The sequence below is a fragment of the Castellaniella sp. genome (genome assembly GCF_049651205.1).
GTDB lineage: Bacteria > Pseudomonadota > Gammaproteobacteria > Burkholderiales > Burkholderiaceae_B > Castellaniella.
On the sequence record NZ_JBASBR010000019.1, the window covers coordinates 1 to 57,080 of the forward strand.

Consider the following 57,080-nt stretch of genomic DNA (forward strand, 5'->3'; position numbering starts at 1 on the left):
GGCCCACACCCGGCCCGAGCCCGCCAAACCCGCAGCCTCCGGCAACCGGCCGGCACTGCGCGCCCCCGGGCGCCCGGCCCCCAGCACCACCGATACCGAAGATTGGACAGAGTTTTAAACAGACTCATGCTTCCCAAGCCAAAAGGCCGGGCATCACTCCTGGCCTTTTGGCTTTGCCTACGCAGGTCTTTCCAATAAAATCATCCTCACAATGTGCATCGCCTGTCTTGGCGAGCCACTTAATTTCTAGGAGACAACTCGTGCGTACTGGTTTCATGGCGGCCGCACTGGCCACTGCATTACTCACCGTGCCTTTGGCCAGTTTTGCGCAAATCAAGATAGGCGTTGTCACCTCTGCCACGGGGCCCACTGCGCTGGTGGGGATCCCGCAAAAAAACACGGTCCCCCTATTGCCCACCAAGGCGGGTGATCTCACCGTCGAATACATCAGCCTTGATGATGCCAGCGACCCCACCCAAACCGTCACCGCCTTCAAGAAACTGATCTCCGAAGACCACGTCGACGCCATCATCGGGCCCACCGGCTCTCCCAACGCCATGAGCGTGCTGCAGTTTGCGGCAGAATCTGGCACACCCATGCTGGCGCCTGTCGGAGCGGCGTCAATTGTTTTGCCCATGACAGCGCAAAAGAAATGGGCCTTTAAAACCACACAAAACACAGACATCATCGCCCAGGCACTGGTGCGTGACATGGTCAAACGCAAAATCAAAACGGTGGGCTTTATTGGCTTTGCCGACGCGTACGGCGACGACTGGCACCAGGTGTTCAGCAAACTGGCTGCAGAAAACGGCCTGGATCTTATCGTCTCCGAGCGTTACCAACGCACGGACAGCTCTGTCACGGGCCAGGCGCTGAAACTGCTGGCAGCCAAGCCCGATGCCATCCTGGTGGCCGGCACTGGTGGGGCCGCTGCCCTGCCGCAAACCACGCTGGCACAACAAGGCTACAAAGGGCAGTTTTACCAAACCCACGGGGCTGCCTTGCCTGCATTTTTAAAATTGGGCGGCAAGGCCACCGAAGGCACCATCCTGGCAGCCGGCCTGATGCTGGTGCTACCAGAGATTCCGGACAGCAACCCCTCAAAGCCCATCGTACAAGACTATATCCAGCGCTACGAGGCTCGCTATGGCGAGCGCCCAGCAACATTTGGAGCCAATGTGTACGATGCGGGTCTGCTGTTGCAGCATGCCATCCCGATTGCAGCCAAAACAGCCAAACCCGGCACGCCCGAGTTTCGCAAAGCGTTACGCGACGCCCTGGAGCAAACCCACGAGCTCGTGGCCACCCAAGGGGTATACAACATGAGCCCCGAAGATCACAGCGGATTTGACCAGCGTGGCCGCGAACTGATCACCGTAAAAAACGGCCACTGGGTACTGCTGCACTAAGCAGGCAGGCTTGGCAAGCGTAGAGGCAGCCCCCGCTTGCCGGCACACAGGCCCGGACGACACACGTTGCGCACCATCGGCGCCTTTGATCAGATCAGCTTTTGCCTTGGGCATCCAGGCGTTGTTTAAGCGCCTCTAGTGGCAGGGCACCATTGACGCGGCCACCATCTGCAAAAAACAGTGCCGGAGTGCCTTGCACCTTCAGTTTGCGCCCCAACGCCAGATTGTCCTGGATGGGGGTGTCGCATTCGGCGGTTGGCGGCAACTGACCATCCACCATCCAGGCCTTCCAGGCCTTGGCCGGATCTGCCGAGCACCAGATATCACGCGCTTTCGTGCTGGAGTCTGGTGCGAGAATCGGAAACAGAAAGGTGTACACCGTAACGTTATCCACGTCTTGAAGAGTATGGTGCAGCTGTTTGCAATACCCGCAATTGGGATCTTCAAACACAGCCACCTTACGGGCCCCCGTGCCTTTTACCTGGCGGATAGCATGATCCAGTGGCAGGCTGTCAAACGCCACCTGCTGCAGGACTTCCAGCCGCTCGGCGGTAAGGTCGCGGCGGGCCTTGGCGTCGATCAAAGACCCTTGCAACACGTAATTTACCTGTGCATCGGTATATAAAAGATCCAGTCCGACCTGCACCTCGAAAAGACCGGGCATCGGCGTCAGGCGCACACCATCCACGTGGATCCCTGGAAACCGTGTCTCAAAGGCCTTGGTGATGGTTTGTGTCTGTTGTGCAGTGGGCGCTGCCTGGGTGGACAGCACCTGCGCACCACCGGATGCGGCGCCGGGCACAGGCGACGCATTTGGCGTAGACATTGCCGGCTTCGACGTGCTTAATACCTGCGCATCTGGCTGAGCCATTACAGGCAGGCTGCTGACACACAAGGCAAGGCCTGCCATTATCAAGGGGAATTTCATATGAACCTCGGATGTCACTCGCCGGCCGCTGCTTGAATCAGCCGGCGTTTAATAAACGGAATTTGATCAGCCATTTGCATGCCCTGATTGCGTACCCAGGCCAATGGCGCCCAGCCACTGCCAAACAGACGGTGCAAGCCATGCGTGGCCAGGCTCATGGCCAGAACCGGCTCGGCACGTCGGCGACGATAGCATGCCAGAACCTGTACATCTCCGGGCAGACGATGTGGCCCACGCGCCAGCAATACTTGCACCAGCGTACGGACATCTCCCAGCCCCAAATTAAGACCTTGCCCGGCCAGCGGATGGACGCGGTGCGCCGCATCGCCCACCAATGCCACACCGGGGGCCACCATCGCGGTGCGCTCGAAGGTAAGGGGAAAACCTTGAGGGCGCGAGCGCAGGGCCAGTTTCCCCAGACGTCCGCCGGTAATGGCCTGGGCATGTGTGGCTAAAAAGGCCTGTTGGGCAGGTTCATCCTGGGCCATCCAGGCCTGCGCCTGGCCCTGCGGCATCGACCACACCAGCGATGCCTGGGGCCCCTTTGCCGTATCCGGCAAAGGCAGCAATGCAAATACGCTGTCGCCTGTAAACCACTGGCAGGCCCGCTGTTGATGTGGGTATTGGAGATCGAGGTGCGCCACCACACCCATATCGCCATACGGGGTGTAATCATGGTGGATGCCGGCAGCCTGACGCACAGGCGAGCGCGCACCATCGGCCCCCACCAGCAATTGCGCCTGAATCGTGCCCGTTTGGCGAGTATGCACCTGCACACCTGCCGCATTGGTATCCAGACCTACAAAATGGTCTTCGCGCCAGGGGATGCCTAGTACCTGCACCGCCTGCTGCAGGGCGCGCTCGAGCTCACTGGACTCGACAATCCAGGCCAGCGCCTCCCGGACATCTTGCCAGGCAGACAAATTGATATGCCCCTGTGCATCACCATAGATTTCCATGGATTCGACCGGGCTGACGCGGTTGAAATCCATCAGACGCCATGCACCCAAAGAATCGAGAAGATCCCGGCTAGCCTGCGAAATGGCGTATACGCGCGGGTGATAGTCATCGGAGGGGCGGGCCGCAGGCACTTGCCTTGGCCCCAGCAAAGTGGCCGAAAACCCGGCACGCGCCAGCCCCAGGGCACAAGCCAAACCTGCAATACCTGTGCCACAGACCACAATCGAAGAGTTGCTCATGAGGTGTCCTTTAGCGGGCGGCAGGCGCCCCGGCGCGAACCGGCCACAAAAGCCACATTTGCCCGGCCTGCTTCATCCGCCCAGCCTGGGCGCCGGCCTCGTCGCCAGTGCCCCAATAAAAATCAGCCCGCGCGGCACCCTTGATGGCCGCGCCGGTATCTTGCGCAAACACCAGCCGCTGCAAAGGCCCGGCGCCACCCGGTTGCTTGGTAGCCAGCCATAAGGGAGTGCCGAGTGGAACATAATTGGTGTCCACCGCGACGGCCCGCTGTGCCATTAAGGGTACTCCATAGGCGCCGCTAGGGCCTAGTTCTGGATCCGGGATGGCCTCTGCACGGAAAAACACCATGGCAGGGTTGACGTTGAGCATCTGTTGCACTCGATCGGGGTGATCGCGTGCCCACTGCTTGATGTTTTGCATGGATGTCTTGGCCAGGGGCATTTCTCCCTGGCGGGCCAGCCACTGTCCGATGGAAACATACGGACGGCCATTGTGATCGTCATATGCCAGACGAATGGTGGTGCCATCGGGCAACACCGCGCGCCCCGAACCCTGAATCTGCAGAAAGAAGGCCTCGACCGGATCGTTGGCCCAGACAATGACTGGTGGCTGACGTGCCGGATTGGCAGCAATCTCGGCCCGTGTGTCGTAGGGCACCACCCGCCGGCCCTCTAGTTTGCCACGCACCCGCTTGCCGGCAAGCTCGGGATACACCGCTCCCAGATCGATGGTGAGGAGATCCGGCGGGGTGGCGTATAACGGCCATTGATATTCGCCGGTTTGCTGTTTGGATGCGCGGATGAGGGGTTCGTAGTAGCCGGTCACTGTGCCACTGGCCGCCCGTCCGGCGGATTGATCAAGTTGCCAGGGCCGCAGTTGCTGTTGCAGAAAATCACGCACGGGTGCGCCTGTCGAACGTGCATCCAGCCCCGACCGGACGGCCGCCTGGCACACCGGCTGCCAGACCCGTGGTGCCGCCCGGGCCGGTACAGCCAAAGACCCTGACACTGGCCGCATCAGGCCCTTGCAATTATTGAGGAAAGCTTTCCAGACATGCGCAAGGTTGTCGTTGTCCCAGCCCGGCAACTGCTGCCAGGAAACCGCCACATAATGCCCTTGCAAACGGCGCGCAGGGGTTTCGGGTAGCGACGCCAGCGGCGGCACCACCAGAGGCCGTGACACCGCAGAGGGTTCGGGGCCTTGTCCCGGCGTCCCGGGTTCTTCGAGGGGAACCGAAGAACAGGCGCCAAGCAACAATGCAGCGGCAAGCCAAAGAAGCTTTTTCATACGAGGACCAGGTGCTCTAAAATGGAGATGGCTGTCAAACCAATATCATGACATATCCACTATATGGTTTGGCCCCAGCCTGTATCCAAATCTGGACACCCCTTACACAATTGCCTGCCCCATGACGCCCCTGCCCCCCGCCCGCATCGCCCCCAGTCTGCTGTCCGCGGATTTCGCCCGCCTCGGAGAAGAAACCACTGCCGTGATTGCCGCCGGCGCCGACTGGATTCATTTTGATGTCATGGACAACCATTTTGTCCCCAACCTCACCATCGGCCCCATGGTGTGCGCGGCCCTGCGGCCCCATACCCAGGCCCCCATCGACGTCCATCTGATGGTCGAGCCCGTTGATGCCTTGATCCCCGCCTTTGCCAAGGCAGGCGCCAATATCATCAGCTTTCACCCCGAAGCATCCCGGCACGTCGACCGCACGCTGTCCCTGATCCGCGACCATGGCTGCCAGGCGGGGCTGGTATTCAACCCTGCCACACCATTGCAGTGGATGGATCATGTGATGGAGCGCCTGGATCTCGTCCTGCTGATGTCGGTCAACCCGGGTTTCGGAGGGCAATCGTTTATTCCTCATACACTGCAAAAACTACGAGAAGCACGCCAGCGCATCGAGCACTGGCAGGCAAACGGTGGCCAGGCTATCGCTCTCGAGGTAGACGGCGGCGTCAAAACCGACAACATCACTGACATCCGGGCCGCCGGCGCAGATGCCTTTGTGGCGGGGTCAGCCATCTTTGGGCAAGCCGACTACGCCCAAGTCATTCAGACCATGCGCCAGGGCATCGCACAGGCAGACGCTCTGCGTCAGGCACAAGCCGCCGGCTGAAACAATTGTTTCTGCACGCCCGCTAAGCGGCACAATTCCGACATGGGGTGCTACCATTAGGCCCCATGGGGATGTGTCTCCACATCGCATCCAGCCACTCATCCAGCGGCCCGGCCACACCATTGTCAGGCCGCACCAGCAACGCAAACTCATGCATTTCTCCGGAATTCTGTTCGATCTGGACGGCACTTTAGTGCACACAATCCCCGACCTCGCCGACGCCACCAACGCGATGCGTCAGGATATGGGCCTCCCCTTCTTGCCCGAAGGCCTGATTGCAAGCTTTGTGGGCAAAGGCATCGAGCAGCTCGTCATCCGCGCGATCAGCCACAACGGCCCAGCCGCCAGTGTCGAACAAGTGATGCGCGGGCTGGCGCGATTCAAAGACCACTATCGGGCCATCAGTGGCCGGCGCAGCACGGTCTTCCCCGGTGTCATCGCTGGCCTGGAGGCGTTTCGCAACCAAGGCTGCCGGATGGCTGTTGTAACCAACAAGGGTACCGAGTTCACCCCGCCTCTTTTGCAGCAGATGGGCTTGACTGACTACTTTGACGCGATCGTGTGTGGTGACACCTGCGAACGCAAAAAACCTGATCCCCTGCCCCTGTTTCATGCCTGCGATCTGCTGGGTGTGACACCCTCACAAACCCTGTTCATCGGCGACTCCATCAACGATGCACTGGCGGCCAAAGCAGCCGGCATGCGTGCACTGGCCCTGCCCTACGGCTACAACGAAGGCCAGCCTGTGCAGACCCTGCCCGTCGATGCTATAGTGAGTTCGCTAATCGAAGCGGCCCAGTGGGCTGCCAATCCAGAACAGGCCGCAAGCCAAGATCCACAATACGCATGAACAGCTTTCGCTATTACCCGATCACCATTGGCGCCACCTGGCGCTGGTGGCGCCTGCGCTCCGGGTAATGGCAATTTGGCTGGCACTACTGTTTGGCGCCGCCCTTCCTTCAAAGCCCGGATCATCCAATGGCCGGGCTTTTCTGTCTCGGCCCAACCACACTCCAGACCATCATGACAGAAATCGAATTCAACGCACTGGCTGCACAAGGCTATAACCGTATCCCCCTGATCGCGGAAACCTACGCCGATCTGGATACCCCCCTAGCCATCTACCTGAAGTTGGCGCATGCCGGCCCCGAAGCCGGCCGCAACAGCTGCCTGATGGAATCTGTGGTGGGCGGCGAGCGCTTCGGCCGCTACTCGTTTATTGGCCTGCCCGCCAAAACCCTGATCCGTGCCACCGGAACCACCACCGAAGTCGTGCACCAGGGCCAGGTCATCGAGACGCACGAGGGCGATCCCCTTGCCTTCATCGAAGACTACCAAACGCGATTTAAAGTCGCACTGCGCCCCGGCATGCCCCGCTTTGCCGGGGGCCTGGCTGGTTATTTTGGCTATGACACCGTACGCCACATCGAGCCCCGTTTGGGTCCTTGCGTCAAGCCACGCCCCGCCGGCCAGCAGCCCGGCACCCCGGACATCATGCTCATGCAAGTCGATGAACTCGTCATCGTCGACAACTTGGCCGGGCGCACCTACCTCATCGTCTACGCCGACCCCGCTCAGCCAGAAGCCTACGCCCTGGCCCGTCGGCGTCTTAAAGCCCTGCGCGAAAAACTGCGCACCCCGGTGGTCATCCCTTACGCATACGCCAGCATGCAAACCCCCACCGAACGCGATTTCAAAAAAGAGGATTACATCCAGGCTGTACTGAAAGCCAAAGAGTACATTGCCGCCGGCGACCTCATGCAGGTACAAGTGGGCCAGGTCATCGCCAAGCCATTTCGCGACTCACCGCTCTCGCTGTACCGCGCCCTGCGTTCGCTCAATCCCTCGCCGTACATGTACTACTGGAACTTCGACACTTTCCATGTGGTTGGCGCCTCTCCAGAAATCCTTGTCAGACAGGACCGCGAAGGCCAGGGCGACGCCACCCGCGAAATGGTCACCATTCGCCCTCTTGCCGGCACCCGCAAACGCGGCACCACCCAAGAACAAGACCAGCAACTCGAGCAAGAACTCCTGGCCGATCCCAAAGAGCGCGCTGAACATGTCATGCTGATCGATCTCGCCCGCAACGACATCGGCCGCGTGGCCAAAACCGGTACCGTCGAGGTCACCGACACCATGACCATCGAGCGCTACTCGCACGTCATGCACCTGGTCTCCAACGTCTGCGGCGAGCTTAACGACAACATGAGCAACATGGACGTCCTGCGCGCCACTTTCCCCGCGGGCACACTTACCGGCGCCCCGAAAGTGCGTGCGATGGAAATCATCGATGAACTCGAACCAGTCCGCCGTGGTATCTACGGTGGCGCAGCCGGCTACCTGAGCTACGGCGGTGAAATGGATCTGGCCATCGCCATCCGCACAGGGATCATCCGCGACGGCATGCTTTACGTCCAGGCTGCCGCCGGCATCGTTGCCGACTCCGACCCCGAGAAAGAATGGCAGGAAACCGAGGCCAAGGCCCGTGCGCTTTTACGCGCCGCCGAGCAAGTACAGTTTGGCCTGGACGAGCCTATTTAAGGCTTTAGCTGTTATTGACAAGCCTCACGCAACGTCCCCGCCAGATTATTTTTTACAGCGCATACAAGGCAACTGCACAACTGCATTAATGTAACCTTTATCGCTAGGCGATCATTCACGGGGAGTTCCAGGACAGGAGCTGCGCAACAGTCCTGGAACTCCCCGTGAACGATCGCCAAAATAGATCTGTGTCACACCAAGAACACAACCGCTCAGCATTACGCAAGAATATAGCCCGCTCAAAATCGTCAGGACGACGTTGATGGGGGTTTCAGGACTGTTGCGCAGCTCCTGTCCTGAAACCCCCATCAACGTTGGCCGAGCTCTAACAAAAAAGCACCTAAAACCCCACCCGCACCTCTTCACTCACGCACCAACAGCTCCCGCGTGATATCCCCAATTGTCCGCGCCCCCGTCAGCGTCATCGCCACCCGCATCTCCTTCTCGATCAACGACAGCAACTGCGAAACACCTGCACGCCCCCCCACCGACAAAGCGTACAACCACGCACGCCCCAGCAGCACGGTATCCGCCCCCAAGGCCAGCATCCGCACCACATCCAGCCCCGTCCGGACCCCGGAATCGGCCAGCAGCGTGATCTCACCTTTGACCGCATCGGCAATTGCCGGCAATGCCCGCGCCGTAGATAACACCCCATCCAGCTGACGTCCGCCGTGATTGGACACAATGATCCCGTCGGCACCAAACCGTACTGCGTCACGTGCATCCTCGGGGTCGAGAATCCCCTTGATCACCATCGGGCCTTCCCAGAAATCACGAATCCACTGCAGATCTTTCCAGGAAATAGAGGGATCAAAATTGGCGCCCAGCCAGCCGATGTAGTCTTCGAGACCCGTCGGGGTACCAAGATACCTGGATACATTGCCTAGGTCATGCGGACGCCCCCACAGGCCAACATCCCACGACCAGCGCGGATGGCACACCGCCTGGAGATAACGCCGCCAGTTGGCATACGGCCCGCTCATCCCCGAATGGGCGTCGCGATAGCGCGCGCCCGGCACCGGCATATCCACGGTAAACACCAAGGTTGAGACCCCCGCATCCCGGGCACGCTGCAGCACGCTTTTCATGAAGCCACGGTCTTTGAGTACATAAAGCTGAAACCACATCGGCCGATTGATGGCCGGCGCCACTTCTTCAATAGGGCAAACAGACACCGTCGACATCGTGAACGGAATGCCGTGCTGTTCGGCTGCCTGGGCGGCCTGAACCTCACCACGCCGGGCAAACATGCCTGTCAGACCCACAGGCCCCAGGGCGACAGGCATGGAGAGTGTCTCGTTAAACAGGCGGGTAGTGAGATCCAGCTGCGACATATCGTTAAGCACTCGCTGGCGCAGCGCCACAGACGACAGATCACTGACGTTGTGCTGCAAGGTGTATTCGGCATAAGCGCCGCCGTCGGCATAATGAAACAAGAACGGCGGCAAACGCCGCTTGGCGGCTGCACGATAATCAGTGGAAGCAGAAATAATCATGAAGACAGTGTCCGGGGTTAAGGAAAATGAATCAGACGCGAAGACCTTGCCTGGCGAGCCTCGTCTTCGTCCAGTTGCCGCATCGCGGCATGTATGAACTGCAGATGCTGCCAAATTGCTGCACGGGCACCACTGGCGTCGCCCTGCGAGATGGCGTCCTTTATTGCACGATGCTGCCGCAGCAATTGCCCTTGCGTATCCGGCATGGTGTACATCCGCTGCCGGCTCTCGGTTACCGTAGAGCGCAGGAGATCAAACAAGCCACGCATCATCTGGATCAGCACCGCATTGTGGGAAGCCTCGGCGATGGCCAGATGAAACCGTGCATCGGCTTCGGCCGATAAATTGGCGTCGGCCTCGTCCTGGAAACGTTGCAGGTCATCAAAGCAGGTTTGAATCCGCACAATATCATCCGGCGTTGCACGCAAGGCTGCATGCCATGCCGTGCCGCCCTCAAGCGCATGGCGTGCTTCAAGCACGTCGTAACGGTAATCGGGATCAGACACCAATAGATCTCGCAGCCCGCCAATCTGGCGACGTGGCCAGGTGCTGGCAAGATCGGCAGGCGCCTGCAAAAAGGTGCCACCACCCTGCCGGCTATACAACACCCCCTGGCTAGCCAACTGATGGATGGCTTCGCGGATTGATGAGCGAGAGGCGGCCAAATCCTGCGCCAACTGGCGCTCGGAGGGCAAGCGATCACCGGGTTTCAGCCCGCGATCACGCACCAGACCCAGGAGCGCTTCAGCAAGACGGTCGGATAATCGCATGGGAACAAACCAAGAAACAGGACATGACAGGCCGCAAATAAACCATCTGCCAGGCAAATCGCCGGATGGTTAGCCACACAAATGGCCAGACCACTTGGCAATCATCTATTTACCCAATGATTATAGAAACCTATGAATTCAATGGTCAATCATTTATTTAGACTCTTTATAATTGGTAAGACCATTTTATTTTTTGCTGGCACTCGACAGCAACCCGCCCACACAGTAGAATCGATGCATGATTTTTCACGCGACCACACACTCATCAAGCTGGTGGCGCCTCTCATAGAGGCGGCATCCTCATGCGTGTTTATCGCACTTTGCCGCCGTTCTGGCCGGCAAAGATTGTTCCCCCCCTCTGTCCCCAGCACGGCGGTTTCTGACCAAGGAAATGCTTGATCATGAAGCTATTGATGCTCGACAACTACGATTCCTTTACCTACAACCTGGTTCAATACTTTGGCGAGCTTGGCGTGGACGTCGAGGTGGCCCGCAACGACCATATCGATCTCGACACCATCGAACGCATGAACCCAGACCGCATCTGCGTGTCTCCAGGGCCCTGCACACCCGCCGAAGCCGGCATCTCCATTGACCTGATCCGCCACTTTGCGGGACGCAAGCCCATCCTGGGTGTTTGTCTGGGCCATCAGGCCATTGGCGCAGCCTACGGCGGGCACATCGTGCGTGCCCAAACCCTGATGCACGGCAAGGTCTCGTCCATCACGCATACCGGCACAGATGTGTTCTCGGGTCTGCCCTCTCCCTTTGAAGTAACGCGCTATCACTCGCTGGCCATCGAAAAAGCCAGCCTGCCAGATTGCCTGACCATCACCGCAGAAACCGCCGATGGCGAGATTATGGGTGTGGCTCACAAGACGCTTCCCGTCTATGGGGTGCAGTTTCACCCCGAGTCCATCCTCAGCGAACATGGCCACGACCTGCTGCGCAACTTCCTGAATCTCTGAATATCTCTTCCAAGGACACTCTCATGCCATTGATCACACCCAATGAAGCACTGGTACGTTGCATCGAACACCGTGAAATCTTTCACGATGAAATGCTGGAACTCATGCGCATGCTGATGCGCGGTGAAGTCTCACCGCAACTGTCGGCCGCCTTGCTGATGGGCCTACGTGTCAAGAAAGAAACGGTGGGCGAGATTACCGCAGCGGCACAGGTGATGAGAGAGTTTGCCCTCGGTGTCACCACCCCGTACCCGCAAGACCTGCTGGATATGTGCGGCACCGGCGGCGACGGATCAAAGACATTCAATATCTCTACGGCGGCCATGTTTGTGGCAGCCGCGGGCGGCGTCAAAATCGCCAAACACGGCAATCGCAGTGCTTCCTCGTCGTCGGGCAGCGCCGACGTGCTGGAAGCCCTGGGCGTATGCATCGCGGCCAAGCCTGAACAAGTGGCAGAGTCTATCGAAGCCACCGGCATTGGCTTTATGTTTGCTCCGGCACATCACGGTGCCATGAAAAACGTTGCCGCCGTGCGCCGTGAGCTTGGCGTGCGCACAATTTTCAATATCCTCGGACCGCTTACCAATCCGGCCGGTGCCCTCAACCAGCTGATGGGCGTGTTTCACCCCGACCTCGTCGGGATCCAGGTGCGCGTGCTGCAACGGCTGGGTAGCCGCCACGTGTTGATTGTGCATGGCAAAGACGGCATGGACGAAGCCTCGCTGGGCGCTTCCACACTGATCGGTGAACTCAAGGATGGCGAAGTGCGCGAGTACGAGATCCACCCAGAAGACTTCGGCATGGCTATGGTATCGAACCGCAGTATCAAGGTAGCCAACCGTGACGAATCCGCACAACTGGTGCAGGCCGCCCTGAACAACACCGCCGGCACTGCGCGTGACATTGTCATCCTAAATGCAGGGCTGGCACTGTATGCTGGCAATCAGGCCACTTCGATCCAGCACGGCATCCAGCGCGCAGCCGAGCTCATCGCATCTGGCGCTGCCCGCGACAAACTTGAACAATTCCGGCAGTACACCCAAAGGTTTGCATGATGAGCAATATTCTCAAGGAAATTCTGGACGCCAAACGCATCGAGGTAGCCACTGCACGCCAAATGCGCAGTGAAGCCGAGCTTCTGCGCGAGGCACGCAGCCGCAACGATATCCGTGGGTTTGCCCGAGCCATCGAAGACAAAATCGCACAAGGCAAACCGGCGGTTATCGCAGAAATCAAAAAGGCTTCCCCTTCCAAAGGCGTCATCCGGCCCGATTTTCACCCTAGTGAGATTGCCACCAGCTACGCCTGCCACGGGGCGGCCTGCCTGTCGGTACTTACCGACGTGCAATTTTTTCAAGGGGGTTACGACCACCTGCGCCAGGCACGGGCAGCCTGCAGCCTGCCGGTGCTGCGCAAAGACTTCCTGATTGATCCTTATCAGGTAATCCACGCCCGCGCCCTGGGGGCAGATTGCGTGTTGCTGATTGCCGCCGCGCTAAGCCCCAGCCAGCTGCTCGAGCTTGAAGCAGTGGCCACCGAACTGGGTATGGATGTTTTGGTGGAAATCCACGACGCCAACGAACTGGATGCCGCACTGGCCCTGCAGACATCTTTGCTCGGAATCAACAACCGCAATCTGCGCACCTTCGACACCCGCCTGGAAACCACGCTGGACATGCTCAAGACGTTACCGGAAGGCAAGCGGGTGATCACCGAAAGCGGCATTTTGCAGACGACTGATGTCGACCGCATGCGCGCACACGGCGTACAGGCATTTCTGGTGGGTGAGGCCTTTATGCGTGAGCCCGATCCCGGCGTGGCCCTGCAAGCCCTGTTTTTTGACCGCGACCAGGGCGGCCGGAACGCCACATGACAACAGCCAGCAGCCGCCCCACGACGGCCGGCCAACCCGATTGCCCTTTATGTGACAAGCAACTGGAGAACACGCTGTGGGAATCCCCACAGTTGCGTATCATCCATGTGCCTGACACCCCCTTTATAGGCTATGTACGGCTGGTCTGGCGTGCGCACGTAGCCGAGATGAGCGATCTATCGGCGCCCGAACAGCAAACCCTGATGCACCTGGTGTTTCAGGTAGAAGCCCTGCAAAGGCAGCTGCTGCACCCGGACAAAATCAATGTGGCCAGCCTGGGCAATCAGGTGGCCCATGTGCACTGGCATGTGATTCCGCGTTGGCGCACAGATCCGTGCTTTCCAGACGCCATCTGGGCACCCTCCAAGCAAACACCCGAGCACCAGGCAGCGTGGCAATCGCACACAGATGCCCTGCAGCCCCGGGTACACGCCCTTCATGAGGCCATCCGCCAGATTCCACACTAACCCCGGCACGGCCACCCGCGCCGGATCAATGACTCAATCATTTTGTACCCAAGACCATGACAAGCAGCACACGGGCTTCAGACGGTGGCATCCCCGTGCCGCAACCCAGCGCAGACCCTTCAAATTCTCTGGCCCGGACACTCAAGAACCGGCACATCCAGATGATTGCCCTGGGTGGCGCCATCGGCACCGGCCTGTTTTATGGCTCTGCGGCGTCCATCCAGCTGGTGGGTCCCGGCATCATTCTGTCTTACCTCATTGGCGGCAGCATCATCTATCTGGTCATGCGCATGCTCGGAGAGATGTCTACCCAAGAGCCGGTATCAGGCGCCTTCAGCTATTTCGCCTATCGCTACTGGGGTGGCTTCGCCGGATTCTTATCAGGCTGGAACTACTGGCTGCTTTATATCCTGGTCAGCATGGCCGAGCTGTCCGTGGCCGGCATCTACGTCAATTACTGGTTGCCCGGGTTTCCGCCCTGGGCAACAGCACTTGTGGTGCTGGTGGCCATCACGGGCCTTAATCTGCTTAACGTCCGCCTGTACGGCGAAAGCGAATTCTGGCTGGCCTTCATCAAGGTGGCTGCCATCATTGGCATGATAGTGCTGGGGCTGCTGCTGATTGTTTTGGGCACCGACCAAAAAGCCGATGGCCTCAGCAATCTGTGGGCGCACGGAGGCTTTTTGCCGCACGGGTTTCACGGCCTGCTGCTATCCCTGGTGGTGGTGATGTTTTCGTTTGGCGGTACCGAGCTGATCGGCATTACAGCCGGCGAAGCCGATAACCCCCGGCAAAGCATCCCCAAGGCCATCAACCAGGTCCTTTGGCGGATCTTGCTGTTTTACGTTGGCGCACTGACAGTCCTGGTGATCTTGTATCCCTGGAACCAGATCGGGCTGCAAGGCAGCCCGTTTGTGATGATCTTCTCGCACCTGGGCATCCCCGCCGCCCCAGACATCCTTAACCTGGTGGTACTTACAGCGGCCATTTCTGTTTACAACAGCGGCATCTATAGCAATGGCCGCATGCTGTACAGCCTGGCCCAGCAGGGCAACGCCCCAAAAGCGTTCCTGACACTCAGTGCCCGCCAGGTGCCGTGGGTGGGGATCCTGTTCTCTTCAGCCTGCACGCTGGTTATTGTTGTTGTCAATTTTTTAGTGCCCGAAGGCGCCTTCATGCGCATCATGGCGGTGGCCACGGCTGCAGCAGCCACCACCTGGATGATGATCGTGCTGGTGCATCTGCGGTTTCGGCGCGCGCATGCAGCATCAAAGCTGTATTTTCGTGCGCCAGGGTTTCCCTGGGCCAACTATCTGTGCGCAGGCTTTTTGCTGATGCTGATTGCCCTGATGACACAGTTGGAAGATACCCGCCCCGCCGTGTACGTGCTGCCCGTATGGCTGGCCGTGCTGTATGCAGGCTACCGCTTGCGGCGGCAATAAAAAGGGTGCTCTGAGAGCACCCTTTTTACCGTACCAAGCACAGGTCGCTTAGTGCGATGTGCGCTTATGGCTGAATTTGCGGGCTGCGGCAGCCTGGGCTGCCAACATGGCCAGCTCGGCTTCTACCACTGCCAGATCAGCCTTGTCTTTGGTGTTGCGCAAGGCTTCTTCGGCACGCTCACGCGCCTTGACTGCCTTGGCTTCATCAAGATCGGCCGCACGAATGGCCGTATCAGACAGCACCGTGACCGAATGCGGTTGAACCTCAAGGATGCCGCCGGCCACGAAGATGTTTTCTTCGGTGCCGTCGTCAAGCTTGATCTTCAGCGTACCCGGGCGGATGCGTGAAATCAGGGGAGTATGCCCCGGCAGGATGCCGAGGTCGCCGGATTCTCCGGGCAAAGCAATAAAGCTTGCTTCACCCGAATAAATCGAAGCCTCCGCACTGACCACTTCGATGTGAAGAGTCGCCATGTGCAATCCTTATTGGATAGTTTTGGCCTTCTCGAAGGCCTCGTCAATGCTGCCCACCATGTAGAAGGCTTGTTCGGGCAGTGCATCGCACTCGCCTTCTACAATCATCTTGAAACCACGCAGGGTTTCGGACAAGGGCACGTACTTGCCAGGCGAACCGGTAAAGACTTCGGCCACATGGAAAGGCTGCGACAGGAAGCGCTGGATTTTCCGGGCGCGGGCCACAGCTTGCTTATCATCCGGGGAGAGCTCGTCCATACCCAGAATGGCGATGATGTCGCGCAGTTCTTTGTAGCGTTGCAGCGTTTGCTGAACACCACGGGCGATCTGGTAGTGTTCTTCGCCCACAATCTGGGGATCCAGCTGGCGGCTGGTGGAATCCAGGGGATCGACGGCCGGGTAGATACCCAGGGCTGCGATATCACGCGACAACACGACGGTGGAGTCGAGGTGCAGGAAGGTGGTGGCAGGCGAGGGATCGGTCAAGTCATCGGCAGGCACGTACACGGCCTGGATGGACGTGATGGAACCCGTCTTGGTGGACGTGATGCGCTCTTGCAGCTTGCCCATTTCTTCGGCCAGGGTTGGCTGATAGCCCACGGCAGACGGCATCCGGCCCAGCAAGGCGGAGACTTCGGTACCGGCCAGCGTGTAGCGATAGATGTTATCAACGAAGAACAGGACGTCACGGCCCTCGTCGCGGAAGGACTCAGCCATCGTCAGGCCCGACAGCGCCACGCGCAGACGGTTTCCGGGAGGCTCGTTCATCTGCCCAAACACCATGGCCACTTTGGATTCGGCCAGGTTGTCGAGCTTGATCACGCCCGCATCGGACATTTCGTGATAGAAGTCGTTGCCTTCGCGGGTACGCTCGCCCACACCAGCAAACACGGACAAGCCACTGTGGGCCTTGGCGATGTTGTTGATGAGCTCAAGCATGTTGACGGTCTTGCCCACGCCGGCGCCGCCGAACAGGCCGACTTTACCGCCCTTGGCAAACGGGCAGACCAGATCGATCACCTTGATACCGGTCTCGAGCAACTCGACCGACGGGGAAAGCTCGTCGAATTTAGGTGCGTGCTGGTGGATGGCACGGGTTTCGGTGGATTGGATCTCACCGCGCTCGTCGATGGGACGACCCAGCACATCCATGATGCGGCCCAGGGTGCCCTGGCCCACAGGCACGGAAATGGGGGCACCGCTGCCGGCCACGGACATGCCGCGGCGCAGGCCGTCGGAGGAGCCCATGGCAATGGTGCGCACCACGCCATCGCCCAGCTGTTGCTGGACTTCGAACGTCAAGCCTTTTTCCGCAAAGGCGGAAGACTCGTCGGTCAAGGTGAGCGCGTCGTAGATGTTGGGAATGCTGTCGCGGGGAAACTGAATATCCACCACTGCGCCGATGCACTGAACGATGGTACCGTTGCTCATGTTTAGTCCTATAAATATCTCTGGGTTGACCTGGCGTGCGTCGATCAGACCGCCGCTGCGCCGCCCACGATTTCCGAAATTTCTTTGGTGATGGCCGCCTGACGGGTTTTGTTGTAAACCAGTTGGAGGTCGCCGATGACTTTTTTGGCGTTATCCGAGGCCGCTTTCATGGCCACCATCCGCGCCGATTGCTCGCTGGCCATGTTCTCGGCCACCGCCTGATACACGAGACCCTCGACATACCGCATCAGCAGATCGTCGATCACGGTCTGGGAGTCGGGCTCGTAGAGGTAATCCCAGCCATATTGGGTATCCAGCGAGTCGTTGGCCTGTTCGCCGGCCTGGAAGGGATCTTCTAGGCCGGAGGGCAAAGGCAGCAAACGGATAAAGCTGGGATCTTGCTTCATGGTATTGATGAAGCGGCTGGTGGCCAGATACACCGCATCCACCTTGCCATCCACAAAATCATCAATCTGTGCCTTGATAGCGCCAATGAGACGCTCGAGGTTGGGTGCATCACCCAGTTGAACCTCGGACGAGACGACATTGACACCCACCCGATTGAGCAGACCCAGACCTTTTGAACCCAGCGCAGTGGCCTGCACCCGAACGCCTTGCTGCTCGAATTCTTTGATGCGAGCCAATGCCAGACGCGAGATATTGGTGTTGAGCCCGCCGCACAGACCTTTGTCGGTGGTGACCAGCACAATACCGACAGAGCCCAGCTTGGAGCGCTCGACCATATACGGATGGGTGTAATCGGGGTTCGCCTGCATCAGGTGCGCGGCAATGGCACGCACCTTGTCGGCGTAAGGACGACCCGCCCGCATACGATCCTGCGCCTTGCGCATTTTCGATGCGGCGACCATCTCCATCGCCTTGGTGATCTTGCGCGTGTTTTGCACGCTCTTGATCTTGGTTCGAATTTCCTTGATTCCGGCCATTCCACTATTTCCTTGGGCTGACCAGAAAGCCTGGGATCAGGCTCTCTGGCTGCAACTTAAAACGTGCCGTGCTTCTTGAACTCTTGAATGGCGGCGCCCAAAGCGGCGTCGTCTTCCTTGGAGAGTTCTTTCACGTCTTCGATGCGCTGGATCAGGGCTTCGTGCTTGGATTTCAGGAAGTCTTTCAGGGACTTCTCGAAGGACAGCACCTGGCCAACTTCGAGGTCGTCGAGGTGGCCGTTATTGACCGAGTACAGAGCAACGGCGAGTTCCCAAACCTGTTGGGGCTGGTACTGGGGCTGCTTCAGGAGCTCGACCACACGTTTGCCGCGCTCGAGCTGACGGCGCGTCGCGTCGTCGAGGTCGGAGGCGAACTGGGCAAAAGCAGCGAGCTCGCGGTATTGGGCGAGGTCGGTACGAATACCGCCGGACAGCTTCTTGACCACCTTGGTTTGAGCCGAACCACCCACCCGCGACACCGAGATACCGGCGTTAATGGCGGGCCGGATACCGGCGTTAAAGAGGTCGGTTTCCAGGAAGATCTGGCCGTCGGTGATGGAGATCACGTTGGTCGGCACGAAGGCCGAGACGTCGCCTGCCTGGGTTTCGATGATGGGCAGTGCCGTCAGCGAACCAGTTTTACCCTTGATCTCACCCTTGGTGAATTGTTCGACGTAGTGTGCGTTGACACGCGCAGCACGCTCGAGCAAACGGGAGTGCAGATAGAACACATCACCAGGATAGGCTTCGCGTCCGGGCGGACGACGCAGCAGCAGCGATACCTGACGATAGGCCCAGGCTTGCTTGGTGAGGTCGTCGTAGACGATCAGGGCGTCTTCGCCACGATCGCGGAAGTATTCGCCCATAGTGCAACCCGAATAGGCGGCCAGGTATTGCATGGCGGCAGATTCGGAGGCAGCAGCGGCCACGACAATGGTGTATTCCATCGCGCCGTGTTCTTCGAGCTTGCGCACCACGTTGTTGATGGTGGACGCTTTTTGACCAATGGCGACGTACACGCAGGTGACGCCCTTGCCTTTTTGGTTGATGATCGTGTCGACAGCCACGGCTGTTTTACCGGTTTGGCGGTCGCCGATGATGAGCTCGCGCTGACCACGGCCGATTGGCACCATGGAGTCGATTGCCTTCTGGCCGGTTTGCATCGGTTGCGACACCGACTGACGTGCAATCACGCCCGGGGCGACTTTCTCGATGACGTCGGTTTCTTTGGCATTGATCGGGCCCTTGCCGTCGATCGGGTTGCCCAGGGCGTCCACGACACGACCTTTGAGCTCGGGGCCCACGGGCACGGCCAAAATCTTGCCTGTGGTTTTTACCGAATCACCTTCGGACAAGCCGATGTAATCGCCCAGCACCACGGCGCCGACGGAGTCGCGCTCGAGGTTGAGGGCAAGACCAAAGCGATTATTGGGGAATTCGAGCATTTCGCCCTGCATCACATCGGACAGGCCATGGATGCGGGTGATGCCGTCGGTAACGGACACGACGGTGCCCTGCGTGCGGACATCAGTGGATGCGCCCAGGCCTTCGATGCGGCTCTTGAGCAGTTCACTGATCTCGGACGGGTTAAGTTGCATGGTAAGACTCCTGGAATCCTGTTGGTTGGCCCGCCATCATGCGGCCAGCGTATCGCGCAGATTGGCCAAACGGGCCTGCACGGAAGTATCAAGCACATGGTCGCCCACGGCGACGCGTACCCCGCCGATCAGTTCGGGATCAACCGTCACCTGCGACTTGAGTTTTAGGCCAAACTTTTGTTCCAAACCCTTCAGCAGGCCTGCCAGCTGAGTGTCATCCAGCGGAAATGCGCTGGTGATCCGGGCCAGTGCAGTGCCTTCGAGCTGATTGCGAAGCAGCTCGAATTGCTCGGCCACCTGCGGCATCACCTGCACGCGGTCGTTTTCGACCAGCAGGCCAAGCAGGTTGGCTGCCTGTGCCGGAAGAGCGTCAGGCAGCAGGCTGGTGAGCAACTGAATACGCTGGGCGTTGTTCAGGCGCGGATCAGCCATGGCTTCGAGGACATCCGGCTGACCGGCAACCTGCGCCAGTGGCGACAGCACTTCGGACCATGCCTGGAGCCCGCGAGAATCATCACGAACCGCCTGAAACAAGGCCTCGGCATAAGGGCGTGCGATGGTAGATAGTTCAGCCATGACTCACCCTGATCAGAGTTGTGCCTGCAGCTGATCCAACAGATCAGCGTGCACTTTGACGTCGACTTCGCGGCGCAGGATTTGCTCTGCCCCCTTGACGGCCAGCACAGCAACCTCAGCACGCAGTGTTTCGCGTACGCGCTGGGCTTCTTGCAAGGCGTCCTGACGGGCTTGTGCCACGATCCGGGCCTTCTCGGCTTCGGCTTCGCGACGCGCTTCGTCGATCAATTGCGCAGCCTGTTTTTCGGCTTCGGCCAAACGGGCATGGTTGTCCGTTTTGGTTGCAGCGTCCATGAGACTGATGCGAGCCTGCGCCTGGGCGAGGTCGGCTTTGCCTTTCTCGGCGGCAGCCAGACCGTCGGCGATTTTCTGGCGACGATCATCGATTGCCTTCGTCAGGGGTGGCCAGATGAACTTCATCGTAAACCAGCCCAGAACGAAAAACACGATCATCTGGAAAAAGAGAGTCGCGTTTAAATTCACGGTCGTTTCCCTAATTTACCCACTCGTGCCTTGCAGCGATTCTGCAAGGCACTAAACCTGGCCAGCTGTCGTTGTACAACGACGTGCCAGCCCCTGGCCTGCCTTGGCAGGCCTGCGTCATCAACCAACAAACGGGTTGGCAAACGCGAACAGCATGGCCAGACCCACGCCGATCAGGAAGGCTGCGTCGATCAGACCAACCAGCAGGAACATCTTGGTTTGCAGGGTGTTCATCAGCTCGGGCTGGCGTGCAGAGGCTTCGAGGTATTTGCCACCCATCATGCCGATGCCGATGCAGGCGCCAATGGCGCCCAGACCGATGATCAGACCGCAAGCGAGAGCAACGAATGCAACGTTGGTCATAACAACTCCTTGGTAAGTAAACGTTGTTTAGTCAGAAAACAGAAATCAGAAATCAATGGCCTTCGTGTGCCAGCCCGATATACACCAGGGTGAGCATCATGAAGATGTATGCCTGCAGCAGCACGATCAGAATATGGAAGATCGCCCACGCCGAGCCGGCCAGTACGTGCCCGAACGCCAGACTGATGCTGGTTGCATCCGTACTGACCCAAGCCCCCCCGAGCAAGGCGATCAGCATGAACAGCAGCTCGCCTGCATACATATTGCCGAACAGCCGCATGCCAAGAGACACAGTTTTGGCGACGTATTCGATGAGATTAAGCAGCAGATTGAAAGGTGCCAGCACAATGGCGCCTACGCCATGTGCGTGAAACGGAGCCGTGAAGAGTTCTTTGACAAAACCGCCAAGATGCTTGATCTTGAGACCGTAATAAAGTGTAAGCACCAGCACGCCCAGAGACATCCCCATAGGGACGTTGAGGTCGGCGGTGGGCAAAATACGGTGGTAATACAAGGGATCGGCGTGATTTGTGCCCAGGCCTGTCATGCGGAAGATCCAGCCCATGAGATCGACAGGAATGAGATCGAGTGCATTCATCAGGGTGATCCAGAGAAACACGGTAAGCGCCAATGGGGCAGCAAACAAGCGGGATTTCTCGTTGGGAACAATGTTTTTGGCTTCTTCCTGAACCATGCTGACCAGCATTTCTACGGACATCTGGAAGCGGCCCGGCACATCAGTGGTGGCGCGGCGCGCAGCGCGCCATAGAAACCAGACCACAATGGCGCCGGTGAGAATCGACCAGAAGAGAGAGTCGTAGTTGACGACGCCAAAATTGGCGATGATGTCCTGTTTGTGCCCGAGGTTATTCAGGTGCACCAAGTGGTGCTGAATATATTCGGACTGAGGCGTCGTTACTGCGTCGGTCATCGGTAAGCCCTTCAAACGTAATCAAATCATGGCAGGCGGCGCAAGGCCAGCAACACCACATACCCTTTCATGACGCCCAGCAGGCCCAGCAGGAATGCCAGCCAATCAAGCCAGCCCCCCCACTGCCATGCCACCAGAACCACCACCCCAGCTGTCATGAACAGCTTGAGGAACTCACCCCAAAAAAAGGCGAGGGATCCTGGGTGCTTTGGGCCCAAATATCCAAGCAGCAGCCGTAAAGCAAACAGCGCATTGGGTACAAAATAGGCTGCCGCCCCTATCAGAGCGGAAGCCCCTGCGTCTTTTCCTGCCATTCCCCAGGCACCAAGCACCACCAGCATCCCCGTGAATGCCTGCGCTGCCAGCGCCCAATATAGGCCAACTCTTGAACGGTGGAGGATCAGGGCGCGGTCCGTGTCGGTCAGCTTTAGTGCCTGTGGCACCTCACCTGACCCTTCATGCGAGCCGGATGTGGCCTGATCACCCATGTGTATCCGTTCTTGACCAGGCAAGCAGCCGCCTGGTGCGTTAGTCAAACCCGTGAATTATAGCTGTTTTTGAGTGAAGGTTTTGTGCCCCACCTCAAAAGGCGCACCATTTTAACTCAGATTCTTTGCAAATGCGTGGAAGACTTTGCAACAACCAGGGTACTAGTCCATTTATCCGATAAAGGCCGAGGCCCTCAGGCAAACGGCCTAACGTGTCTACCCTATGGGTAGCCAGGCGATTGCTCCGTACGATGTCCCCCATATCAGTTCGTTGCAGCAGTTGAGAGGCGGACAGCAGTTAGAGGGGATACGTCGTGTGTGCTACCAAGTTACAAGTTACAACGTGTTGCGCACTGGCACTGATGAGCACCCTGGCGTGGGCACAGGAGCCAGCAGCCACCGCACCAATGGATCGGGGGCAGATCGACAACGAGCCCCTGCGTGGCCTGCTGATCAACCGAACCATCACTGTGATGGGCTGGGATTTTTACAAAAGTTTCTCGGAAATTTGGCAAGCGTTGTATCCCAACTCTCAGGACACCCTCACTGTCATTGAGCGCCCTACTGCGCAATACGGCAGCGAAATCTGGGTGTCCTATGACAGCCAAACCGTTTACCACACGTTCTTGTCGCCAGCCAGATCGCGGGCACGCCAGGAAAGCAAGACTGCCGTAGCCGCAGTACACGAAAACATCGCAATCATTCAAGCACAGCGCCAATTTGTCCAGGATGCCGACCTGGCGCCCAAGGAGATGTAAATGAATACCCGCATACGCAAAGCTTTGGGCCACCAGGCCACGCGGCAAATCTCTTTGGCTGCGATTGTGTCCACCGCATTTTTAGCCCAGACAGCTGCCGCCGGCCAACTGCTGTACACCCCGGTAAACCCATCGTTTGGGGGCAACGCCCTGAATGGGCCAATGCTGCTTCAAAGCGCACAGGCCCAAAAACGGTACCCCTACCCCATGGACGACTTGGGCATCGACAGCATCGGGCAAATCTTGCAAACAAATAACGGGTTTCTAATCCAGCGGGGCAACAGCTTGTATTGGGTGGATCTTAACGGCAAGGCGCACCCCGTCAATCTGGATGGTTCGGGCACCACCGACCTGCAGATCAACTAGGCCTGAGTCCAGAAACGGGGATATGACATGGATACCTTAACAATGCCGGCTGGTGTTACACGCATTCAGTGGCGCCGCCTGTGTATCGGGGCTCTTGCCTCTCTGACCCTATCGGCCTGCGCACTGCAAAAGCCGATGAACGTGTCTGACGAGGCCCAGCTGACGCCAAAAACACCTTCTGCGGTCAACCTCACGCTCCTGCCCCCACCCGCCCATAAGATTGTGGCTGCTGTATACGGGTTTCGGGACGAAACCGGCCAATACAAACCTTCACCCGACAGCGCGTTCTCTACGGCTGTCACACAGGGCGCAGCATCGATGCTGATGAAGGCCCTGAGAGACTCCGGCTGGTATACGCCAGTAGAGCGCGAAGGCCTGCAGTCCTTGCTGACAGAGCGCCGGGTACTGCGCGCCGTGGATGAGAATCCCAAAAACGGAAACGCCGTATCCGTACCCAGTCTGTTACCCGCGTCCATCATCCTTGAAGGCGGCATCGTCGCCTACGACTCCAACACACGCACCGGAGGCCTGGGTGCCAAGTTCCTGGGTATCGGCCTGTCCACGCAATATAGCGTGGATCAAGTCACCATCAATCTGCGCGCAGTGGATGTCATGACCGGCGAGGTGCTCAACAGCGTTTCCACCACAAAGACCATCTGGTCGTACGAAATCCATCCCAGCTATTTCCGCTTCGTCAATTACTACGACCTGCTGGAAATCGAAGGCGGCTATACACACAACGAGCCCACCCAGCTGGCCGTCAAAGAAGCTATTGACGCGGCCGTGATGCACCTGACGGTTCAGGGTATCAAAGACAAGCTTTGGTCCCTGAAACGCCCCACCGACTGGAACGACCCGGTGCTTCAGCGATATCTGAATGCAGACCGTGACGCCACAGTGACGACAGTGACCCCTCGTCAACCTGCACAGCCGGAAAACGGGGCCACAACTGACAGCAGCGACACCCAGCCCTCATAAGTAGGCAACTGCTCTCGTACTGACTTGGAGTAAACCATGAACACACGGTACCCCCCGATCCAATGGGATCACCTGAAACACAGCGCCACCGCTCTGTTTGCGGGACTGCTGCTGGTAACGACTCCGCTGGTTGGCTATTGCAGCAACCCGGATATGTCCTCGCTGTCCGAATTACCCCCCGCCGAATTAAACGCGTCACCCCTGCATGCAGACACGTATCAGAAAGGCGCCCTGAACAATAGCCATATTACTCAAAGGGGTGCTTCCGCAGCGGCCGCCGTCACACAAGAGGGCGTCAATAACCAGGCCCATATTTCACAAAACGGTGCGAACAATACCGCTGTGTTGGCGCAATACGGCACCGGCAATGACGCATGGATCATGCAAGGTGGCAGCAACAACTCGGGCGACATCACCCAGCAAGGCACTGGCAACCGCGCAAAGCTGGAGCAATACACCAGCAGTGCCCATGCCACCCTAGGCCAGTTTGGCAACTTCAATCAACTGGCGGTCACGCAAACCATCCCAGGCTCGCTGCCTCCAATCATCCAGATTGGCACTGGGCTGAAGTTGAACGTCATTCGCTAAGCATGCGCATGGTTATTCGATCAGTCAGGAACATTCAGTTTTTTCTACAAAACCCGGTACCAAGACCGCTGGGTGGCGTATCTCTCACACAGGTCTTGTTGTCTATAGAGGAGCATCATCATGAAAACTCAACTCTGCGTATTGGCATCCGGTCTTGCCCTGGCCTTCTCTGGCGCAGCAGCCGTTGCCGGCAGCACGGGCAACACGTATCAAGAGGGCTTCGATAACGATGCCACCATTACCCAGGCGTTTAACGGTAATGCATCGGCCCAGATCACCCAGAAGTTCGTGAAGAACGTGGCTGAGGCCACCCAAGACGGCAACTGGCATGGCACAGCCAAGATCGATATTTATCAGGACGGTATCAATAACTACGCTAATGCCAAACAAAAGCATTCCTGGGGTTCCGACTCAAAGATTGTGCAACTTGGTTGGGGCAACAACGCCAACACCACACAAAGCTGGGGCGGCAACCAAACGTCAGACGTCTACCAGCGTGGCTTTGGCAATACCGTCAACGTGACACAAACTGGTTCCAATCTCAGCGCAACCGCGGTGCAGGTTGGTGTTGCCAATACCAGTACCATCACGCAAACAGGCGGCTGGTAAGCAACACGCGCGCAAGCGCTTATGTTCCCCGGTGGGATGCCTGACAAAGGCGACCCACCGGGTTTGCCACTCGGCAACACACGGAAGGCGATCATGATGACCCCGGATATCAATCTGCAAGTGTGGCTTGATACAGTTGGCGGCACACAGCCAGCGATGATCGTCCCGTATGTACAGGGCCCTGAAAACAGCACGCTGCATTACCAGCTAACCGCGACCAAACAAGGCGCCAGCGGCATATCCACGATCCAACAAAGTGGCGATGTGCGATTGCAGGCCAACACCCCCACCGCACTGACACGGTTCTCGCTCTCCGTCGGAGACCAGGACGAGTGCATGATCGAACTGATTCTGTATGCCGGCGGCCAGGCAGCCAGCCATTATCAGTTTGACTGTCCCCAAGCCCAGTAACACATTTATTGATCGCGAGGCTCACCTTGTCTACCCGCTTTTTGCCCATCGTATTTACATTTTGTACGGTATTGGCACTGCCCGACATTGCCATGTGTACCTCGATACAAAAGTACGACATCCTGATACAAGAGGCGCGCACCCATCGGGATGCGCAGCAATGGGATCAGGCCTTGGCGCTATTCAAAGAAGGCGAACAGCAATTTCCACAGCAATCTGCATTCACGCTTGGTTACATCATGACCTTGGCCGATGCCGGCCACACAGATGAAGCAATCCGCCTGGGGCGCCAACTGGTGTCCAGACATCCCGATAGCGCAGACAGCCATCTGGTACTTGACTACGCGTATTACCAAGCACACCGGCCCTACGACGCACTGGAATCCGCCTCTCAGGCATACCGTCTATCGCCAGGCAAAGCATACGTGGTGCGTTCGTATATCCAGGCCTTGCAACGCGCCCGGTTGTCTCAGGCGGCCCTGAATCTGGCCAACACCCACCCGGGGGTTCTTAAGCCGGCTGAAATACGTGCGCTGCAAACAGATGTCGCCGCGCAGCTTACCCGCGCGGCGGCGGCTGAGTCCCGTGGCGAGGAAGACCGATTTTTGGTGGCCGATCAGGCATTGGCAATGTACGACACCCTGATCCCGCAATGGGAAGCCCTTGGGCCCTCTGCCCAGCCACAACTGAACCGCGCCAAGGCAGACCGCCTCCAGGCCCTGCAAGAACGTCAGCGTTGGACGGAGGTTGTCAGCAGCTACGAGTCCATGCAGGCTGCCGGCATCCCTATACCCAACTATGCACTGGGCGACGTCGCTGCGGCGTATCTGGCATTGCATCAACCCGAGAAAGCGGCACCACTCTTTGAAAAATCACTGGCTGCCTCCGCGGAAGCCCGCCCATCCGCAGACGTGCTGACCGATACCACCGGCCTGTTTTACGCCCTGACCGAATCCGGGCGCTATGCCACCGCCAACGAAACGCTGCACAGCCAGGATGACAAGCTGCCAACGTGGATCGTAAACAAGGGAGACCCCAGGCAACGGCCTAATCCACTCAAGCTGGATGTCGCCCAGACTCAGGCGCTGGGGATGCTCTATGAAAACCAGACACGGAAGGCCCAGGCCCAGCTAGATGAAATGGTGGCCGCTGCGCCAGAAAATGCCAGCCTACGCACAGCAAGATCGCAGGTATACATCGCACGGGATCTTCCGCGCGCCGCCGAAAAAGACTTGAAGATTGCTGAAAACCAGACGCCCAGGTCGATCGAGGTTGAGCTCAATCAGGCCTCGGCCGCCATGGACTTGCAAGAATGGGGCCAGGCTGAGCTGCTGCACGACGACCTGATGGCACGCGCGCCCGAAGACATCGCTGTGCAACGGGTCGACCGTGTCTGGAAAGTACACAACATGGCCGAATGGCGGATCACAGCCAGCCGCGGCGTCACCAGCGACAGCCCGGTACTGGGTAGCCACGAATGGAACCTGGATACGGTTTTGTATTCACCCCCCATCAATAAAAACTGGCGGGTGTTTGCAGGCACCGGCTATTCCGAAGCCGATTTTGACGAAGGCACAGGCCATTACAGCTGGACGCGCGCGGGCGCCGAGTGGCGTAGTCGGGATATCACCGCTCAGGCAGAAGTATCAGGCAATCGTTATGGGCACGGCACAAAAACTGGTGCAGCTGCCACTATTTTTGTGGATCTCAATGACCACTGGCAAGTAGGGGCCGGTGCTGCCTGGCGCTCTCGCGAAACCCCTCTGAGGGCCCTGAAAAACGACATTACCTCGAACAGCCTGCAGGCTTCCTTGCGCTGGCGTGGCGACGAGCGCCGTGAATGGACGTTATCAGTAACGCCCTCGTTTTTCTCGGATGGGAATAACCGGCTGGAAGCCCGACTGAATGGCCGCCAGCGCCTGTACACAACTCCCACCATCAAGCTGGACGCCTTGTTCGAGATCTCTGCGTCGCATAACTCGCACGACGACAACGCAAATTACTTCAATCCGAAGTCAGACCTCACGGTTGTACCGGCCTTGCAACTTACCCACACCCTATATCAGCGCTACGAGAAAACCTGGGAGCAGCAGTTTTTGCTGGGAGCAGGTACGTACGCACAACAGCACCATGGCACCGGGGCGATCATCACGGTGGGCTATGGGCAACGCTATCGCTATAACGACGTGCTGGACGTCGGCTTCATGGTAACCGGCACCTCCCGCCCCTATGACGGCCAACGGGAGCGCGACTACAACTTCCTCGTCAATATGACGTACCGGTTTTGACCAGGGAACACGCCATGTCTTCAATTCATACTTTCGCACGGTTTCTGTTCCTGTCCTGCTGCCTGGTGATATTGGCGGGCTGCGCACGCGACATCCCTGCATTCTTGCCCCCTGCCGACCGCCCAATGGAGGCAACCAATCTTCCATGGCCGCATAACCACGTGCTGACGCTGGCCTACCACGACATCGAAGACAGCGACCCCGACCAGACCTTTGTGTCCGTACGCACAGACCTGTTTGTCGCCCAGATGCAATGGCTGCATGACAATGGCTACCAGGCTGTTTCCGTAGATCAGATTCTGGCAGCACGCAACGGCGGTGCAGCCTTGCCGCCAAAATCTGTGCTGCTGACGTTTGACGACGGATTCCGCAGTTTTTACACGCGTGTTTTCCCGATACTGAAAGCCATGAGCTGGCCTGCTGTGTGGGCGCCAGTAGGTAAATGGCTGGATACCCCGCCTGATGAGACAGTCATGTTTGGCAACCAGGCAATACCTAGAAGCCGCTTTGGCACATGGGCACAGGTTCGCGAAGTGGCTCGCTCCGGGCTGGTTGAGATTGGCTCGCACACCAACAACCTGCACTACGGCATCCTGGCAAACCCCCAGGGTAATCGCGAACCCGCCGCAGCCACCCGCCAGTACGATCCGGCTACGCACACCTACGAAACCGAAGCAGCCTACCGGCGGCGCATTGACGCGGACGTGCAAGCCATTACCCGAAAATTACGCGAGATCACCGGCAAGGCACCCCGGGTATGGGTATGGCCTTATGGCGCTGCCAACGGCATTGCCCTCGACATCATCCGCAAACATGGGTATCAGATGGCTCTGACACTGGATGACGGCCTGGGCAATCTGCAGCAACTGATGTCCATGCCACGGGTCTTGATCACCGACTCTCCCGATATGGTTGAATTCGCCCGCACCATTTTGGGCGTAGAGCCAGCACCCATCATCCGGATGGCTCAGGTCGATCTCGATTATGTCTACGACCCCGATCCTGCACAGATGGACAAAAACCTGGGTGTCCTGGTGCAGCGGATTGCAGACATGAAGATCAATACTGTTTTTTTGCAAGCCTACGCTGATCCAAACGGCGACGGACTGGCCCGATCCGTGTATTTTCCCAATCACTGGCTGCCCATGCGCGCAGACCTGTTCAACCGCGCTGTATGGCAGCTACAGACACGAGCCAACGTCAAGGTCTATGCCTGGATGCCTGTGCTGAGTTTCGATCTTGCACCAAACATCCACCGGGTAAGCCGCTGGGATCCCGCCCACCCAGACAATGTGCCGGCACCCGACCCACAGCAATATCAGCGCCTGTCTCCCTTTGATCCTCAGGCAAGAGCAGCGATTGCCGGTTTGTACGCAGACATGGCCGCCAACGCTCCCATCAGCGGGATTCTTTTCCATGATGACGCGATCCTGTCCGACTTTGAGGATGCCAGCCCACCCGCACTGGCGGCCTATCGGCAAGCAGGCCTGCCCGACACCATCCCTGCCCTGCGCAAAGATGCCGACACGTTGCAGCGCTGGACACGATTCAAGAGTCAGAGCCTTATCCAACTAACCAACAACCTCACCCGGCAAGTCAGGGCCATACGCGGGCCCCAGGTAATCACTGCACGCAATATCTTTGCAGAGCCCATTCTCAACCCCGAGAGCGAAACCTGGTTTGCGCAAAACTTCGACGACTTCCTGCAGACCTACGACTGGACCGTTCCCATGGCCATGCCACTGATGGAGCAGGTGCCGGCCGCACAGGCGGACAAGTGGCTTGAGCATCTGGTAGCCACCATCAAACAGCACCCGGGCGCACTCTCGCGCACGATTGTGGAACTGCAGGCCCGCGACTGGAGCCAGCCTAGCCAACCACCTGTCAACGACAACACGCTGACGCGTTGGATGCGCGGCTTACGACTCCAGGGTGTCCCAAGCTTTGGCTTCTATCCCTACGACTTTGGCCAAAACCAGCCCGCGATGGAAGCCATCCGGCCGGCGCTCTCAAACGCCTGGTACCCCTACCACTAAGGAATCCACGACATGACTGACCGACTGTTTGCTTTCCTGATCCTGTGTCTTGTTCTAGGGGCTCCCTTTGGCGCCGCAGCTATCTGGACAACCGACCTGATCCTGGACTTCGTATTCTTTTACCCCTTGTTCATGTCCTGCCTGTGGATGCTTGGCGGCGTGTATTTTTGGCTGCACTGGGAAAGGCACTGGGCGTGGGGCCCGGATGTGCGGCCCCCCGAGCTCAAAGGCAACCCACTGATATCGATTCTGATCCCTTGCTACAACGAGGCCGCACATGGCACGGAAACCATTTTGGCCGCGCTTGACCAGCACTACCTCAACATCGAGGTCATCGCCATCAACGATGGTTCAAGTGATGAAACTGGGGCGATGCTGGATCGGCTGGCCACCACCCACGACCGCCTCCGAGTGATCCACCTCGCACAAAATCAGGGCAAGGCGATGGCGCTGCGCATGGGCGCATTGGCCGCACGCAGCGATTACCTGGTGTGCATCGACGGCGACGCAATCCTCAACCGGGATGCTGTCACCTACCTGGTGGCGCCGCTACTGCAACACCCTCGTGTGGGGGCCGTCACCGGCAACCCACGCATCCGCACTCGATCCACGCTGATTGGCCGTATTCAGGTGGGTGAATTCTCATCCATCGTCGGGCTCATCAAACGCACACAACGTGTGTATGGGCAGGTATTTACGGTATCGGGTGTCGTGGCCGCATTTCGTCGTACCGCACTGGATCGCGTGGGCTACTGGAGCCTGGATATGGTGACCGAAGACATCGATATCAGCTGGAAGCTGCAACGGGATCATTGGTCCATCTTTTTTGAGCCCCGGGCGTTGTGCTGGATTCTGATGCCCGAAACAGTGCGCGGATTATGGAAGCAGCGGCTACGCTGGGCACAAGGCGGCGCCGAAGTTTTCCTCAAGAACATTTCCAATATCTGGTCGTGGCGCCATCGCCGCCTGTGGCCCATGGTGCTTGAGTTCTCCATCTCCTCCATCTGGGCGTTTGCGCTGATCCTGTCAATCGTGCTTTGGGCACTGGGCTTCTTTGTCGACCTACCACCACATATCCACGTCGAAACGCTGATGCCACCAGCATTTACCGGTATGGTGCTGGCCATGGCCTGCCTGATGCAGTTTGGGCTTAGCGTGTTTATTGATCGCCGATACGAGCCTGGCCTGAGCCATTCTCTGTACTGGGTAATCTGGTATCCGCTGGCCTACTGGATGATCAATCTGCTTACGACGCTTTGCAGTTTCCCAAAAGTCATGCTCAAACATCACCGCATTCGGGCGCGCTGGGAAAGCCCCGACCGCGGCATTAAGGCGCCCACACCATGAACATCATCAAAACCCCACGCTCGTGTGTATTTGCCGCGATCGATATGGTTCTCACTGCACTGGCCTGGCTAGGATTTCTGTATCTCTTTGGCGATGGCATCATATCCATCCTCCAGGGAGACACGACTGGCCTGGAAGTACCCCTGGTGTCGCGGCTGCTTCCACAAATGCACTCGCTGGTGATCTACGCCATCGTTGGCGGCAGCCTAGGCATCTTGCTGTTTCTTTGGGCCGACTACAACGCCAACCGCTTTCGCCGGCTGGATCGGCGCAAAGCCCCGGTCGTTCTTCCGTATGAGTCCCTGGCCGCCAGCTTTGGTATCAACCTTGCACAGGTGCAAACCCTGCACAGTAGCCAGACCATCCGTATTCAGCACACTGACGACGGGCGGATCCAGCTGCTGGATTTCGACTCGCTAGGCAAAGCACAGGCGCGTAAAGTAGTGTCAATGAATAGATGAACAGGTCATGTGCCCAGGCATAAAAAATGTTTTTTATATCAAACATTGCTAATTATTACGATCAAATGGACAATAGCAGAGCACTTGCACGTTTAGTTGGGGGGGACATATTACGATGGCCACCGTCACCGTAGTAGAGCCAAATACCTTATTGCGCTTAGGCATACTCAAGCTGCTCCAGCTGCTTGATTGCCCCTTGACGGCTACCGGGATCGACTACACACAGCTGTTTCGGGGCGCTTCAAAACCCGGCGGCACCGATCTCATGCTGCTGTCAGTACCCGATGTCTTTGACCGCATGAAAGAACTGATGGCTGCCGCCCAGCAGGGCTACGCGCCACGCCGCATCTTGCTGCTTTCGGATGCGCAAACCTTGCCTTACTCGCTACTTAATTTTCCACCGGTACTGGCAGGATATATTTCCAAGTATTCATCTCAAGACGTACTAAAATCTTCGGTGATGCTGGTGCTGGCGGGCGGCAAATGTTTTCCGCACCCGCATGCCTGTGCACTGGCTGAGATCGACACTGACACCAATGCCTCATCGCCGGCTGCACCGCGCAGACGCCGCTGGTACGACCACGACACCACGACACAAAGCAGCCAGCCCCCCGAGCCTCAACCCGACAACCTGCTTCGCTCATCTACTCCACCAACCATGGTGTCCGCAGCGCGCCTCCCAGAGCCAGAGCTCACCCAAGTATCCGCCGCTGTGCCGCAAACAGACGACCCAGCAATTACCGCCGAAACCATGGATCGCGAGGCCAATCTGTTGCGCCTCACGCCACGCCAATACCAGGTGCTGGCGTTGCTGGCCAAGGGCTACCCACTTAAAACCATCAGCAAACAACTTAATATTTCAGTGGCTACCGCAAAAACACACACCGAGGCCCTGTACCAGCGGCTATCGGTTAATAGCCGCAATGCAGCTGTCTACGCGGCTATTTCAAGGGGGGCCACGCTGGGCTGGCACGACCCTCGCATGTCTCCGACCGCTTCAGGCAAAGCCTCGTCCAATATCGACGTCTCAACAAACTGACATTGCGCGGCCTGCAGGTGCATTTCAGGCCTCATGCGTGCAGACTGCAGACAAAAACCATCTGGCCAGGGCTCCAGCAGCTTGGCTGGCCACGGCATCAGGCAAGTATCGGGTAATCGGTTTCTTGCATGCCAGCGACTCCGGCAAGGTCTCATCCCGATATACCGACTGCGGCAATACACGCGAACCATATCGGCGATGCCAATCCAGCACAACATCACACTCCAATTGATGGGACGGTTCAAAATCATTGATAAGCAGCAAGGTGCCGGCGTTCATGCCGATTTGCGCCAACAGCACGTGTGCCGCAATATCGGGATGCGCCACCAGCACATCGTGTGTGCTGCGAAACCGCAAGGCAGGCGCCAAACGATTGGGATAGGGAGGACAATCAAACAATACCCAGTCAAATTCGGCATCCAGATCAGGCAACACTTGCAGCCAGAAATCATCGCCACGCAATAAATGGGTTGCCCCAAAGCTTTCGATTGATTTGCGGCCAAAAGGCACCAGCACCAGGTTTTCATTGAGGTCAAACGCCTGCTCACGCCAATCAGATGGAAATGAAGACGCGACCCATCCGTGGCTGTCGACCAGTGGTATGCCAAAATGCAGCCGCAATAAATCGGATGCATTCAGATCCACCAGCAATACCCGTTGTCCCAGCATGGATAGGGCATCACCCAGGATACCTGTCATGGTGGTTGTGCCGCCGCCACCGCGCACTCCGGTCAGTGTCATCAGGTTCATGACACGACTCCCGCAGGCATGCCATCTGCTTGTTTGGTGGGTGACTCATCAGCCAGGAGCTCATCGACTTCAGCCATCAGCGGCCAACGTCGGCAAGCAGACTCAAGCGCCATACGGCGCCTATCATCATGCAGGCTGCCATCCGCAAACATGGTGGTAAGCAACTGAAAAGACTGGCGCCTCGCCTGAGCGCCCGGCGGCTGACCACAGCCGTACGACAGTGGGTTCCTGGCCATTTTTCTCACCTGTGCTCGTGGCTTCAGCCAACAATATTCACAACATTCTGTGTCTAAACACGATAGAGGTTTCAGGCAGGAACGACGAGGGACAGAAGGCTGATCAGCCGTTTGGACTAGACCCACAGAAGGCCACTGGCAGTGCTTATGGGACGATGCCAGCCGCATGGGCTGGCATCAAAACACGCTTAACGGTGTTTAAAGTTGGGCTGACGTTTTTCGACGAAGGCTTTCATGCCTTCTTTTTGGTCTTCGGTAGCAAAGAGGGCATGGAAATTTCGCCGCTCGAAGAGTAGGGATTCGTCGAGCGTGGCCTCAAATGCACGGTTGACACACTCTTTGGCCATCATCACAGCCTGCAACGGCATCGACGCAATCGCAGTAGCGGCATCGAGGGCTTCATCCAGCAGGCGCTCGACAGGCACCACGCGCGCCACCAGCCCTGCCCGCTCGGCTTCCTGTACATCCATCATACGGCCGGTAAGCACCAGATCCATCGCCTTGGCCTTGCCCACAGCACGAGGCAGACGCTGGGTACCGCCATATCCGGGAATAACCCCCAGCTTGATTTCGGGTTGACCAAACTTGGCGTTTTCGGCAGCGATGATGAAGTCGCACAGCATGGCAAGCTCACAGCCACCGCCCAGCGCGTAGCCCGACACCGCGGCAATAATAGGCTTGCGGGCACGCCGCAAGGCATCCCAGTTGCCACCCAAGTAGTCGGCCTGGTAGACATCCATGTAAGTCCAGGCTGACATCGCAGAGATATCAGCACCCGCGGCAAAGGCTTTCTCGCTGCCCGTCAGCACCATGGCACCGATGTTTTCGTCGGCCTCGAAAACCCGCACCGCCGCAGACAGCTCGTCGATGACCTCGTTGCTAAGGGCATTGAGTACCTTAGGCCGGTTTAGCGTCAGCAAGCCCACGCGCCCTCGTACTTCAACCTTGACCAATGCTTCGCTCATGTTGCCTCCAAAGTAAACTATCGATATGAAAAACGAACTGATTCGCTATCGGGTACAACTGGCCGATCCCGCTGGCCATCGCTATGCAATCCGGCTCACCATCCCGCAGCCGGATCCTGCCGGCCAGGCAATCAGTTTGCCTGCGTGGATTCCCGGCAGCTATCTGATACGTGATTTTGCCCGACAGATCGAAACTTTGCATGTGCGCAATGCACAAGGCCGGGTGGCTGTGCACAAAACAGATAACCACACCTGGCAGTGTGCACCGTCACGGTCAGCCCTCACAATCGACTATACCGTCTATGCATGGGATCTCTCGGTGCGCGGGGCCCATTTTGATGAAAGTCATGCGTTTTTTAACGGCTGCAGTATCTTCCTGGCCGTGCATGGTCAGGAATCACAGCCCTGCCTGATGGAGCTTTGCGCACCACAGCACACATCCAACTGGCAGGTATACACCAGCATGCCAAGTGCCGCTGGCCAGCCCGATGCCGCCCCCCTGCGCGGCTTTGGCTGCTACTACGCACCCAACTACGATGCCCTGATCGATCATCCCGTAGAAATCGGCACACCGCAATGCATCAGCTTCGAGGCGCATGGCGCCACCCACGACCTGGTCTTTACTGGAGTCGCACCACAACTGGATCTTGATCGCATCGCAACTGACGCCCGCAAAATCTGCGAAGCGCAAATCGCCCTGTTTGAGCCCAAGGCCAAGCAGGCACCGTTTTTGGACAGCGCCGAGCGCTACGTGTTTCTGACCACTATTCTGGGCGATGGATACGGTGGGCTCGAGCATCGCGCCTCAACGGCGCTGATGACCGCCCGCCAAGATTTGCCCATGCGTCACTGCCCTGTACCCGAGGGTTACACACGATTTTTAGGGCTAGTCAGCCACGAATATTTTCACACCTGGAACGTCAAGCGCATCAAGCCCGCAGCGTTTGCGCCCTATCAGCTAAACCAGCCCAACCTCACCCGCCTGCTATGGGTATTTGAGGGGTTTACTTCGTACTACGACGATCTCATGCTGCTGCGCGCCGGAGTCATCAACGAGCCCGCCTATCTGAAGCTGCTAGCGGGCACGCTAGACCACGTACAACGCAGCGGCGGCCGGTTGAAGCAGTCGGTGGCTGACAGCTCTTTTGATACCTGGACGCGCTACTACAAGCAAGACGAGAACTCACCCAACGCACTGGTCAGCTACTACACCAAGGGCGCACTCATTGCCCTGGCTCTGGATCTCGAAATCCGCGAGCAATCCGCTCAGCGCCACAGCCTGGATGATGTCATGCGCCTGCTTTGGGTGACATACGGCCGGGATTTTTTTCAGGGTCAACCAAATGGCGTTGCAGAAGGCGCCTTGCCCAACGTCATTCGGCAAGCCACCGGCCTGGATCTTGGCCGCTGGATCAAGCGCTACACAGAAACCTGCGACGACCTCCCGCTTAAGCCTACCCTTGCACGCAATGGGATCCAGCTCACCAAAGAAGCCGAAAATCCACGGCCCTCGCTGGATTTTCGTACCCAGGCAGACCCGGCAGGCCTAAAAATCGCCACAGTGTACGAGCACGGCGCAGCCCATCAGGCCGGCCTCTCTGCCGGCGACCTCCTGCTGGCCCTGGATGGTTTGCGTGTTCGCAACACAGCCGACCTGGATCACCTCCTGGACACTCATCAGGCTGGAGATACGGTTGAGTTGCACGTGTTTCGACGCGATGAACTGCGCCAGTACCAGGCACGGCTGGCACCGCCACCTGCACTTAAGCACGTACTGACGCGTCAAGCCCCTGACAACAGGAAACCCTCATGACACTTGCGGCTCCCACCCCCATTGCGGCCTCCAGAACGCGTCGCATCATCCTCGACGACCTGCGTGTGTCGGCATCCATCGGCATGCTCGATCACGAACGCACGGCCTGCCAGCCTTTGCATATCCATGCCGAGTTCGACACAGACGCCTCGGGCCCTGTGGACGACACTAATCTGGACAGCGTGCTGGACTATCGTTTACTGCGCGATGCACTGGTTCACGAAACCACCCGGCAGCACACCGATTTGCTGGAAACCCTGGTTGATCGCACCCTGAATCGCATCCTGCAGGATTTCCCAACCGTACTGAAGGCACGGATACGCATCTGCAAACCTCTGGCCTTCGAAGACTGTGCGGCCGTATGCATCGAGCAAACCCGCGCACGTCAGGCTATCAATCTTTGATCAGGCCCAGTACATGGCACCAATGTCATGCGCAAAGATCGGATAGTTCATGGGCACGCCTTTTAGGCCCTTGCGCACCACAGTACTGATGCTGGGCGTGAAAATCCAGGCATTGACGGCGTCTTCAGCCAGATAGCGCTGAATCTGCCGAAACAGCTGGCCGCGCTCACGCGGGTTGGCGGTGGCCCCGTGACGGGCCACCAGCGCCCTGTAGCCTGCATCGTCGTAGCCAAAATAAAAATTTGGCCGAGTGTAGATTACGTAATCAAGGGGCTCGACATGCAAGATCAGTGACAGATCAAAATCACCCTGAAACACCGTGGACATCCATTGGTTCCACGACATCCGCACAAGCTCTGTGCGAATACCCACGGCAGCCAGATATGCCACTATCACCGGGCCGCCCAACAAGGCATAGGGGGTGGGTGGCAAGGCCAGCGTGAGGGTTAAAGGCAGACGCACACCGGCTTCGCGCAACAGCAGTTTGGCCTGGTCGGGGTTATACGGAAACAGGCCGGTGAGCCGGATGTAATCCGGATCTGTGGGTACAAAGTGGCTGCCAATGGCATGCGCCCGCCGATGCAACACATCCCGGATGAAGGCCTCACGATCAATCGAATGCATAATGGCCCGGCGCACGCGAACATCGTGCAACGGCCCTCGGCGATTGTTGATGGCTACCATCCCCTTGCCAGACGAGCCTCCCACCAACACTTCGTATTGCCGGCTCTCCAACAGGCGATCCACGCTGCTGGTGGCGGCGCCAAACAGCACATCAATCCGCTGATCCAACACCGCCTGTACCTGCTTTTCAGGATCTGGTATGAACTGGAATTGAACGGTGGGAATCTGGATCCGGCCAGCCTCGCGGTAGCCCGACCACCGCATCAGTTGCAAGCTGTCGGCAGTTTGCCATCCGGCAAACAGATAGGGGCCGGTGCCCACAGGTTGATAAGCAAGCTGATCGGAAGTGGACGGATGCACAATCACCGCAGGAGACTGCCCAAGCCGGAAAGGCAGCAGGGGGTCAGGGCGCTTCAGCACCAGGCGGACAGTTTGCTCGTCCAGGGTCTGGATCTCCTGGATATTGCGAAACGTCTCCATAAGACTGTTTGCCGCCCCCAGTTGCTGGGCACGTCGCAGACTGGTGGCCACCACCTGAGCATTAAACCGCGCACCATCATGAAATACCACATCGTCGCGCAGCAGGAACTGATAGCGCAACTGATCCAGGGACACATCCCAGCGGCTGGCCAGCAAAGGCGCCACCTGGCCGTTCTCGCGGATACAGGTGAGACCTTCGAGAATATTGCCATGAACAACCTCGCCCACCACTGCGGCAGACGATGAGGTGGGATCCAGACTGTCTGGCCGCAGCGACAGGCCAAGCTTAAGTGACGGAGAAGCCTGCCCCCATGCAGGTCGGCCCAGCGCCGCTGTGGCCGCGCAGGCCCAGGGCAAAGACAGCATTGCCCGGCGGGAAATCACCCTGCAACCCCAGATACGACACAGAAAACGACACGCAGCATTTGGCAACCAAACTGTGGCTTCTTGACACTCAGCGTAACTCTGGATTCAGTCATACCGAATACTTCCTGTAATATCCAGACATTATTACTCAAGTAGTGACCAGGAAGGAACAACGGCTTTACTTGATGCCGTCAATACCAACATGGCGCAACATCCATTTCTGTCCCGCAGAACCATCCCCGCGCTGATCGTTATTTTGGCAGCAGGTGTGTTGATGATCCTGGGTGGCATTATGGCCTACCAAGACAATCAGACACGTCACCAGCACATGATTGCCAACGAACTGCAATTGGTCAACCAATTACAGATTCAGGGGATAGAAGCCTGGCGGCAAGCAAGAATGGTTGATGCCAACGCCATTATGATGGATCCTCTGTTCAGTGATGCCGTGGCCCAGTGGCGGCTGGACAGCCAGAACCCGTCCGTGGATGCCAGCGAATTACAAGCAAACATACAGGACAAGCTGCGCTTTTTGTCAGAGCAGGCAGGCTACTCAGAAGCTTATCTATTATCCCCATCGGGCGATATGCTGCTGACCGCCGGCCAGCGCAGCTACCCCCCACTCCCCCCCGTCGGCCAGCAGGCCCTGCGTCAAGCTATCCAGGAGGCCCGGCCGATTGCCATCAATCCGCAAACGGGCCCAGCCTTTGCTTACCCCTGGTTCGGTATGATTGCCCCGGTGTATAAAAACAACGCCATCGTTGCTGCTGTCTGGATGGTGATGGATGTACGCAATTCATTGTTTCCGCTACTCGAAACCTGGCCCTCGCCCAGCAACACCGCCGAATCCACACTGGTGATGCAGGATCACGACAGTGCGCGGATTCTCAGCCCCTTGCGCCACCAGCCACAAGCAAAGCTCAATTTCAAAATTTCCCAGGCACTCGTTCAATCACCCATGGTGCAAGCCATCCATGGCATGCGGGGCCTGTTTACCGGCATCGATTACCGACAGCACTCGGTACTGGCCGTTGCTGCTCCGGTGGCAGAATCTCCCTGGTATCTGATCTCAAAAATCGATACTGAAGAAGCCTGGGATGCCCGCTGGCGAGGCACCTGGCACATCGCAGTGCCGATTATCGGCGGCTTGCTGTGCATTTTGCTGGCCCTGGGCTACACGCAGCACCAGGCCTGGCGATACGAGCGACGCCTGAAAGCCCTGCTCGAGCAACAAGTGCGCCACGACACCCTCACCCAATTGGCCAACCGGCTGGCACTGGACGAGCGTTTCGAACAAAACTGGCGCCAGACGGTATACCAGCGCCAACCGTTGTCTGTCCTCATGGTGGACGTAGACCATTTCAAGGCCTACAACGATTACTTCGGCCACATCGCAGGCGACCAATGCCTCAAGCAGGTGGCGGGTATCCTCACATCGGTTGTCAGGCGCAGCACCGACATGGTGTCGCGCTACGGGGGCGAAGAATTCGTTATCCTGCTACCCGATACTTCGCTGGCTGAAGCAAACATCCTGGCGCAAGATATCTGCCAGACTGTCTTTGATGCGGCCATCCCCCATCCGTTTTCTCAGCACGACAAACGGGTAACCGTCAGTATCGGAATTGCTTGCCTGACACCCGAAGAACGTCCCGCCAAGCGCAATGCAAACGATATGCGCAAGGCCTTGCTAGAGCGGGCTGATGCTGCGCTATATGCAGCCAAAAGTGCAGGGCGTAATCAAGCGCAATAATCTGCCAAAAAATTACCTAAAAATTACCTAAAAATTTAGGTAAACCCGCATTGACACGTGCTTTACCGCAGCGCCACACTGATTGCGTCTTGCGGAAACCGGCACGCTTTCCCAGGCATCAGCAGCAGTTGTTCACTCGAAACACTCGCTGCGCCGCCCTCTTGGCGACGCACGTCCAACTGACGTACCAGAGGAGGATTCACATGGATAACAATCACAGCAACCGCGGCACAATAGATCGCCGCACGATGCTGAAAGCCACCGGCGTCGCCGGCCTGGCGGCACTTGCCGCCCCCCCCATCATCCACGCGCAAGGCGAGCAACCCGTCAAGCTGGGTGTCGACAACCCCCTGACGGGCACCTACGCCATTACCGGCCGCAACGAGCTTCACGGCATGGAGCTTGCCGTCCAGGAGATCAACGCCAAAGGTGGCATCCTGGGGCGCCCCGCCGAGCTGGTCGTCGAAGACTCCACCAGTGGTGATGCAGGTGTTGCCGTGCAAAAAGCACGCAAGCTCATCGACAAAGACAAGGTCGATTTTCTGGTTGGCAACGTCAACTCCGGCCTCACCATGGCCATGTCAGCAGTTGCCTACGAAAAAGGCGTTTTCATGATGGATCCGGGCGGGCACGCCGACCCCATCACCGGCAGCGAATGTCACTGGAACGTCTATCAGGTCGACCCCTCCACCACCTTGCTGGTCAATGCCATCGCGCCATCCTTGGTCAAGCGTTTCGGCAAAAAGTTCTACTTCTTGGTTCCCGATTACGCCTTTGGTCACGGGCTGCTGTCGGCCTACAAAAAGAACCTCGAGAAGCTCGGGGCCACCAACCTGGGTGCCGACCTCATCCCGCTGGGCACCACCGAGTACTCCTCTTATCTGATCAAAGCGCAGGCAGCCAATCCAGACGTCATCGTCATTTTGCAAAATGGCGAGGATCAAACCAATGTGCTCAAGCAAACCGTGCAATTTGGTCTGCACGAACGCTTCCAGATCGCCGGCGCCAACATCGAGCTTGAAACCCTCGAAGCCTTGCCACCCGCCTCGCGCATCGGCAACTGGGTCATCGAGTGGTACTGGAACCAACCCGGTGTTCCGCACGTCAAAGAGTTCACCGACGCCATCATCAAGAAAACTGGCCGGGTTCCCACTGCGCGTACCTGGTTTGGCCACACGGCCATTCACGCCTGCGCACTAGCAGCCAATACAGCCAAATCGCTCAATGCCGTCAAAATGGCCCGGGCGCTCAACGGGCTTACGCTTCCGCCCGAAGTGGCCTTGCAACCACACCCGGCAACCTTCCGCGCCGACCAACACCTGCTGATTGGCACCCTGTGGGCCGGGCATGCACAAGCCCAAGGAGACGCAGGCAAAGACGATCTCTTCAAGGTCGACGAAGTCATCGAGAGCAAAACGATTGCACCAACGGTTGAAGAAACCGGGTGCAAGATGACCTGGCCAGACTGACACCGGCCATGCACCCATGCCCGGACATCTCCCCAAATACATTCAGTGCCAGGGGCCGTCCGGGCGTCTTCCACAGATCACATGACACCCGGGTCTAAACCTACCCGACAGGGGGCTATCTTGCTCAACGGAGGCACCTCGTGACCCAACTGGTCCTGTTCAATATATTTAACGGGCTTGTCATCGGCGCGTTTTACGCCCTGATGGCCCTTGGTCTGTCCCTGATCATCAACCTGACCAACGTCATCAACTTTGCGCATGGCGGGTTTCTGGCACTGGGCGCCTACATCGCCTACACCCTGCAGCCGTATCTTGGTTTTTGGGGCGCGCTCATCGTCTCCCCTTTCCTCACGGCAATTTTCGGCATTGTCGTAGAGCGCATCCTGATCAGGCCCCTGTACAAGCGCGACCCGCTTTACAGCCTGCTGCTCACGTTTGGCCTGGCCTTTGTGCTGCAGGATTCCATCCGTTATATCTGGGGCGCTCAGGGCCTGCCTTTCCAGGTGCCCGAGATCCTGCGCTCGCCGCTTAGCCCCACGCTGTTCTTTCTCACCGGCTATCGCGTGTTCATGGTGGCGCTGGTTGCCATCACCGTTGCCGTACTGTTCGTCATTCTCAAAAAAACCCGCCTGGGGATGCGCATCCGGGCAGGCACGCTCGATCTCGAAATGGTCTCCGCGCTGGGGGTCGATGTGCGCATCCTGCGCAACCTCAACTTTGGTCTGGGCATTTTCTTTGCCGGCTTTGCGGGGGTGTTGGCCGCAGGCATGTTGGGTCTTACACCAACCATTGGCGATCAGCTGATTATGCCCAGCTTCGTGGCAGTGATCGTGGGTGGCCTGGGCAGTCTCGTAGGTACCCTATTTGGCGGCTTGCTGATCGGCATCGCCGCCGGTGTGGTTACCGTGTTCTACCCGTCCGCATCCGAGGCAACTATCTACGTCATGATGGCATTGGTGCTCTTGATTCGGCCGCACGGCCTGTTTGGTGAAGAAGGTGGGACCAAATTGTGAATAATATCTTCGGCAAATCACTCAGCCTGATCATCGTCTGGGTCATCCTGCTTACCCTGCCCAGCTGGATTGGCAACATTGGCGGCTACACCGATCTGGCCTCCCGGGTACTGATCATCGGGTTGGCAGCCATGGCCACCAACCTGCTGGTGGGGCATTCCGGGGTGATGGCCTTTGGCCACGCAGCCTACTTTGGCCTCAGCGCCTACGGCACAGGGCTATTCATCAAATACCTGATGCCTAGCACCCCTATTGGCTTTCTTGTGGGTGTATTAACTGGGGCGATTGGCGGTGCAATCATCGGCTACCTTCTGGCCAAATTACGCGGCATCTACTTCGCCTTGGCCACTATCGCCTTTGGCCAAGTGTTTTACTTCATCGCCTTTCGCTGGAACACCGTCACTGGCGGCGATAACGGCCTTACCTTTCATCGCCAACCCATTGATCTCGGCTTCATGCAGCTGGATATCTCCTCGAGCCTGGTGTTTTATTACACCGCGCTTTGCGTATTTGCCGTGTGTGCAGCGCTGATGGCCATTCTCCTGCGATCGCCGTTTGGTCACACCTTGCAGGCCATGCGCGAAAACGAGCGCAGGGCCCGGTTTTTGGGTATCCCGGTTAATCGCCACCTGTGGCTGGCCTACACCCTGTCGTGCGTATTTGTGGCGGCGGCGGGTTCGATGTACGGGATGCTCAACAACTTCGTCAGCCCCCACAACCTGCACTGGACGCAATCAGGCGACTTCGTTCTCATGGCCGTCATTGGGGGCATGCGCTCCTTTTGGGGGCCGCTATTGGGCGCCGCCATCTTTGTCATTGCACAGGATTACCTGTCCAGCTGGACTGACAGCTGGATGTTCTTCATCGGCCTGATCTTCGTGCTGGTCGTGCTATTCCTCCCCCGCGGTATCGTCGGGCTGTTGCAGAGAAAAACATCATGAGCTTGCTAGAAGTCCACAATGTCACTCAACGCTTCGGCGAACTGGCGGCCGTCAACCAGGTCTCTCTCAATGTCGAAGAAGGTGAACTTCACGCCATCATTGGCCCCAACGGGGCGGGCAAGACCACCTTCTTCAACATGATCAGCGGCTTTTACCGGCCAACCAGCGGCCGCATTCTTTTTGCCGGCCAGGATGTCACCGATGTGCCGCCGCACAGCCGGGTACACCTTGGCATGGCCCGCACTTTCCAGATCACTGAAGTCTTCCCCGAACTCAGCGTCCGGGACAATCTGCGTATCGCCGTCGAGGTTACCGAGGGATTACGCATGACCCTGCACAACACCCGCGCGCAAGTCGCCAAGACGCAAGAGCTGGTCGATGAGCTCATGGAAACAGGGGGCCTCACCGAAAACGCCGAGCGCAATGTGGGCGAGCTCTCGCACGGAGACCAGCGCTCTACCGAAATCATGATGGCGCTGGCCCTCAAGCCTAAGCTGTTGCTGCTCGACGAACCCGCAGCCGGCATGGGCAACAAAGAAACCTTCGACACGGCGGTTCTCATCCGCAGGCTGCATCGCACACAAAAACTCACCATCGTGCTCGTCGAGCACGACATGCGGGTGATTTTCAATCTGGCAGACCGCATCACGGTGCTGACCGAAGGCCAGGTACTGGAAGTTGGTACACCCGACGAGATCGCCAACAGCGAGAAAGTTCAGGTGGCCTATTTGGGGGAAAAACGTGAAGGCGCTTGAAATCCAACAACTGCACACCTTCTACGGTAAAAGCCACATCCTGCATGGCATCGATCTGCACGTCGAAGAAGGCGAGCTGGTTACCCTGCTAGGCCGAAACGGCGCAGGCAAATCCACCACGCTACGCAGCATCATGGGCATGACACCCGCACACGACGGCCATATCCATGTATTTGGCACCGAATCCACCCGCCTTGCATCTTTTCGGATCGCACAAATGGGGGTGGGCCTGGTGCCCGAAGGCCGGCGCGTGTTTGCCAACCTCACCGTCGACGAAAACCTCAAGGTGCCAGTAGATCGTCCAGGCCACTGGACCATCCCTCGCATTTACGAGCTTTTTCCCAGGCTCGAAGAGCGCAAACGCCATAAAGGCAAGCAGCTATCCGGAGGCGAGCAGGAAATGCTGTCCATTGCCCGCGTATTACTGCTTAACCCCAGGCTGCTGTTGCTGGACGAGCCTTCTCAAGGCCTGGCGCCGCTGATTGTCAAAAACGTGTTCGATGTCATCGTGGCAGCGCGCAATGCCGGCACCTCAGTGCTGCTGATCGAGCAAAACGTCCGCGCAGCCATCGAAGTAGCCGACCGTGCCTATGTGCTGGATCGCGGCCAGATCACCCACGAGGGATCCGCCTCCGAATTTGGTGCCGACGAAGAACGTGTGCAAGAATTGGCTGGCGCCAGCGCCCAGAAATGGGAGTTTCCAGACGACTGATCAGCTACCAACCAACATTCCCGAGCCAAACCACCATGAGCAACCCATTGCCGGATACCGAGGCAGAATCCTGCGAAAGCCGACCCACGCCTCAGGCTGCCATCCAAAGCTGGCCCGCCCGGGAGGCCGACCTGGGCGCTGGGCTGAAAGTATCCCGTGTCCTACCGCTACACCAGCATCGCATGGTGGGCCCCTGGTGTTTTCTGGACAGCTTTGGGCCTTTGTCGTTTACCGACGGCAAAGCCATGGACATCGCACCACACCCGCACATCGGCCTGCAAACCGTCTCCTGGCTGTTCTCCGGAGAAATCCTGCACAACGACAGCCTGGGTTCTGAAAGCCTTGTGCGCCAGGGCCAGCTTAATTTGATGACGGCCGGGCGCGGTATTTCACACACTGAGCAAACCCCGTCTACACATTCAGGCCAATTGCACGGCTTACAGCTATGGGTGGCGCTGCCTGACGCGCACCGTCAGTGCGAGCCACACTTCGACCACTACACTGATTTACCGGTACTGGAGCCCGGCGGCGGGCGCATCCACGTATTTACGGGCCAACTGGCTGACGCGGATGCCAACACCCGGACGTACTCTCCCATGGTGGGGGCCGAGCTGAACATTAGTGCTCACAGCACCCTGCAAGTGCCCCTTAACCCCGCATGGGAGCATGCCCTGGTGGTGATCTCCGGCGAGATCTCCCTTGAAGGCCAAAGCCTGGCCCCTGGGTTCCTGCACTATCTAGGCACGCAGCGCCACGGGCTGGAGCTGGTTTGCCGCACGGCCACTCGCGCAGTTCTGATAGGCGGCGCCCCCTTTGGCGAGACGATCATGATCTGGTGGAATTTCGTGGGCCGCACCCTGGACGACATCCGCCAGGCGCGCACCGACTGGGAAAACCACCAACGTTTTGGTGAGGTAGCTGCGTACCATGGGCAACGGCTACCCGCGCCAGAGCTGGTGGGGCGGCCGATTGCACGGTAAACACACAAGAAGGCCGCTATTATCGGTTTCCGTACAGGCGCAATGCATTCCCTTCAAGGCGCGCAGGCAAATCGCCTTCGGCATCAAACGGCCGGCACCAGTCTGTGTAGCTTAAGTAGTTTTCGTTCTGCGTCCACGGCCAATCGCTTCCCCACAACAAGCGCTCTGGCCCCCAATGCTGCAAGAAGTGCCGCCAGGCAGCATATACATCGATACCGGGGCACCGATAGGGTGCAGAGATTTTGACGTACCAATCTTTGCCTTCTCCTGAGTTCAGCAAGGTTTGAAACTCATTTGATTGCAAACCGCCGCGACCAACGTTGGGCCTGCCGAAATGGTCGATAACCAGCGTCTTTGCCAAAGGCGCGACCAGGGCCAGCACCTGCGGCAACCGGGCCCCATCATCATGCAGCTCGATGTGCAAGCCGTGCTCGGCACACCGTGCAACCAAGGACAGCGTTTCTGCGTTCAGTACCTGTGAAAGCTCACGTCCAAGCAGATTAAGACGAATACCACGGATCCCCTGCTGGGCAAGCTGTTCTATTTCATCCTCTGACACGCCTGGATCAAGCACGGCAACGCCCGCAATCAGGGCGGGATAGCGCAGCAACTGATCCAGCAGAAATTGATTATCCGTGCCTAAAAACGACGGCTGCACGATGACGAATCGATCAACACTCGTGCCAGTGGCGCAAAGCAATAACTGATCCAGCGATGCGTCATAGGCAGGATCGTGGCGAATCCCTTGGGCTCTTGGTAGACCACGATGGAATAAGTGGATGTGTGTATCAATCGACATGAGCGTAAGACCCGTGAACAGGGGTTTTCCATTATAGTCCTATAGAGGACTAGAGAACTATACTAATCTCATGGATACCATACCTGCCGGCCGATCGGACCAACGCCTTCCGATATATCAGCGTCTTAAAGATACCTTCGTCCACCGCATCACTCAGGGCGAGTGGACACCCGCGCACCCGATTCCCTCAGAAACACAGCTGTCTGCAGACTTCGGCGTATCCGTGGGCACAGTACGGCGCGCCATCGAAGACATGGTGCAAGAGGGCTTTCTCCTGCGCACACAGGGCAAGGGCACCTATGTGCGCCGCGCTGATTTCGGCAATGCATTGATGCGCTTCTTCAGGTATACAGACACCACCGGCACGCCGCTGCGCCCACGCAGCAAAATGCTCAGCGTTACGCCGGCACCCGCACAAGCCAGCATCAACAAGAGGCTGCAAATCGAGCCCTCGGCGCCGCTATTGCAATTACTGCGTCTGCGTCTGATCGCCGACACCCCGATGCTGCACGAGGAAATCTTCGTCAGTCGCGCGGCATTTGCTCCACTGCTGTCGATTCCCCTGGCCGATTTTGGCGACCTGCTGTACCCGCTATATGAAACCGCCTGTGGCCACCGCGTGTTTCGGGCCACTGAAACCCTGCGCTTCGAACATGCCCCAGACACCATTGCCCAACATTTGGGCGTCGCGCCCGGAGAGCCCATTGCGGTCATCGAGCGTCTGGCAATCGGCCTGGATGGCCACCCCCTGGAATGGCGCCGATCGGTCGGGCTGGCGCGCCAATTTACCTATTCCATCGAACTTCAATAATTGGCTGCAAGTCCAGCCAATGCCCACCCCCAACACCTCGACGAGGGAGACATTGATGAAATCCATTCTTAAAGTAAGTATTGCCGCAGTGGCCCTGGGCCTATCGTTTTCCGTAGCAGCAGAATACCCGGATCGTTCCATCACCATGATTGTCCCGGCAGCACCCGGCGGCGGCACCGATACCTTTGGCCGAAAAATCGCCGATCTGACAGAAAAAATCCTGAACCAGCAAATCACCGTTGAGAACCGGGGCGGCGGTAGCGGCACGGTTGGTATGGCCAATATCATCACGGCCAAACCCGATGGCTATACGATCGGGTTTGTGTGGAACAGCCCACTGACAACATTGCCTCACAGCCTTAATGTTCCCTATAGCAAAGACGACTACTCACTGTTGATGTCGATCGGCTACTCGGCCTACACAATTTGCGCGCACCCCGATTTTCCAGCCAACAATGGCGCCGAGCTGCTGGCCGAGCTCAAAAAACACCCGGGCAAATACACCCTGGGTAACGACGGCGCAGGCGGCACTATGCAGTTCGCAGCCGAGCGCATCTTCACAAAGGCCGGCGTCAAGGTACGGCCGGTGCCATTTAAAGGTGCCGGTGAAACCGCCAAGAACTTCCTTGGTGGCCACGTCGATCTCTACGGCGGCTCTATCCCGCCCATCGAACAACACGTCAAGGCGGGCAAGGCCAAGTGCCTGCTGATGACATCAGCCGACCGCAACAGTGCCTTGCCAGATGCTTCAAGCCTAAAGGATATCGGGATGGCTGACGAAGAAACCGTGCTCTGGTGGGGGCTTGTTGTTCCAGCCAAAACGCCTGCAAGCATCCAAAAGAAACTCGAGGATGCTTTCCTGAAGGCTGACGCGCTGCCCGAAATGAAAACCACCATGAACAACTACGGTGCCGTGGTGCGGCCGCTGGATGCTGCACAAACCAAGAAAGTCTTCGACACCGAATACGCCGCGCTGGGCCAAGTCGCAAAAGCAATCGGCTTGTCCAAGAAAGACAAGTAACAAGGTAGCCAGAGGGTAACCCTCTGATCAAGGCCACCGCAACACAAAGCCACGGACGCTCATCATGAAAATTCAACAGCACATCGGAGATGCTATCGTCGGTCTGGTTCTTTGCATCTCAGGGCTAGTCTGGCTGCAAATGTCCTGGGCGCTGGGCCTGGGCACAGTGCGCGAACCCGGCCCAGGCTTCTTCCCTGCTGCCGTTGCCATTGGTCTGGCGGTGGGCGGATTAGGCTGCACCTTGCGGGCCTTGCGCCATCCCGATAGCGAGGGTGCAAGACCTTGGATGGAAGCACCGGCCGCCAAGGCGGTTGCCCTGATTGTCTTGCTTTGCGTGCTGTTGGCCGTGGCGGGCTTCATACCCTGCGCCCTGGTCTTTCTATTTGCCATGATGCGCTGGGTGGGTGGCGTCAAAACCATCCGCGCAGCCACAGTATCTGTTCTGGCCACCATTGCTTTCTGGTTGGTTTTTGACCGCCTGCTGTCCGTCCAACTGCCAATCGGGATCTTCTGATGAACGCGTTTGAACAACTCATCGGCGGGTTCGCCACTGCGCTTAGCCTGCAAAACATATTTCTCTGTTTTGTGGGTGTTTTTTGGGGTACAGCGGTTGGGGTGCTGCCGGGGCTGGGGCCGATGGCTGGCATGGCGTTGTTGCTGCCCCTCACCTTCTCAATGGATCCCACAGGCGGCATCATCATGCTCACCGGTATTTTCTACGGTGCCATGTATGGTGGATCAACCACCTCAATCCTGTTGCGTATCCCAGGTGAAGCCGCCTCCATCGTCACCTGCCTTGATGGCCACGAAATGGCCAAGAAGGGTCGCGCGGGTGCTGCCCTGACAATTGCTGCTGTCGGCAGCTGGGTCGGCGGCACGCTCTCCATCCTTGGGCTCATGGTGCTGGCACCCTACTTGTCGGATCTCATGCTCGCGGTGGGCCCGGCAGCAGAAGCCATCCTGATGCTGGTCGCCTTGCTGATCGTCACCACGGTTTCCAACGGCCCGCCTATCAAGACGTTCACCATGATTGCTCTGGGCCTGGCCATCGGCACCATCGGGCTGGACAGCCAAACGGCGGATGCACGCTTCATGTTTGGCCAGTTGGATCTGGCCAGCGGGATGAGCTTCGTGGCCTTGGCCATTGGTATGTTCGGCATCTCCGAACTACTACTGTCATTAAAAGAAACCATCGACGAGCGCCCCAAAACTCCAGGTTTGCGTGAGCTTATTCCCACCAAAAGCGAGGCACGGGAATCGGTAGGCCCCGCCTTGCGCGGCTCGGGCATCGGCTTTGCGTTGGGGATCATCCCGGGCGTCAGCCATATTGTTTCTACCTTTGTGTCGTATGCGGTAGAAAAAAAGCTTTCAAAGCACCCAGAAGAATTTGGCCACGGCGCAGTGGCGGGCCTGGCCGGCCCCGAGACGGCAAACAATGCCACAACAGGCTCAGCGATGATCCCACTGCTGGTGCTGGGCATTCCGGCCATTCCATCTACAGCAATCCTGTTATCCGCCTTTCAAAACCACGGCATCCAGCCTGGTCCGTTGCTTCTTACCAGCCATCCCGAAATCTTCTGGGGGCTCATTGCCAGCATGTACATCGGCAACGTACTGCTGGTATTGCTTAACTTGCCCATGGTGGGGCTGTTTGTGCGGCTGTTGCGCACACCCATGGCCTATCTAGCGCCAATTGTCGTCTTGCTCTGCGCAATCGGTGTGTTCTCCGAAAAAGCGTCACCGTTCGATCTGTATGTGATGGCGGGTGCAGGGGTCGCAGGCTATCTGTTACGGCGGTTCGGCTACGACATCGCACCAGCCTTGCTGGCCCTGGTATTGGGCGACCGCATGGAATCCGCCTTCCGCAGCGCCCTGACAATTTCCGCGGGTGATTACGGAATCTTTTTTGCCGGGACGGCAGCACGGATATTTCTGGGAATCTTCGCAATAATCGTTGTGGTTACGATCGTGTCCAAGATCTGGGCAGCGCGCCGACTGCGTACCGCAAAGTAGAACACCGGCCGCATCAGCGGCCGGATTAATAGGTGCCTTCCACACACCCATCGCAGAAACTCAGTTCAACCAGACAGAACACTAAGCAGACAAATAACTTTTGTCGAGCATGGCTCCAACAGAGTATTTGGGATCCACAAAATTGCCCAACCGGACCTTCCCGCACTGGCTAAGCATCATGTACGCATCCCACTGATCAAACTGATAGTCTTCGACCAACCAGCGGATAAGTTCCCGATATGCGATCCGGGTGGCATCCTCCAGTGGCCTGGCACTGCCAATTCCCATGACGCTGGTCTCGTTTTCCATGCGTGGCCACTCAATTTTCCAATTCTTGATCAGATCCACCCGTATCGTTGTGGTGCTGGAAAATTCTACGGCAGTGCCGCAAACCTCACCGTCTCCCTGACAGGCATGCGCATCGCCTATGAACAACCGTGCTCCTGGAGACCGGATTGGCAAATAGGTAATGCTGCCAGGCCCAATGTCCGGGATATCCATGTTGCCACCATGATTATCAGGAACAAGTGCATTAATGGAGTCGATTTCAGGAGAAACACTCAGCGTCCCAATGTGAGGCTTGTATGCCAGCGTGTGCTTTTTGCTCCAGTAAACGTGATTGCGATCAACCTTGATGCGCCTCACGATCTCAGGAAGCGGCTCGTGCAGCGACGCCGTGTAATCCGTGGACGACAGCCCTCCGAAAAACGGGATCATGCAACATATCCCATGAGGATCGTCACCACGCGGCAACATTTCCTCGATATGGACAGCTAGCACATCGCCCTTTTCTGCACCCGCAACCAAAATCGGGCCGTTCTGGGGATTCAGATATGGCAGCTCAAGAATTTTTGACGGAATATCCGTTTCTTTCTGAATCTTGCCCTCAAACGCATCGCGCGTATCCACTATCACGCGATCACCAGGCTCGATCGACAACACAGGCTCAGAGTACGGACCCACCGTATAGTGAAATTTCTTTTGCATCTCCTCCGTAAGATGGTGGGTAACGGGGGATCGATTTGCCCCCACGCCACGACGGCTCATAACGGTATCATCCAACCATGCCTTACTCATAGAAAACCTCTCGATTCAGACAGCAATTAACAACACGACGCTCGTAACCAACTAACCTTTCCGTGCCACCGATTTTGAAGTCTCCGACCGGAACACCAAGGCATTAATGCCGTACTAAAAACCCACCCCTTAAATGTTCGGGTGCTTCTTATGAAAATCCGTACGTGCCTGAAATACCTGCCCCAGCCTGACCAGCAGTTTCTCGCTCAGGGGCTTCCCGACGATCTGAATCGACACAGGCAAGCCTTTTTCTCCATAGCCTGACGGCATGGTGATGGTGGGTAGCTGACTCATGGTGAAAGGCACGGTATATCGATGAACCTTTGCCAACTGCTCTACGCTCATACGAGTCATTTGATCCGCCGGCGGCGCTTCAAACGGCAAGCCTGGTATCAGCATGACGTCCACGCTCTGCAGCGCCTCCAACACACGGCCCCGAAACTCGAGCCGCCTGAGGATTACCTCCTGGTAATCCAGGCCTGACATGTTTCGCCCCAGTTCTATGATGTCGCCCAAACTGCTCCCGTACTCCTGTTTGTGGTCGTCATACCATTTCCCATGGGCGAAGGCAGTCTGAACACCGCACACCTTGAACCAATCCATATTGATCGTCTCTGGGTCTGGGAACATGATGGGAATGATCTCGACACCCGCTTCTATGAATACCTGCATGGCTTCCTTCAGCCCTTGGCTGACAGCCGCACTGACGTCGGACAGCGCCCAACCGAAGTCAACTCCTATACGCACCCCTGTTCCAGTCAAAGCCTGCTTCGATCCATAATCATCAGTCGCTGCCGTCAAAGACGTTGGATCGTTATGATCAAACCCGGCGATAGCCTCTAAAATGAGCCCGGTATCCAGAGCACTCCGTGCAATGGGCCCAACATGATCCAGCGTTGCTGCCAGTTCAAAGACGCCGTATCGACTACATCTCCCCCAGGTAGGCTTAAGCCCCGTCACACCGTTGCTGGCCGAGGGCATCCTGATAGACCCGCCAGTGTCGGAACCCAGCGTCCCAAAAGCCAGGCACGCAGCCGTAGAAGAACCGCTTCCGCTTGACGACACCCCTACCCATCGATCCAGGCCCCATGGGTTCTTGGGCGCTTCAAACGGTGGCGTGTGCTCTGCCAGCACACCTTCGGTGGTATGCACCCGCCCCACGATAACTGCACCAGCTTCCACCAGCTTTGTGACGACCGTGGCTGTTGTCTCAGCCTTCAGCCCCTTGCGACTCGGCATGCCAATCTCGAACGGATCTCCTTTGATCCCGTAAATATCCTTGATCGAGAGGGGGACGCCATGCAACGGCCCTCTCCAGCGCCCCGCAGCAAGCTCTGCATCACACACTTTCGCAGCAACCAGCGCCTGCTCGTCATATACATACGAAAATGATTTGACGATGGGATCAACCTGTCTGATCCGGGTGAGCTGCTGCTGTACCAAATCCGCGCTGGACAACTGCCGCGAACGGATAAGCTGCGAGATCTCACTAATAGTGCTGAATAACTCCATCATTCATCTCCTTTGGCTCAAAAAAGGCGGACGACACGCCTCATTCAGAGCGCAAGTGCATCCCGTAATGTGCTGTCGTCTGCGAGGTCCCCAGCAGACAGGTTTGAGACAATGCGGCCCTTCTCCATTACGTACCCACGTCGCGCACCGACCCTCATCAGTTCAACGTTTTGTTCCACAAGAAGTATCGTCATCCCCTTTTTATTCAGATCGACGATCAGTTCCCCGATCTCGTCAACGATGCTCGGCTGCACGCCCTCACTAGGCTCATCCAGCAATAAAACTTTGGGCCCACCAACAAGCGCCCGTGCGATGGCCAGCATCTCCTGCTCACCCCCACTAAGCGAGCCTGCACGCTGTCTTCGTCGTTCACGCAAACGCGGAAATTGGGCAAACATCTCTTCGATCAGATCAGCCCTATTGCCTCGCTCCAGTGCGCCGACTCTCAAGTTGTCCTCGACACTCATATAGGGGAACACCATTCTTCCCTGTGGCACATAGCCGAAACCAGAGATAGCCCGGTCCTCAGGCTGCATGTGTGTAATCGCCTGGCCGCAGAACCGGATGTCTCCACGTGTACTCTTGAGCAAACCAACGATCGTGCGCATCAATGTCGTTTTACCGACCCCATTCCTGCCCAATATGCCAACGGCATCCCCTGCTGCGACTTCGAAAGAAACACCTTGCAGCACATCCCCACTGCCATAGCTGGAGAAAAGATCCGAGATCTCCAGCAAGATGTCCCCGCCACGACCTCCTTCGTTCGTTGACATCATGTCTTCCTCCTGCCTAGATAGACATCCTGCACATCAGGGCGCAAAGAAATCTCTTCCATACCTCCTTCCGCCAGCAGCTCCCCCTGGTGCAGCACAGTGACCTTATCTGCCACAGCCCGCACAAATGCCATATCGTGTTCTACGACAACAACGGTGAGGCCATCGCGTTTGAGCTGCTTGACGACCTCTGCTGTGTGCATCGTCTCGCTCACGCTCATTCCTGCCGTGGGCTCGTCCAAAAGCAGCAGTCCTACATCCGGGGCGATGGAGCAACAGATTTCGAGCCACTGCTGCTCTGCATAGGACAACATTGAAACGAGCAAATTGGATCTGACAACATCTTCGATACCGAACAGAGAAAGCGCACGATCTCTGCTGACTCCAGCTCCATTCTTGGTGCCTGCCCGTTGGCGTTTCTCTCCTGTACGGCGGAAATCAGCCACCCGGATATTGTGTGCAACGTCAAGATTGCGATAAGCACGATTACTCTGCAGCTTGACGCCCACACCACGCCGAACGCGGCGGAATGCCGGCTCGCGCGTAACATCCGAACCGAACAGCTGAACGACTCCACGCTCGGGTTTTTCAAGGCCCACGACCAACTTGAACAATGTTGATTTACCGGCACCATTAGGGCCAATCAAGCAACGCAGCTCACCCGTCTCCACGGTGAACGACAGATTGTTCGCTGGCACCACACCACCAAAACTCTTGTACAGACCACTGACTTCAATCGCGCCCCCCATGACTTCAGCCCTCCGAAAAATTGTGAGTCAAGCGGCGCCACTTCGCAGACAACGCTTTACCTGCGCGCGTGGTTGGAATCACCATCACCACAACAAGAAGAACCCCAAGAATCACGAATGCATACTGATTTCCGGCGGAGGACAGCTGATACGTCAGCGCATTCAACGCAAGTGTGCTCAAGATCACACCCAACAAGCTGGATCTCCCACCCACCGCAACCCAAATCACTGGCAGAGTCGCCTGCAAGAGCCCCATGGAATCCGGGGTGATATAGGATCCCCACTGCACATACAAGACACCACTAAGACCAGCCAAAGCCGCCGAAATCATGAAGCAAGACGTTTGCAGGAACCTGATATCGTGGCCGAACAGCTCTGTCCTGACGGCATCCTCCCTCAGTGCAATCAGAGAGTCTCCATACCGCGATCGCGTGCATATCACGCACACCAACCACGCAAGCACAGCAACAAAGATGACGAAGAACAAAAACAGTCGTCCTTGCAGATCGATCCCAAAGAGGTTCATCCCGGGGATTCCGGTCATCCCGTTATAGCCACCAAGATGAACCTCCCCGATCCGCCACTGATAACCAGCGGTTTGCCCAAGGAATGCTGCCAAAATCAAGGAAATCACCAACGTCACAATCGGGACGATCCAGGCTTCGACACGGCTATAGAAAACAAACCAGCCGACTGCAAGCGCCAAGGCAACCGACAAGGCTAATGCCCCACCGGCACCTATCCAGCTTGCCAGCGCCGCTGACTCCCCTAAGTTGCCGGCGATCACTCCATATGCATAGCCAGAAAGCCCAAAGAATGCCACCTGACCAAAGCTCAATACCCCCGCAAAACCCCACAACAGCGCCAGGCCCAGTGCCATAGGAATATTGAAGATGTATGAAGCCCATATTGACGCGGAATAGTCGTTCGCAAAGACTGCAAATACCGCAATGGCAATCCATACTGGAACTGTCAGGTAGTCTTCAACCTTAAGTCTTAGTCGTATCATTTTTCTTGTCTACGTAGAAAACTGCACGTTACGGTCGTCCGCGTTCGATCGACCACTGAATTTCCAGGCCAGGTAAGCACCTGTTTACGCCCTCCCGTCATGACAGAAAACGCCGCTGAATCCATTCTGAGAGCCCATTGGGTAACAGCCGGATAAGGATCAGGGAAGCGCACATCATGGCTACAACGCCAAGAAACGTCCCGAACCATATGGTCACTGGCGTCTCGGCAAGCGAGAGGAGGCCCGCGCTCGCCAAAGCACCTGCGATGACATTTGACGACCCCCCTGTCACAACCGTGATGAATGCTGGAGCGAGGTACTGCTGACCCATAAACGGAGCAATAGTGGTATTAGGTGCCAGCAGTGCACCCGACAAGCCCGCGAGCCCCGACCCAAGAGCGAAGGTCCATGTGTATACGCTCCCTACTCGCACACCCAGGGCACGGGCCATATCTCGCTCCTGCATTGCAGCTCGTGCCCTGAGCCCAAATTTGGTGTGGTAATAAAGAAACCACAGACCAAACAGCAAAAATGCAGCCATGCAGATCAGCAATACCCAATACCAGGAGAATGAAAACGTGCCGATGGCTCCCGCTCCAAATGGGATGGGAATTGACGCCAGCGAAGGACCAAACAGCAACAAAGCACCCTGTGCCATGACCAG

The 57,080-nt window shown here is 57.6% G+C and carries 58 protein-coding genes (1 of these 58 running past the window's edge); 33 read left to right on the forward strand and 25 right to left on the reverse strand.

The features are described from left to right. Positions 1–275 precede the first annotated feature (275 nt). The gene (locus tag WA928_RS12390) at positions 276–1,409 is read left to right on the forward strand and encodes an ABC transporter substrate-binding protein (protein WP_424304201.1); all 1,134 of its coding nucleotides are present in this window, start codon (positions 276–278) and stop codon (positions 1,407–1,409) included. Positions 1,410–1,503: 94 nt separating this feature from the next. Here WA928_RS12390 and WA928_RS12395 read toward each other — a convergent pair whose 3' ends face one another. Genes WA928_RS12395 through WA928_RS12405 form a run of 3 tightly spaced genes read right to left on the reverse strand, consistent with a single transcriptional unit; the run spans position 1,504 to position 4,824 of the window. Beyond that, entirely contained in the window at positions 1,504–2,337 is an 834-nt protein-coding gene (locus WA928_RS12395) for a DsbC family protein (protein WP_424304060.1), read from the reverse strand. A 14-nt stretch (positions 2,338–2,351) separates the two neighbouring features. Continuing rightward, complete coding sequence (locus WA928_RS12400; RefSeq protein WP_424304063.1) at positions 2,352–3,536, reverse strand: FAD-dependent monooxygenase; 1,185 nt, start codon at positions 3,534–3,536, stop codon at positions 2,352–2,354. A gap of 10 nt (positions 3,537–3,546) precedes the next feature. Continuing rightward, positions 3,547–4,824, reverse strand: a complete 1,278-nt coding sequence (locus tag WA928_RS12405; RefSeq protein WP_424304066.1) for a murein transglycosylase A — start codon at positions 4,822–4,824, stop codon at positions 3,547–3,549. A 121-nt stretch (positions 4,825–4,945) separates the two neighbouring features. Here WA928_RS12405 and rpe point away from each other — a divergent pair, with 121 nt between their 5' ends. From rpe to trpE, 3 genes are all read left to right on the forward strand, one after another. Beyond that, positions 4,946–5,662, forward strand: a complete 717-nt coding sequence (gene rpe, locus WA928_RS12410) for a ribulose-phosphate 3-epimerase (RefSeq protein ID WP_424304069.1) — start codon at positions 4,946–4,948, stop codon at positions 5,660–5,662. Between the two features lie 151 nt (positions 5,663–5,813). After that, positions 5,814–6,512 carry a phosphoglycolate phosphatase gene (locus WA928_RS12415; protein ID WP_424304204.1) on the forward strand — a complete coding sequence of 233 codons (699 nt, stop codon included), beginning with the start codon at positions 5,814–5,816 and terminating at the stop codon, positions 6,510–6,512. A 173-nt stretch (positions 6,513–6,685) separates the two neighbouring features. Continuing rightward, positions 6,686–8,206 carry an anthranilate synthase component I gene (gene trpE / locus WA928_RS12420; RefSeq protein ID WP_424304072.1) on the forward strand — a complete coding sequence of 507 codons (1,521 nt, stop codon included), beginning with the start codon at positions 6,686–6,688 and terminating at the stop codon, positions 8,204–8,206. A 362-nt stretch (positions 8,207–8,568) separates the two neighbouring features. Here the strand turns inward: trpE and lldD are convergent, their stop codons facing one another. Both lldD and lldR read right to left on the reverse strand, forming a co-directional pair. Beyond that, on the reverse strand, positions 8,569–9,705 hold the full coding sequence (lldD, locus tag WA928_RS12425; RefSeq protein ID WP_424304075.1) for an FMN-dependent L-lactate dehydrogenase LldD: 1,137 nt from the start codon (positions 9,703–9,705) through the stop codon (positions 8,569–8,571). 17 nt (positions 9,706–9,722) lie between these two features. Next, on the reverse strand, positions 9,723–10,475 hold the full coding sequence (gene lldR / locus WA928_RS12430; RefSeq protein WP_424304078.1) for a transcriptional regulator LldR: 753 nt from the start codon (positions 10,473–10,475) through the stop codon (positions 9,723–9,725). A gap of 401 nt (positions 10,476–10,876) precedes the next feature. Between lldR and WA928_RS12435 the strand changes: the two genes are divergently transcribed. From WA928_RS12435 to WA928_RS12455, 5 genes are read left to right on the forward strand one after another with little or no spacing between them, the layout of a single operon-like run. Continuing rightward, entirely contained in the window at positions 10,877–11,443 is a 567-nt protein-coding gene (locus WA928_RS12435) for an anthranilate synthase component II (protein WP_424304081.1), read from the forward strand. Positions 11,444–11,466: 23 nt separating this feature from the next. Further along, entirely contained in the window at positions 11,467–12,498 is a 1,032-nt protein-coding gene (trpD, locus tag WA928_RS12440) for an anthranilate phosphoribosyltransferase (protein WP_417275872.1), read from the forward strand. Further along, entirely contained in the window at positions 12,498–13,316 is an 819-nt protein-coding gene (trpC, locus tag WA928_RS12445; RefSeq protein ID WP_424304207.1) for an indole-3-glycerol phosphate synthase TrpC, read from the forward strand. The genes trpD and trpC overlap by 1 nt, the downstream gene beginning before the upstream one ends. Continuing rightward, the gene (locus WA928_RS12450) at positions 13,313–13,783 is read left to right on the forward strand and encodes an HIT family protein (RefSeq protein ID WP_417275871.1); all 471 of its coding nucleotides are present in this window, start codon (positions 13,313–13,315) and stop codon (positions 13,781–13,783) included. Before trpC ends, WA928_RS12450 begins: the two co-directional genes overlap by 4 nt. 56 nt (positions 13,784–13,839) lie before the next feature. Continuing rightward, positions 13,840–15,225 carry an amino acid permease gene (locus tag WA928_RS12455; RefSeq protein ID WP_417275870.1) on the forward strand — a complete coding sequence of 462 codons (1,386 nt, stop codon included), beginning with the start codon at positions 13,840–13,842 and terminating at the stop codon, positions 15,223–15,225. 48 nt (positions 15,226–15,273) lie between these two features. On the opposite strand, the gene WA928_RS12460 is transcribed toward WA928_RS12455, so the two are convergent. The 9 genes from WA928_RS12460 to WA928_RS12500 form a co-directional block, all read right to left on the reverse strand. Beyond that, positions 15,274–15,699, reverse strand: coding sequence for a F0F1 ATP synthase subunit epsilon (locus tag WA928_RS12460; protein ID WP_350380156.1), 426 nt, complete (start codon positions 15,697–15,699; stop codon positions 15,274–15,276). Positions 15,700–15,708: 9 nt separating this feature from the next. Then, positions 15,709–17,130 (reverse strand): F0F1 ATP synthase subunit beta, encoded by a 1,422-nt coding sequence (gene atpD, locus WA928_RS12465; RefSeq protein WP_350380158.1) that lies wholly within the window; start codon positions 17,128–17,130, stop codon positions 15,709–15,711. 44 nt (positions 17,131–17,174) lie between these two features. Beyond that, the gene (gene atpG / locus WA928_RS12470) at positions 17,175–18,074 is read right to left on the reverse strand and encodes a F0F1 ATP synthase subunit gamma (RefSeq protein WP_417275869.1); all 900 of its coding nucleotides are present in this window, start codon (positions 18,072–18,074) and stop codon (positions 17,175–17,177) included. 56 nt (positions 18,075–18,130) lie between these two features. Then, positions 18,131–19,672: a F0F1 ATP synthase subunit alpha gene (gene atpA, locus WA928_RS12475; protein WP_417275868.1), complete on the reverse strand. Its 1,542-nt coding sequence runs from the start codon at positions 19,670–19,672 to the stop codon at positions 18,131–18,133. A gap of 36 nt (positions 19,673–19,708) precedes the next feature. Beyond that, positions 19,709–20,248: a F0F1 ATP synthase subunit delta gene (locus WA928_RS12480; protein WP_350380163.1), complete on the reverse strand. Its 540-nt coding sequence runs from the start codon at positions 20,246–20,248 to the stop codon at positions 19,709–19,711. A gap of 12 nt (positions 20,249–20,260) precedes the next feature. Next, on the reverse strand, positions 20,261–20,731 hold the full coding sequence (locus WA928_RS12485) for a F0F1 ATP synthase subunit B (RefSeq protein WP_424304089.1): 471 nt from the start codon (positions 20,729–20,731) through the stop codon (positions 20,261–20,263). 120 nt (positions 20,732–20,851) lie between these two features. Next, on the reverse strand, positions 20,852–21,094 hold the full coding sequence (atpE, locus tag WA928_RS12490) for a F0F1 ATP synthase subunit C (protein ID WP_043684944.1): 243 nt from the start codon (positions 21,092–21,094) through the stop codon (positions 20,852–20,854). A 52-nt stretch (positions 21,095–21,146) separates the two neighbouring features. Next, a complete protein-coding gene (atpB, locus tag WA928_RS12495) occupies positions 21,147–22,025 on the reverse strand; it encodes a F0F1 ATP synthase subunit A (RefSeq protein ID WP_424304092.1) in 879 nt (292 codons plus the stop codon). A 26-nt stretch (positions 22,026–22,051) separates the two neighbouring features. Next, positions 22,052–22,513, reverse strand: a complete 462-nt coding sequence (locus WA928_RS12500) for an ATP synthase subunit I (RefSeq protein WP_417275866.1) — start codon at positions 22,511–22,513, stop codon at positions 22,052–22,054. 362 nt (positions 22,514–22,875) lie between these two features. Between WA928_RS12500 and WA928_RS12505 the strand changes: the two genes are divergently transcribed. From WA928_RS12505 to WA928_RS12555, 11 genes are all read left to right on the forward strand, one after another. Continuing rightward, complete coding sequence (locus tag WA928_RS12505) at positions 22,876–23,271, forward strand: curli production assembly/transport protein CsgE (protein WP_417275865.1); 396 nt, start codon at positions 22,876–22,878, stop codon at positions 23,269–23,271. Further along, entirely contained in the window at positions 23,272–23,637 is a 366-nt protein-coding gene (locus tag WA928_RS12510; protein WP_424304096.1) for a curli assembly protein CsgF, read from the forward strand. A gap of 27 nt (positions 23,638–23,664) precedes the next feature. After that, complete coding sequence (locus WA928_RS12515) at positions 23,665–24,615, forward strand: CsgG/HfaB family protein (protein WP_417275863.1); 951 nt, start codon at positions 23,665–23,667, stop codon at positions 24,613–24,615. A gap of 36 nt (positions 24,616–24,651) precedes the next feature. Beyond that, positions 24,652–25,203, forward strand: coding sequence for a hypothetical protein (locus WA928_RS12520; protein ID WP_417275862.1), 552 nt, complete (start codon positions 24,652–24,654; stop codon positions 25,201–25,203). A 120-nt stretch (positions 25,204–25,323) separates the two neighbouring features. Beyond that, the gene (locus WA928_RS12525) at positions 25,324–25,812 is read left to right on the forward strand and encodes a hypothetical protein (protein ID WP_417275861.1); all 489 of its coding nucleotides are present in this window, start codon (positions 25,324–25,326) and stop codon (positions 25,810–25,812) included. 93 nt (positions 25,813–25,905) lie between these two features. Continuing rightward, entirely contained in the window at positions 25,906–26,223 is a 318-nt protein-coding gene (gene csgH, locus WA928_RS12530) for a curli-like amyloid fiber formation chaperone CsgH (RefSeq protein WP_417275860.1), read from the forward strand. Between the two features lie 26 nt (positions 26,224–26,249). Continuing rightward, positions 26,250–28,511 (forward strand): poly-beta-1,6 N-acetyl-D-glucosamine export porin PgaA, encoded by a 2,262-nt coding sequence (pgaA, locus tag WA928_RS12535; protein WP_424304101.1) that lies wholly within the window; start codon positions 26,250–26,252, stop codon positions 28,509–28,511. A 14-nt stretch (positions 28,512–28,525) separates the two neighbouring features. Continuing rightward, on the forward strand, positions 28,526–30,547 hold the full coding sequence (gene pgaB, locus WA928_RS12540) for a poly-beta-1,6-N-acetyl-D-glucosamine N-deacetylase PgaB (protein WP_424304104.1): 2,022 nt from the start codon (positions 28,526–28,528) through the stop codon (positions 30,545–30,547). A gap of 12 nt (positions 30,548–30,559) precedes the next feature. Further along, positions 30,560–31,894, forward strand: a complete 1,335-nt coding sequence (pgaC, locus tag WA928_RS12545) for a poly-beta-1,6-N-acetyl-D-glucosamine synthase (RefSeq protein WP_424304107.1) — start codon at positions 30,560–30,562, stop codon at positions 31,892–31,894. Beyond that, the gene (gene pgaD / locus WA928_RS12550) at positions 31,891–32,355 is read left to right on the forward strand and encodes a poly-beta-1,6-N-acetyl-D-glucosamine biosynthesis protein PgaD (RefSeq protein WP_424304110.1); all 465 of its coding nucleotides are present in this window, start codon (positions 31,891–31,893) and stop codon (positions 32,353–32,355) included. Before pgaC ends, pgaD begins: the two co-directional genes overlap by 4 nt. Positions 32,356–32,470: 115 nt before the next feature. After that, positions 32,471–33,394, forward strand: coding sequence for a response regulator transcription factor (locus tag WA928_RS12555; protein WP_424304113.1), 924 nt, complete (start codon positions 32,471–32,473; stop codon positions 33,392–33,394). A gap of 24 nt (positions 33,395–33,418) precedes the next feature. On the opposite strand, the gene WA928_RS12560 is transcribed toward WA928_RS12555, so the two are convergent. From WA928_RS12560 to WA928_RS12570, 3 genes are all read right to left on the reverse strand, one after another. Further along, positions 33,419–34,144: a cellulose synthase operon protein YhjQ/BcsQ gene (locus tag WA928_RS12560; protein WP_424304116.1), complete on the reverse strand. Its 726-nt coding sequence runs from the start codon at positions 34,142–34,144 to the stop codon at positions 33,419–33,421. Continuing rightward, positions 34,141–34,380 (reverse strand): hypothetical protein, encoded by a 240-nt coding sequence (locus tag WA928_RS12565; protein ID WP_424304119.1) that lies wholly within the window; start codon positions 34,378–34,380, stop codon positions 34,141–34,143. The genes WA928_RS12560 and WA928_RS12565 overlap by 4 nt, the downstream gene beginning before the upstream one ends. Positions 34,381–34,568: 188 nt before the next feature. Further along, entirely contained in the window at positions 34,569–35,345 is a 777-nt protein-coding gene (locus WA928_RS12570; RefSeq protein WP_424304122.1) for an enoyl-CoA hydratase, read from the reverse strand. A 19-nt stretch (positions 35,346–35,364) separates the two neighbouring features. Between WA928_RS12570 and WA928_RS12575 the strand changes: the two genes are divergently transcribed. Further along, positions 35,365–37,158 carry a M61 family metallopeptidase gene (locus WA928_RS12575; protein ID WP_424304210.1) on the forward strand — a complete coding sequence of 598 codons (1,794 nt, stop codon included), beginning with the start codon at positions 35,365–35,367 and terminating at the stop codon, positions 37,156–37,158. After that, positions 37,155–37,562, forward strand: coding sequence for a dihydroneopterin aldolase (locus WA928_RS12580; protein ID WP_424304125.1), 408 nt, complete (start codon positions 37,155–37,157; stop codon positions 37,560–37,562). Before WA928_RS12575 ends, WA928_RS12580 begins: the two co-directional genes overlap by 4 nt. Here the strand turns inward: WA928_RS12580 and WA928_RS12585 are convergent, their stop codons facing one another. Continuing rightward, a complete protein-coding gene (locus WA928_RS12585; RefSeq protein WP_424304128.1) occupies positions 37,563–39,032 on the reverse strand; it encodes an ABC transporter substrate-binding protein in 1,470 nt (489 codons plus the stop codon). A gap of 202 nt (positions 39,033–39,234) precedes the next feature. Between WA928_RS12585 and WA928_RS12590 the strand changes: the two genes are divergently transcribed. The 7 genes from WA928_RS12590 to WA928_RS12620 all read left to right on the forward strand — a co-directional run bounded on the left by WA928_RS12590 (position 39,235) and on the right by WA928_RS12620 (position 46,652). Then, positions 39,235–40,782 carry a sensor domain-containing diguanylate cyclase gene (locus WA928_RS12590; RefSeq protein WP_424304133.1) on the forward strand — a complete coding sequence of 516 codons (1,548 nt, stop codon included), beginning with the start codon at positions 39,235–39,237 and terminating at the stop codon, positions 40,780–40,782. A gap of 203 nt (positions 40,783–40,985) precedes the next feature. Then, positions 40,986–42,251 (forward strand): ABC transporter substrate-binding protein, encoded by a 1,266-nt coding sequence (locus tag WA928_RS12595; RefSeq protein WP_424304139.1) that lies wholly within the window; start codon positions 40,986–40,988, stop codon positions 42,249–42,251. Between the two features lie 140 nt (positions 42,252–42,391). Continuing rightward, positions 42,392–43,264 (forward strand): branched-chain amino acid ABC transporter permease, encoded by an 873-nt coding sequence (locus tag WA928_RS12600; RefSeq protein WP_424304142.1) that lies wholly within the window; start codon positions 42,392–42,394, stop codon positions 43,262–43,264. Further along, a complete protein-coding gene (locus WA928_RS12605) occupies positions 43,261–44,205 on the forward strand; it encodes a branched-chain amino acid ABC transporter permease (RefSeq protein ID WP_424304145.1) in 945 nt (314 codons plus the stop codon). Before WA928_RS12600 ends, WA928_RS12605 begins: the two co-directional genes overlap by 4 nt. Further along, entirely contained in the window at positions 44,202–44,960 is a 759-nt protein-coding gene (locus WA928_RS12610; RefSeq protein WP_424304148.1) for an ABC transporter ATP-binding protein, read from the forward strand. Before WA928_RS12605 ends, WA928_RS12610 begins: the two co-directional genes overlap by 4 nt. Beyond that, positions 44,947–45,672, forward strand: coding sequence for an ABC transporter ATP-binding protein (locus WA928_RS12615; protein ID WP_350383931.1), 726 nt, complete (start codon positions 44,947–44,949; stop codon positions 45,670–45,672). Before WA928_RS12610 ends, WA928_RS12615 begins: the two co-directional genes overlap by 14 nt. Positions 45,673–45,707: 35 nt before the next feature. Continuing rightward, positions 45,708–46,652 (forward strand): pirin family protein, encoded by a 945-nt coding sequence (locus WA928_RS12620; RefSeq protein WP_424304152.1) that lies wholly within the window; start codon positions 45,708–45,710, stop codon positions 46,650–46,652. Positions 46,653–46,671: 19 nt separating this feature from the next. On the opposite strand, the gene WA928_RS12625 is transcribed toward WA928_RS12620, so the two are convergent. After that, complete coding sequence (locus WA928_RS12625; RefSeq protein WP_424304155.1) at positions 46,672–47,451, reverse strand: amidohydrolase family protein; 780 nt, start codon at positions 47,449–47,451, stop codon at positions 46,672–46,674. A 70-nt stretch (positions 47,452–47,521) separates the two neighbouring features. Here WA928_RS12625 and WA928_RS12630 point away from each other — a divergent pair, with 70 nt between their 5' ends. The 4 genes from WA928_RS12630 to WA928_RS12645 all read left to right on the forward strand — a co-directional run bounded on the left by WA928_RS12630 (position 47,522) and on the right by WA928_RS12645 (position 51,296). Then, complete coding sequence (locus WA928_RS12630; protein WP_424304158.1) at positions 47,522–48,262, forward strand: GntR family transcriptional regulator; 741 nt, start codon at positions 47,522–47,524, stop codon at positions 48,260–48,262. A gap of 55 nt (positions 48,263–48,317) precedes the next feature. Further along, entirely contained in the window at positions 48,318–49,283 is a 966-nt protein-coding gene (locus WA928_RS12635; RefSeq protein ID WP_424304161.1) for a Bug family tripartite tricarboxylate transporter substrate binding protein, read from the forward strand. Between the two features lie 64 nt (positions 49,284–49,347). Continuing rightward, positions 49,348–49,797, forward strand: coding sequence for a tripartite tricarboxylate transporter TctB family protein (locus WA928_RS12640; RefSeq protein ID WP_424304164.1), 450 nt, complete (start codon positions 49,348–49,350; stop codon positions 49,795–49,797). After that, complete coding sequence (locus tag WA928_RS12645; protein ID WP_424304167.1) at positions 49,797–51,296, forward strand: tripartite tricarboxylate transporter permease; 1,500 nt, start codon at positions 49,797–49,799, stop codon at positions 51,294–51,296. The genes WA928_RS12640 and WA928_RS12645 overlap by 1 nt, the downstream gene beginning before the upstream one ends. Before the next feature lie 81 nt (positions 51,297–51,377). Here the strand turns inward: WA928_RS12645 and WA928_RS12650 are convergent, their stop codons facing one another. The 6 genes from WA928_RS12650 to WA928_RS12675 form a co-directional block, all read right to left on the reverse strand. After that, a complete protein-coding gene (locus tag WA928_RS12650) occupies positions 51,378–52,343 on the reverse strand; it encodes an acetamidase/formamidase family protein (RefSeq protein ID WP_424304170.1) in 966 nt (321 codons plus the stop codon). A gap of 159 nt (positions 52,344–52,502) precedes the next feature. Then, on the reverse strand, positions 52,503–53,888 hold the full coding sequence (locus tag WA928_RS12655; RefSeq protein WP_424304173.1) for an amidase: 1,386 nt from the start codon (positions 53,886–53,888) through the stop codon (positions 52,503–52,505). A 41-nt stretch (positions 53,889–53,929) separates the two neighbouring features. After that, positions 53,930–54,661 (reverse strand): ABC transporter ATP-binding protein, encoded by a 732-nt coding sequence (locus WA928_RS12660; protein ID WP_424304176.1) that lies wholly within the window; start codon positions 54,659–54,661, stop codon positions 53,930–53,932. After that, positions 54,658–55,407 (reverse strand): ATP-binding cassette domain-containing protein, encoded by a 750-nt coding sequence (locus WA928_RS12665; protein ID WP_424304179.1) that lies wholly within the window; start codon positions 55,405–55,407, stop codon positions 54,658–54,660. The genes WA928_RS12660 and WA928_RS12665 overlap by 4 nt, the downstream gene beginning before the upstream one ends. Before the next feature lie 4 nt (positions 55,408–55,411). After that, on the reverse strand, positions 55,412–56,416 hold the full coding sequence (locus WA928_RS12670; protein ID WP_424304182.1) for a branched-chain amino acid ABC transporter permease: 1,005 nt from the start codon (positions 56,414–56,416) through the stop codon (positions 55,412–55,414). 97 nt (positions 56,417–56,513) lie between these two features. Continuing rightward, positions 56,514–57,080, reverse strand: the 3' portion of a protein-coding gene (locus tag WA928_RS12675) for an ABC transporter permease subunit (RefSeq protein WP_424304185.1). It continues 303 nt past the right edge of the window; 567 of the gene's 870 nt are visible here — the last part of the coding sequence; its start codon lies off the right edge, out of view; it ends in the stop codon at positions 56,514–56,516.

What these genes read in the sequence shown, in the direction of transcription:
- WA928_RS12395 (WP_424304060.1), bottom strand. Translation starts at nt 2,337, where the DNA reads ATGAAATTCCCCTTGATAATGGCAGGCCTTGCCTTGTGTGTCAGCAGC.
- WA928_RS12525 (WP_417275861.1), top strand. Translation starts at nt 25,324, where the DNA reads ATGAAAACTCAACTCTGCGTATTGGCATCCGGTCTTGCCCTGGCCTTC.
- WA928_RS12645 (WP_424304167.1), top strand. Translation starts at nt 49,797, where the DNA reads ATGAACGCGTTTGAACAACTCATCGGCGGGTTCGCCACTGCGCTTAGC.
- csgH (WP_417275860.1), top strand. Translation starts at nt 25,906, where the DNA reads ATGATGACCCCGGATATCAATCTGCAAGTGTGGCTTGATACAGTTGGC.
- WA928_RS12415 (WP_424304204.1), top strand. Translation starts at nt 5,814, where the DNA reads ATGCATTTCTCCGGAATTCTGTTCGATCTGGACGGCACTTTAGTGCAC.
- WA928_RS12650 (WP_424304170.1), bottom strand. Translation starts at nt 52,343, where the DNA reads ATGAGCCGTCGTGGCGTGGGGGCAAATCGATCCCCCGTTACCCACCAT.
- WA928_RS12435 (WP_424304081.1), top strand. Translation starts at nt 10,877, where the DNA reads ATGAAGCTATTGATGCTCGACAACTACGATTCCTTTACCTACAACCTG.
- pgaD (WP_424304110.1), top strand. Translation starts at nt 31,891, where the DNA reads ATGAACATCATCAAAACCCCACGCTCGTGTGTATTTGCCGCGATCGAT.
- WA928_RS12460 (WP_350380156.1), bottom strand. Translation starts at nt 15,699, where the DNA reads ATGGCGACTCTTCACATCGAAGTGGTCAGTGCGGAGGCTTCGATTTAT.
- WA928_RS12670 (WP_424304182.1), bottom strand. Translation starts at nt 56,416, where the DNA reads ATGATACGACTAAGACTTAAGGTTGAAGACTACCTGACAGTTCCAGTA.
- WA928_RS12655 (WP_424304173.1), bottom strand. Translation starts at nt 53,888, where the DNA reads ATGATGGAGTTATTCAGCACTATTAGTGAGATCTCGCAGCTTATCCGT.
- WA928_RS12455 (WP_417275870.1), top strand. Translation starts at nt 13,840, where the DNA reads ATGACAAGCAGCACACGGGCTTCAGACGGTGGCATCCCCGTGCCGCAA.
- atpA (WP_417275868.1), bottom strand. Translation starts at nt 19,672, where the DNA reads ATGCAACTTAACCCGTCCGAGATCAGTGAACTGCTCAAGAGCCGCATC.
- WA928_RS12405 (WP_424304066.1), bottom strand. Translation starts at nt 4,824, where the DNA reads ATGAAAAAGCTTCTTTGGCTTGCCGCTGCATTGTTGCTTGGCGCCTGT.
- WA928_RS12570 (WP_424304122.1), bottom strand. Translation starts at nt 35,345, where the DNA reads ATGAGCGAAGCATTGGTCAAGGTTGAAGTACGAGGGCGCGTGGGCTTG.
- WA928_RS12665 (WP_424304179.1), bottom strand. Translation starts at nt 55,407, where the DNA reads ATGGGGGGCGCGATTGAAGTCAGTGGTCTGTACAAGAGTTTTGGTGGT.
- WA928_RS12510 (WP_424304096.1), top strand. Translation starts at nt 23,272, where the DNA reads ATGAATACCCGCATACGCAAAGCTTTGGGCCACCAGGCCACGCGGCAA.
- WA928_RS12640 (WP_424304164.1), top strand. Translation starts at nt 49,348, where the DNA reads ATGAAAATTCAACAGCACATCGGAGATGCTATCGTCGGTCTGGTTCTT.
- WA928_RS12520 (WP_417275862.1), top strand. Translation starts at nt 24,652, where the DNA reads ATGAACACACGGTACCCCCCGATCCAATGGGATCACCTGAAACACAGC.
- atpG (WP_417275869.1), bottom strand. Translation starts at nt 18,074, where the DNA reads ATGGCCGGAATCAAGGAAATTCGAACCAAGATCAAGAGCGTGCAAAAC.
- rpe (WP_424304069.1), top strand. Translation starts at nt 4,946, where the DNA reads ATGACGCCCCTGCCCCCCGCCCGCATCGCCCCCAGTCTGCTGTCCGCG.
- atpB (WP_424304092.1), bottom strand. Translation starts at nt 22,025, where the DNA reads ATGACCGACGCAGTAACGACGCCTCAGTCCGAATATATTCAGCACCAC.
- lldR (WP_424304078.1), bottom strand. Translation starts at nt 10,475, where the DNA reads ATGCGATTATCCGACCGTCTTGCTGAAGCGCTCCTGGGTCTGGTGCGT.
- WA928_RS12390 (WP_424304201.1), top strand. Translation starts at nt 276, where the DNA reads ATGGCGGCCGCACTGGCCACTGCATTACTCACCGTGCCTTTGGCCAGT.
- trpC (WP_424304207.1), top strand. Translation starts at nt 12,498, where the DNA reads ATGAGCAATATTCTCAAGGAAATTCTGGACGCCAAACGCATCGAGGTA.
- WA928_RS12630 (WP_424304158.1), top strand. Translation starts at nt 47,522, where the DNA reads ATGGATACCATACCTGCCGGCCGATCGGACCAACGCCTTCCGATATAT.
- WA928_RS12590 (WP_424304133.1), top strand. Translation starts at nt 39,235, where the DNA reads ATGGCGCAACATCCATTTCTGTCCCGCAGAACCATCCCCGCGCTGATC.
- atpE (WP_043684944.1), bottom strand. Translation starts at nt 21,094, where the DNA reads ATGACCAACGTTGCATTCGTTGCTCTCGCTTGCGGTCTGATCATCGGT.
- trpE (WP_424304072.1), top strand. Translation starts at nt 6,686, where the DNA reads ATGACAGAAATCGAATTCAACGCACTGGCTGCACAAGGCTATAACCGT.
- WA928_RS12480 (WP_350380163.1), bottom strand. Translation starts at nt 20,248, where the DNA reads ATGGCTGAACTATCTACCATCGCACGCCCTTATGCCGAGGCCTTGTTT.
- WA928_RS12515 (WP_417275863.1), top strand. Translation starts at nt 23,665, where the DNA reads ATGGATACCTTAACAATGCCGGCTGGTGTTACACGCATTCAGTGGCGC.
- WA928_RS12620 (WP_424304152.1), top strand. Translation starts at nt 45,708, where the DNA reads ATGAGCAACCCATTGCCGGATACCGAGGCAGAATCCTGCGAAAGCCGA.
- WA928_RS12565 (WP_424304119.1), bottom strand. Translation starts at nt 34,380, where the DNA reads ATGGCCAGGAACCCACTGTCGTACGGCTGTGGTCAGCCGCCGGGCGCT.
- WA928_RS12500 (WP_417275866.1), bottom strand. Translation starts at nt 22,513, where the DNA reads ATGGGTGATCAGGCCACATCCGGCTCGCATGAAGGGTCAGGTGAGGTG.
- atpD (WP_350380158.1), bottom strand. Translation starts at nt 17,130, where the DNA reads ATGAGCAACGGTACCATCGTTCAGTGCATCGGCGCAGTGGTGGATATT.
- WA928_RS12660 (WP_424304176.1), bottom strand. Translation starts at nt 54,661, where the DNA reads ATGATGTCAACGAACGAAGGAGGTCGTGGCGGGGACATCTTGCTGGAG.
- WA928_RS12625 (WP_424304155.1), bottom strand. Translation starts at nt 47,451, where the DNA reads ATGTCGATTGATACACACATCCACTTATTCCATCGTGGTCTACCAAGA.
- WA928_RS12595 (WP_424304139.1), top strand. Translation starts at nt 40,986, where the DNA reads ATGGATAACAATCACAGCAACCGCGGCACAATAGATCGCCGCACGATG.
- WA928_RS12580 (WP_424304125.1), top strand. Translation starts at nt 37,155, where the DNA reads ATGACACTTGCGGCTCCCACCCCCATTGCGGCCTCCAGAACGCGTCGC.
- WA928_RS12635 (WP_424304161.1), top strand. Translation starts at nt 48,318, where the DNA reads ATGAAATCCATTCTTAAAGTAAGTATTGCCGCAGTGGCCCTGGGCCTA.
- lldD (WP_424304075.1), bottom strand. Translation starts at nt 9,705, where the DNA reads ATGATTATTTCTGCTTCCACTGATTATCGTGCAGCCGCCAAGCGGCGT.
- pgaC (WP_424304107.1), top strand. Translation starts at nt 30,560, where the DNA reads ATGACTGACCGACTGTTTGCTTTCCTGATCCTGTGTCTTGTTCTAGGG.
- WA928_RS12555 (WP_424304113.1), top strand. Translation starts at nt 32,471, where the DNA reads ATGGCCACCGTCACCGTAGTAGAGCCAAATACCTTATTGCGCTTAGGC.
- WA928_RS12560 (WP_424304116.1), bottom strand. Translation starts at nt 34,144, where the DNA reads ATGAACCTGATGACACTGACCGGAGTGCGCGGTGGCGGCGGCACAACC.
- WA928_RS12450 (WP_417275871.1), top strand. Translation starts at nt 13,313, where the DNA reads ATGACAACAGCCAGCAGCCGCCCCACGACGGCCGGCCAACCCGATTGC.
- WA928_RS12400 (WP_424304063.1), bottom strand. Translation starts at nt 3,536, where the DNA reads ATGAGCAACTCTTCGATTGTGGTCTGTGGCACAGGTATTGCAGGTTTG.
- pgaB (WP_424304104.1), top strand. Translation starts at nt 28,526, where the DNA reads ATGTCTTCAATTCATACTTTCGCACGGTTTCTGTTCCTGTCCTGCTGC.
- WA928_RS12505 (WP_417275865.1), top strand. Translation starts at nt 22,876, where the DNA reads ATGAGCACCCTGGCGTGGGCACAGGAGCCAGCAGCCACCGCACCAATG.
- WA928_RS12585 (WP_424304128.1), bottom strand. Translation starts at nt 39,032, where the DNA reads ATGCTGTCTTTGCCCTGGGCCTGCGCGGCCACAGCGGCGCTGGGCCGA.
- WA928_RS12610 (WP_424304148.1), top strand. Translation starts at nt 44,202, where the DNA reads ATGAGCTTGCTAGAAGTCCACAATGTCACTCAACGCTTCGGCGAACTG.
- trpD (WP_417275872.1), top strand. Translation starts at nt 11,467, where the DNA reads ATGCCATTGATCACACCCAATGAAGCACTGGTACGTTGCATCGAACAC.